The sequence below is a fragment of the Acetobacter aceti genome, from assembly GCF_002005445.1.
Taxonomy (GTDB): Bacteria; Pseudomonadota; Alphaproteobacteria; order Acetobacterales; family Acetobacteraceae; genus Acetobacter; species Acetobacter aceti_B.
On sequence record NZ_CP014692.1, the window covers coordinates 3,545,344 to 3,603,014 of the forward strand.

53 protein-coding genes and 3 tRNA genes (2 of these 56 only partly in view) are annotated in these 57,671 nt (G+C 56.7%); 24 read left to right on the forward strand and 32 right to left on the reverse strand.

From position 1 onward, the window contains the following. The 3 genes from A0U92_RS16275 to A0U92_RS16285 form a co-directional block, all read left to right on the forward strand. Positions 1 to 97, forward strand: the 3' portion of a protein-coding gene (locus tag A0U92_RS16275; RefSeq protein WP_077814029.1) for a response regulator. Its footprint begins 692 nt before the window's first position; the window shows 97 of its 789 coding nt (coding positions 693–789); its start codon lies off the left edge, out of view; its stop codon occupies positions 95 to 97. A 14-nt stretch (positions 98 to 111) separates the two neighbouring features. Beyond that, the gene (locus A0U92_RS16280) at positions 112 to 1,470 is read left to right on the forward strand and encodes an ATP-binding protein (protein ID WP_077814030.1); all 1,359 of its coding nucleotides are present in this window, start codon (positions 112 to 114) and stop codon (positions 1,468 to 1,470) included. Positions 1,471 to 1,735: 265 nt separating this feature from the next. Next, on the forward strand, positions 1,736 to 2,785 hold the full coding sequence (locus A0U92_RS16285; protein WP_077814031.1) for a CorA family divalent cation transporter: 1,050 nt from the start codon (positions 1,736 to 1,738) through the stop codon (positions 2,783 to 2,785). Positions 2,786 to 3,023: 238 nt separating this feature from the next. Here the strand turns inward: A0U92_RS16285 and A0U92_RS16290 are convergent, their stop codons facing one another. Further along, positions 3,024 to 5,213: a prolyl oligopeptidase family serine peptidase gene (locus tag A0U92_RS16290; protein WP_077814032.1), complete on the reverse strand. Its 2,190-nt coding sequence runs from the start codon at positions 5,211 to 5,213 to the stop codon at positions 3,024 to 3,026. Positions 5,214 to 5,974: 761 nt separating this feature from the next. Between A0U92_RS16290 and A0U92_RS18545 the strand changes: the two genes are divergently transcribed. Both A0U92_RS18545 and A0U92_RS18550 read left to right on the forward strand, forming a co-directional pair. Continuing rightward, entirely contained in the window at positions 5,975 to 6,541 is a 567-nt protein-coding gene (locus A0U92_RS18545) for an Arm DNA-binding domain-containing protein (RefSeq protein ID WP_335622191.1), read from the forward strand. Positions 6,542 to 6,619: 78 nt separating this feature from the next. After that, on the forward strand, positions 6,620 to 7,288 hold the full coding sequence (locus A0U92_RS18550; RefSeq protein ID WP_335622192.1) for a site-specific integrase: 669 nt from the start codon (positions 6,620 to 6,622) through the stop codon (positions 7,286 to 7,288). A 5-nt stretch (positions 7,289 to 7,293) separates the two neighbouring features. Here A0U92_RS18550 and A0U92_RS16300 read toward each other — a convergent pair whose 3' ends face one another. Beyond that, positions 7,294 to 8,331 (reverse strand): virulence RhuM family protein, encoded by a 1,038-nt coding sequence (locus tag A0U92_RS16300; protein ID WP_077814033.1) that lies wholly within the window; start codon positions 8,329 to 8,331, stop codon positions 7,294 to 7,296. Between the two features lie 104 nt (positions 8,332 to 8,435). Here A0U92_RS16300 and A0U92_RS17560 point away from each other — a divergent pair, with 104 nt between their 5' ends. The 6 genes from A0U92_RS17560 (at position 8,436) to A0U92_RS18405 (ending at position 12,079) form a co-directional block, all read left to right on the forward strand. After that, complete coding sequence (locus tag A0U92_RS17560) at positions 8,436 to 8,780, forward strand: hypothetical protein (protein ID WP_149026504.1); 345 nt, start codon at positions 8,436 to 8,438, stop codon at positions 8,778 to 8,780. A 97-nt stretch (positions 8,781 to 8,877) separates the two neighbouring features. Beyond that, the gene (locus A0U92_RS16305) at positions 8,878 to 9,120 is read left to right on the forward strand and encodes a DUF4160 domain-containing protein (RefSeq protein WP_077814034.1); all 243 of its coding nucleotides are present in this window, start codon (positions 8,878 to 8,880) and stop codon (positions 9,118 to 9,120) included. Continuing rightward, the gene (locus A0U92_RS16310) at positions 9,104 to 9,517 is read left to right on the forward strand and encodes a DUF2442 domain-containing protein (RefSeq protein WP_077814035.1); all 414 of its coding nucleotides are present in this window, start codon (positions 9,104 to 9,106) and stop codon (positions 9,515 to 9,517) included. Before A0U92_RS16305 ends, A0U92_RS16310 begins: the two co-directional genes overlap by 17 nt. 96 nt (positions 9,518 to 9,613) lie before the next feature. Beyond that, positions 9,614 to 10,243 carry a DUF7146 domain-containing protein gene (locus A0U92_RS16315; RefSeq protein WP_077814036.1) on the forward strand — a complete coding sequence of 210 codons (630 nt, stop codon included), beginning with the start codon at positions 9,614 to 9,616 and terminating at the stop codon, positions 10,241 to 10,243. Beyond that, positions 10,212 to 11,873, forward strand: a complete 1,662-nt coding sequence (locus A0U92_RS16320; RefSeq protein ID WP_236748191.1) for a DUF927 domain-containing protein — start codon at positions 10,212 to 10,214, stop codon at positions 11,871 to 11,873. The genes A0U92_RS16315 and A0U92_RS16320 overlap by 32 nt, the downstream gene beginning before the upstream one ends. A gap of 11 nt (positions 11,874 to 11,884) precedes the next feature. Further along, positions 11,885 to 12,079, forward strand: coding sequence for a hypothetical protein (locus A0U92_RS18405; RefSeq protein WP_236748192.1), 195 nt, complete (start codon positions 11,885 to 11,887; stop codon positions 12,077 to 12,079). A gap of 1,443 nt (positions 12,080 to 13,522) precedes the next feature. Here the strand turns inward: A0U92_RS18405 and A0U92_RS16325 are convergent. Next, positions 13,523 to 13,598 (reverse strand) — tRNA-Ala (locus A0U92_RS16325). Between the two features lie 90 nt (positions 13,599 to 13,688). Continuing rightward, a complete protein-coding gene (locus A0U92_RS16330) occupies positions 13,689 to 14,336 on the reverse strand; it encodes a Maf family protein (protein WP_077814527.1) in 648 nt (215 codons plus the stop codon). Between the two features lie 462 nt (positions 14,337 to 14,798). Here A0U92_RS16330 and hemE point away from each other — a divergent pair, with 462 nt between their 5' ends. The 4 genes from hemE (at position 14,799) to A0U92_RS16350 (ending at position 17,569) form a co-directional block, all read left to right on the forward strand. After that, the gene (gene hemE / locus A0U92_RS16335; RefSeq protein WP_236748385.1) at positions 14,799 to 15,806 is read left to right on the forward strand and encodes a uroporphyrinogen decarboxylase; all 1,008 of its coding nucleotides are present in this window, start codon (positions 14,799 to 14,801) and stop codon (positions 15,804 to 15,806) included. Between the two features lies 1 nt (position 15,807). Next, positions 15,808 to 16,512 (forward strand): HAD family hydrolase, encoded by a 705-nt coding sequence (locus A0U92_RS16340; protein WP_077814038.1) that lies wholly within the window; start codon positions 15,808 to 15,810, stop codon positions 16,510 to 16,512. Then, positions 16,502 to 16,954 carry a protoporphyrinogen oxidase HemJ gene (gene hemJ / locus A0U92_RS16345; RefSeq protein ID WP_187668970.1) on the forward strand — a complete coding sequence of 151 codons (453 nt, stop codon included), beginning with the start codon at positions 16,502 to 16,504 and terminating at the stop codon, positions 16,952 to 16,954. Before A0U92_RS16340 ends, hemJ begins: the two co-directional genes overlap by 11 nt. A 141-nt stretch (positions 16,955 to 17,095) precedes the next feature. Next, positions 17,096 to 17,569 carry a Spy/CpxP family protein refolding chaperone gene (locus A0U92_RS16350; protein WP_236748193.1) on the forward strand — a complete coding sequence of 158 codons (474 nt, stop codon included), beginning with the start codon at positions 17,096 to 17,098 and terminating at the stop codon, positions 17,567 to 17,569. A 126-nt stretch (positions 17,570 to 17,695) separates the two neighbouring features. Here A0U92_RS16350 and A0U92_RS16355 read toward each other — a convergent pair whose 3' ends face one another. The 14 genes from A0U92_RS16355 to urtA form a co-directional block, all read right to left on the reverse strand. Further along, the gene (locus A0U92_RS16355; protein ID WP_077814041.1) at positions 17,696 to 18,001 is read right to left on the reverse strand and encodes a hypothetical protein; all 306 of its coding nucleotides are present in this window, start codon (positions 17,999 to 18,001) and stop codon (positions 17,696 to 17,698) included. 13 nt (positions 18,002 to 18,014) lie between these two features. Beyond that, the gene (locus tag A0U92_RS16360) at positions 18,015 to 18,479 is read right to left on the reverse strand and encodes a hypothetical protein (RefSeq protein ID WP_077814042.1); all 465 of its coding nucleotides are present in this window, start codon (positions 18,477 to 18,479) and stop codon (positions 18,015 to 18,017) included. A gap of 64 nt (positions 18,480 to 18,543) precedes the next feature. Further along, positions 18,544 to 19,137: a phage tail fiber protein gene (locus A0U92_RS16365; protein WP_077814043.1), complete on the reverse strand. Its 594-nt coding sequence runs from the start codon at positions 19,135 to 19,137 to the stop codon at positions 18,544 to 18,546. A 395-nt stretch (positions 19,138 to 19,532) separates the two neighbouring features. Beyond that, on the reverse strand, positions 19,533 to 20,438 hold the full coding sequence (locus tag A0U92_RS16370) for a hypothetical protein (RefSeq protein WP_236748195.1): 906 nt from the start codon (positions 20,436 to 20,438) through the stop codon (positions 19,533 to 19,535). A gap of 182 nt (positions 20,439 to 20,620) precedes the next feature. Then, positions 20,621 to 21,577 carry a hypothetical protein gene (locus tag A0U92_RS16375; protein WP_077814045.1) on the reverse strand — a complete coding sequence of 319 codons (957 nt, stop codon included), beginning with the start codon at positions 21,575 to 21,577 and terminating at the stop codon, positions 20,621 to 20,623. 73 nt (positions 21,578 to 21,650) lie between these two features. After that, positions 21,651 to 22,628: an Hsp33 family molecular chaperone HslO gene (gene hslO / locus A0U92_RS16380; RefSeq protein ID WP_077814046.1), complete on the reverse strand. Its 978-nt coding sequence runs from the start codon at positions 22,626 to 22,628 to the stop codon at positions 21,651 to 21,653. An 86-nt stretch (positions 22,629 to 22,714) separates the two neighbouring features. Then, positions 22,715 to 23,065, reverse strand: coding sequence for a hypothetical protein (locus A0U92_RS16385; RefSeq protein ID WP_077814047.1), 351 nt, complete (start codon positions 23,063 to 23,065; stop codon positions 22,715 to 22,717). After that, entirely contained in the window at positions 23,062 to 24,066 is a 1,005-nt protein-coding gene (gene argF, locus A0U92_RS16390; protein WP_077814048.1) for an ornithine carbamoyltransferase, read from the reverse strand. The genes A0U92_RS16385 and argF overlap by 4 nt, the downstream gene beginning before the upstream one ends. Further along, positions 24,063 to 25,256, reverse strand: coding sequence for an aspartate aminotransferase family protein (locus A0U92_RS16395; protein WP_077814049.1), 1,194 nt, complete (start codon positions 25,254 to 25,256; stop codon positions 24,063 to 24,065). The genes argF and A0U92_RS16395 overlap by 4 nt, the downstream gene beginning before the upstream one ends. Before the next feature lie 395 nt (positions 25,257 to 25,651). Further along, on the reverse strand, positions 25,652 to 26,368 hold the full coding sequence (gene urtE, locus A0U92_RS16400; RefSeq protein ID WP_077814528.1) for an urea ABC transporter ATP-binding subunit UrtE: 717 nt from the start codon (positions 26,366 to 26,368) through the stop codon (positions 25,652 to 25,654). Positions 26,369 to 26,375: 7 nt separating this feature from the next. Then, positions 26,376 to 27,122 carry an urea ABC transporter ATP-binding protein UrtD gene (urtD, locus tag A0U92_RS16405; protein WP_077814050.1) on the reverse strand — a complete coding sequence of 249 codons (747 nt, stop codon included), beginning with the start codon at positions 27,120 to 27,122 and terminating at the stop codon, positions 26,376 to 26,378. A gap of 12 nt (positions 27,123 to 27,134) precedes the next feature. Continuing rightward, positions 27,135 to 28,250 (reverse strand): urea ABC transporter permease subunit UrtC, encoded by a 1,116-nt coding sequence (gene urtC / locus A0U92_RS16410; RefSeq protein WP_077814529.1) that lies wholly within the window; start codon positions 28,248 to 28,250, stop codon positions 27,135 to 27,137. A 50-nt stretch (positions 28,251 to 28,300) separates the two neighbouring features. Further along, entirely contained in the window at positions 28,301 to 29,227 is a 927-nt protein-coding gene (gene urtB / locus A0U92_RS16415) for an urea ABC transporter permease subunit UrtB (RefSeq protein WP_077814051.1), read from the reverse strand. A 98-nt stretch (positions 29,228 to 29,325) separates the two neighbouring features. Next, positions 29,326 to 30,567, reverse strand: a complete 1,242-nt coding sequence (urtA, locus tag A0U92_RS16420; protein ID WP_475638749.1) for an urea ABC transporter substrate-binding protein — start codon at positions 30,565 to 30,567, stop codon at positions 29,326 to 29,328. Between the two features lie 236 nt (positions 30,568 to 30,803). Here urtA and A0U92_RS16425 point away from each other — a divergent pair, with 236 nt between their 5' ends. Beyond that, on the forward strand, positions 30,804 to 34,133 hold the full coding sequence (locus tag A0U92_RS16425) for a hybrid sensor histidine kinase/response regulator (protein WP_077814531.1): 3,330 nt from the start codon (positions 30,804 to 30,806) through the stop codon (positions 34,131 to 34,133). Then, positions 34,130 to 35,032, forward strand: coding sequence for a response regulator transcription factor (locus A0U92_RS16430; RefSeq protein ID WP_077814052.1), 903 nt, complete (start codon positions 34,130 to 34,132; stop codon positions 35,030 to 35,032). The genes A0U92_RS16425 and A0U92_RS16430 overlap by 4 nt, the downstream gene beginning before the upstream one ends. Positions 35,033 to 35,035: 3 nt before the next feature. Here the strand turns inward: A0U92_RS16430 and A0U92_RS16435 are convergent, their stop codons facing one another. Both A0U92_RS16435 and A0U92_RS16440 read right to left on the reverse strand, forming a co-directional pair. After that, a complete protein-coding gene (locus A0U92_RS16435; RefSeq protein ID WP_077814532.1) occupies positions 35,036 to 36,043 on the reverse strand; it encodes a formamidase in 1,008 nt (335 codons plus the stop codon). 395 nt (positions 36,044 to 36,438) lie between these two features. Beyond that, positions 36,439 to 37,752 carry an Nramp family divalent metal transporter gene (locus A0U92_RS16440; RefSeq protein WP_077814053.1) on the reverse strand — a complete coding sequence of 438 codons (1,314 nt, stop codon included), beginning with the start codon at positions 37,750 to 37,752 and terminating at the stop codon, positions 36,439 to 36,441. Positions 37,753 to 37,916: 164 nt separating this feature from the next. On the opposite strand from A0U92_RS16440, the gene A0U92_RS16445 reads away from it, so the two are divergent. Then, on the forward strand, positions 37,917 to 39,068 hold the full coding sequence (locus tag A0U92_RS16445) for a pyridoxal phosphate-dependent aminotransferase (protein ID WP_077814054.1): 1,152 nt from the start codon (positions 37,917 to 37,919) through the stop codon (positions 39,066 to 39,068). A gap of 640 nt (positions 39,069 to 39,708) precedes the next feature. Here the strand turns inward: A0U92_RS16445 and A0U92_RS16455 are convergent. Beyond that, positions 39,709 to 40,791, reverse strand: a complete 1,083-nt coding sequence (locus tag A0U92_RS16455; RefSeq protein WP_187668804.1) for a purine nucleoside permease — start codon at positions 40,789 to 40,791, stop codon at positions 39,709 to 39,711. A gap of 27 nt (positions 40,792 to 40,818) precedes the next feature. Continuing rightward, a complete protein-coding gene (locus A0U92_RS16460) occupies positions 40,819 to 42,390 on the reverse strand; it encodes an adenosine deaminase family protein (RefSeq protein WP_077814056.1) in 1,572 nt (523 codons plus the stop codon). Between the two features lie 108 nt (positions 42,391 to 42,498). Here A0U92_RS16460 and A0U92_RS16465 point away from each other — a divergent pair, with 108 nt between their 5' ends. Together A0U92_RS16465 and A0U92_RS18060 are read left to right on the forward strand one after the other, a co-directional pair. After that, complete coding sequence (locus A0U92_RS16465; protein WP_077814057.1) at positions 42,499 to 44,682, forward strand: M1 family metallopeptidase; 2,184 nt, start codon at positions 42,499 to 42,501, stop codon at positions 44,680 to 44,682. Between the two features lie 287 nt (positions 44,683 to 44,969). Next, on the forward strand, positions 44,970 to 45,719 hold the full coding sequence (locus tag A0U92_RS18060; RefSeq protein WP_077814058.1) for a hypothetical protein: 750 nt from the start codon (positions 44,970 to 44,972) through the stop codon (positions 45,717 to 45,719). Positions 45,720 to 45,812: 93 nt separating this feature from the next. Here the strand turns inward: A0U92_RS18060 and A0U92_RS16475 are convergent, their stop codons facing one another. Further along, positions 45,813 to 46,109: a YggT family protein gene (locus A0U92_RS16475; RefSeq protein ID WP_077814059.1), complete on the reverse strand. Its 297-nt coding sequence runs from the start codon at positions 46,107 to 46,109 to the stop codon at positions 45,813 to 45,815. Between the two features lie 155 nt (positions 46,110 to 46,264). Between A0U92_RS16475 and A0U92_RS16480 the strand changes: the two genes are divergently transcribed. Next, positions 46,265 to 46,340: transfer RNA gene (locus tag A0U92_RS16480), tRNA-Ala, on the forward strand. 74 nt (positions 46,341 to 46,414) lie between these two features. On the opposite strand, the gene A0U92_RS16485 is transcribed toward A0U92_RS16480, so the two are convergent. Together A0U92_RS16485 and A0U92_RS16490 are read right to left on the reverse strand one after the other, a co-directional pair. Further along, a complete protein-coding gene (locus tag A0U92_RS16485) occupies positions 46,415 to 46,747 on the reverse strand; it encodes a type II toxin-antitoxin system HicB family antitoxin (RefSeq protein ID WP_077814060.1) in 333 nt (110 codons plus the stop codon). Next, positions 46,744 to 46,998 carry a type II toxin-antitoxin system HicA family toxin gene (locus A0U92_RS16490; protein WP_077814061.1) on the reverse strand — a complete coding sequence of 85 codons (255 nt, stop codon included), beginning with the start codon at positions 46,996 to 46,998 and terminating at the stop codon, positions 46,744 to 46,746. Before A0U92_RS16490 ends, A0U92_RS16485 begins: the two co-directional genes overlap by 4 nt. Before the next feature lie 240 nt (positions 46,999 to 47,238). On the opposite strand from A0U92_RS16490, the gene A0U92_RS16495 reads away from it, so the two are divergent. After that, on the forward strand, positions 47,239 to 47,577 hold the full coding sequence (locus tag A0U92_RS16495; protein ID WP_077814062.1) for a hypothetical protein: 339 nt from the start codon (positions 47,239 to 47,241) through the stop codon (positions 47,575 to 47,577). 346 nt (positions 47,578 to 47,923) lie between these two features. Here A0U92_RS16495 and A0U92_RS18690 read toward each other — a convergent pair whose 3' ends face one another. Next, a complete protein-coding gene (locus A0U92_RS18690) occupies positions 47,924 to 48,298 on the reverse strand; it encodes a phage integrase central domain-containing protein (protein ID WP_408736128.1) in 375 nt (124 codons plus the stop codon). A gap of 300 nt (positions 48,299 to 48,598) precedes the next feature. Between A0U92_RS18690 and A0U92_RS16505 the strand changes: the two genes are divergently transcribed. Then, a complete protein-coding gene (locus A0U92_RS16505) occupies positions 48,599 to 49,009 on the forward strand; it encodes a pentapeptide repeat-containing protein (RefSeq protein ID WP_077814064.1) in 411 nt (136 codons plus the stop codon). A 114-nt stretch (positions 49,010 to 49,123) separates the two neighbouring features. Then, a complete protein-coding gene (uvrA, locus tag A0U92_RS16510) occupies positions 49,124 to 52,045 on the forward strand; it encodes an excinuclease ABC subunit UvrA (protein ID WP_077814533.1) in 2,922 nt (973 codons plus the stop codon). A gap of 156 nt (positions 52,046 to 52,201) precedes the next feature. On the opposite strand, the gene A0U92_RS16515 is transcribed toward uvrA, so the two are convergent. From A0U92_RS16515 to A0U92_RS16540, 6 genes are all read right to left on the reverse strand, one after another. Continuing rightward, entirely contained in the window at positions 52,202 to 52,783 is a 582-nt protein-coding gene (locus tag A0U92_RS16515) for a hypothetical protein (RefSeq protein WP_077814065.1), read from the reverse strand. A gap of 1 nt (position 52,784) precedes the next feature. Then, positions 52,785 to 53,222, reverse strand: coding sequence for a L,D-transpeptidase (locus A0U92_RS16520; RefSeq protein ID WP_077814066.1), 438 nt, complete (start codon positions 53,220 to 53,222; stop codon positions 52,785 to 52,787). Positions 53,223 to 53,407: 185 nt separating this feature from the next. After that, a complete protein-coding gene (locus A0U92_RS16525) occupies positions 53,408 to 55,846 on the reverse strand; it encodes a helicase-related protein (protein WP_236748196.1) in 2,439 nt (812 codons plus the stop codon). Between the two features lie 219 nt (positions 55,847 to 56,065). Next, a complete protein-coding gene (locus A0U92_RS16530) occupies positions 56,066 to 56,590 on the reverse strand; it encodes a DUF2501 domain-containing protein (protein ID WP_077814067.1) in 525 nt (174 codons plus the stop codon). A 349-nt stretch (positions 56,591 to 56,939) separates the two neighbouring features. After that, positions 56,940 to 57,015: transfer RNA gene (locus tag A0U92_RS16535), tRNA-Lys, on the reverse strand. Between the two features lie 84 nt (positions 57,016 to 57,099). Next, positions 57,100 to 57,671, reverse strand: the 3' portion of a protein-coding gene (locus tag A0U92_RS16540; protein WP_077814068.1) for a ParB/RepB/Spo0J family partition protein. Its footprint extends 346 nt past the window's final position; only the last 572 of its 918 coding nucleotides appear in the window; its start codon lies beyond the right edge, outside the window — the gene reads right to left on this strand; it ends in the stop codon at positions 57,100 to 57,102.

Sequence of the window (57,671 nt, forward strand, 5' to 3'; positions counted from 1 at the left end):
CCGTCTGCGCCGCAAGCTGGGCACGGAAGCCGACAGTCTGATCCGCACCGTCCGGGGACAGGGCTATATCTTCACCTCACCGGTTGAACGGGTCTGACAGCGGACACTCTCTTGCGGCCGGACAACGCCGCGCCGCGTGAAAGACTGATCCGTCTCTGGCCACGCGGTCTCATGGGCCGCGTGCTGTTCGTGCTTCTGGCGTCGATCGGCATCGTGTTTGTCGCAAGCTGGACGCTCTACGAACACGCGGAAGCCTATATCGAGGACAGCGACCGCTTCGATCTTATCGGGGAGCGTCTGGCCACCGATGTCCGGGTGATTGACGGCGCTCCCGCCAATACCCGCGCCATGCTGTCCACCATGCTGTCCACGGACGATCTGCGTATAAGCTGGCGACCTGCAAACGCCGTTCATGAGGTTCATCAGGAACCCAAGGGCATGAACCAGCTTCACGCACGGCTGGTGAAGGCCAATTCCACTCTTGGTCACTCCGTTCTGCAACTCTACACCGGTGGAGCCGGACGCTGGACGGATATCGGCGGCACGGTTGTACTGAACGACAGGAGCCAGATCTCTTTCACCGCACCGGACATCCTGCGGAGTCATGTCGTCACGCAGGGGCTGGCCACAGCCGCTATCGTCACACTGGCGGTCCTGCTGGTCGCAGCCATGCTGGTGCATGCGCTCAGCCTGCCTCTGCGGGCGCTCGCCACGGTGGCCGACACGATAGGGGCAGGCGACTGGGAACCGATTGCTGAAAAAGGCCCCAAGGAAGTCAGGCGTCTGGCGCACGCCATCAACGCCATGCAGACCCGTATCGCCCATCTGATCGAAGACCGCACCGAAGCCCTCGCCGCAGTATCGCATGATCTCCGCACGCCGCTGGCGCGCCTGCGTCTGCGCGCCGGGTTTATCGGAGATACGGAAGCGCAGGACGCCATTGAAGCCGATATCGACGAGATGGAAGCCATGGTGGACGGGGTGCTGGCCTATCTTTCAGGCGAGAAGGAACGGGAAGCCACCCGTTCGACCGATCTGGCGGCGATCCTGATGACCATCATGGATGACGCCACGGATCGGGGCGACACCGTGACCTATGAAGGCCCTGACCGGCTGCCGCTCGTCCTGCCGTCACTCGCCATCAAGAGGGTTTTCACCAATCTTGTTGAAAATGCCCTGCATTATGCTGGATCGGCTGCCATTTCCGTGAATCTGACGGCAGGCCATGTCATCGTGAATATCGATGACAATGGCCCCGGCATTCCGGAATCTGAAATAAGCCGCGTTACAACGCCCTTTTACCGGGTAGAGTCCTCACGCTCACGCAGAACAGGCGGACTGGGTCTTGGACTGGCCATCGTCACGCGTGAAGTGGAACGGGCAGGCGGGACATTTTCCCTGTGCAACCGCCCGGACGGCGGGTTACGGGCGCAGGTCACTCTGTCGGTCCATCGCGCTGCCTCATCCTGATCTAAAGGGTCTCACCGATCCGCGTGACCGGACGCCACCAAGTTTGTTGACCATTTTATGTCAGTCCTGTTGGCCAGCAGCTTAAACTCTTCTGAAACGTCCGGTCTCCATGCTCTTCTTTCAGAAAAATGTCCGCTCGTTGGCGGAGACGATGCATTGTCAGGCAATCTATCCTGTGCAAGATCACTGCCCATATTGATATTGAGACATCCCGTCTCTCATCCGCCACGTTTTCCTGAAGTATGAATGAAAGGAGGGGGATATAATGCCAGCAACCAAAACAGCGGCTCCCTTTCCCTCCGAGGTCAGCAACGCGCTGGCGGATGGTCTGGTGTGGGCCATTCACTGTCAACCGGAGAATGCGTCGGAAAACACCCCGGGCAAGCTGTCAGCCGAAGAAGCGACGCGCTGTCTGGAAGATCTGTCCTTCCCGACAGAAGGCTGGGCGTGGCTGCATTTCGACATCGTGCATACCCGTTCACGGGCGCAGGTTGAAGCCATTCCTACACTGACAGACGATGCGAAGCAGACTCTGACCAGCACGGATGTAGGACCACGCCTCGAAGGGGATGATGATCTCGTTTACGGCGCTCTGCCTGCTTTTGATGATGCCGCCTCAGACGATGATCGCGATGTCTGCGTCTGGCGCTTCGCCATGCGTCCCAATCTGCTGATTACGACACGGCGTCATCCGGTTCCAGCGCTAGGCGTCGTCTATCGGGAACTGCATCGCAAGAAAATGCCGGATAATCCGGCCGGACTTGTGGACATGGCGCTGCTGGAATTTGCCGACACGGCCCGGCGCACTCTGTCCCGTCTCGACGATCAGCTTGATCGTGCCGAAGATGTGCTGCTGCTGCTCGACCGGGATACCGACCTTGGTCGTATGGGCGGTATGCTCGGTCAGGTGCGTCGTCGTTCAACCGAACTGCGGCGTGTCATCTCGCCGGTCAATCGTATCCTTCATGATGAAGAACTGGAAATTCCGGAATGGGCCGAGGATGATCTGAAAGATCGGTCCGAGCGGCAGATCCACGGGGCGCTCGATGACCTTCTCGCGCTTCAGGATCGTGCCCGGTCTTTACAGGATGAACTGACATCGGGGCAGGCAGAAGAAACGAACCGACGGCTTTACATCGTTTCCGTTGGAACGACCCTGATGCTGCCAGCAACATTTGTGACCGGCTTCTTCGGTATGAACACTGCCGGCATGTTTCTGACCAGTGGTAACTGGGGAACCGTCATCGCCGGAGGGCTGTGTTTCCTGATCATGCTGGGAACCTGGCTGGTTCTGAAACTGACACGTCTCCTGTAAATTCCGATCGTATTTTCGTCAGGCCACTTACAGACAACAGAATTTCTGGGCGTCGCCTTTTTAGAAAAAGGCGACCTCTTCTTAAGATTCACCAAAAATCTCTTCATGATTTACGGAAAAACCCGGAAGAGGAAAGGGTGTTTTTGTGGGGCTTCTCCCCCACCCCACAAGGAAACACAGTCCCCTTATACCAACCTGTTTGAAATCAGATGAGGTGAGGACAAGGGTTCTCATTCTCTTACTGAGCCGACATAAGCTGCTGCGCGAGATACACTGCTTCAAGAGCCCGCTCATGCGCGATTTCCTCCGCGTTCACAGTTCCTGAATGCCCTCCTTCCACATCTTCATAGTAGAAAAACGGTTTTTTAAGCGCTTCCAGTCGTGCGGCAAATCGACGCGCATGCACCGGCCCGACACGATCATCGGATGTCGACGTAAAAATGAAAGGAGTGGGATAGTTCACATCGGCTTTCAGGTGGTGCAAAGGTGATATTGACTGAAGAAATCTGGCCTCATCAGGATTTTTCATCGATCCATATTCATCCGCCCAGGAAGCGCCCGCAGACAGGCTCTCGTAATTGATCATGTCGAGAAGCGGTACGCCCATGATCACTGCTTTCCATAATTCAGGATGTTGTGTGAAGGCGACGCCCATCAACAGTCCGCCATTCGAACGACCGCGAATACCCAGCCTGTCACGAGAGGTAATTCCCCTTCTCACCAGATCGCGCCCAACAGCCGTAAAATCGTCGAAAACTTTCTGGCGATGAACCGTTTTTCCTGCATCGTGCCATGCCGGACCGAATTCTCCACCGCCACGGATATTGGCGACAGCATAGACGCCGCCGTGGGCCAGCCATGAACGACCGATAACAGGATCATACCGGGGGGTGACAGATGAGAGAAAACCACCATACGCTGTCAGAAGGGCAGGGTAGGAACCATCCATTGCCATGTTTTTACGGCGGACAAGAAAATACGGAATCTCTGTTCCATCCCGAGAACGTGCCTGAAGCTGCTCGATCGTAAGTTCATCTGCATTGAATAATGGTTTTGTCTGTCTGACTTTTTCCAGACCTGCCTGACTTGTGCCTACCAGCCAAAGTTGTGGAGGGACTAAAAAACTTTCCACTTTCAGAAAAGCTGCGTCGGAAGGCTGGTCCGTATCGACGATATGCACGGATGACATGTCCGGAAGCGGCAGAACAACCTGATGCCAGTGGTTTTTAACATCAGCGGATGCATGCAGAACCATGGCACGTCCCTGAACATGCTCAAGGTATGTCACGATGATTGTATTTCGGGTAATCGCCGCATCTTCAAGTATTTTTCCGGACTCAGGGACAAAAAGGATCTCCGGTCTGGCCTGAGTGTCATGCGGGTCAAGCAGAACAAGGCTGCCTGCAGGAATTCTGTTTTCGCCCGGTGGTGTCCAGTCTTCTTCAATGGTGAAGACAAGCGCACCATGGATCATTCCTTTCAGATCAACCCGATCAGGAAGCGTCAGCCAGCGCAGGGTTCCTTTCCGTTTTCCCTGAAAAGCGGTCTCCATCCCTTCAAGAACGGCAAACCGGCTGGAAAAGAATGTGGGAGAACGTCGGATCAGAAGTATCCTGTTGCCATCACCATCTGTTATAGTCAGAGGATCAACGGCGACATCATCTTTTTCACCTCTGTAGATCTCGATCGCCTGGTCAAAAGGCTCATTTCTGACAACCCGCCTGATGACGAACGGATATCCGGATGTCGTCAGCATGTCTCCGGCGCCGTCCCAGTCGCGCGCCACAAGAAGCGTGTCACGATCCACCCAGGCTACAGTCTGCTTGGCGCGAGGCAAGGTCAAACCATTCAGAACAAACAGGCCAGCCTGCGTATCATATTCCCTGAGTGTCCGGGCATCTTCCCCACCGGAGGAAAGAGAGATCAGGCAGTAGCGATCTTTTGGTTTGAGACAGTCAGCACCTTCAAACACCCAGTTTTCGTGTTCTCTGGCGGCTAGAGCGTCAACATCGAGTTTCGTTTGCCAGCCAGTCAGTATCTGACGATAGGACGCCAGCGTCGTGCGTCGCCAGATACCACGCGGGTGATGCCCGTCCTGCCAGAAATTCCAGATATTCCCTCCCAGAAACTCCGGCTCATCAAGACGGTCCTTGCTCTGCTCGGCGGAAAGAATCTGGTCGTAAAAATCCCGATACCGAGAATCATCTTCCAGCACTGAAACGGTCTTGCGGTTCTGGCGTTCAACCCAGTCCTGAGCCTCGGCACCATGAATCTCGCTGAGAAAAGCAGGAACACCCGAAGGCAGCGTTTCAGGGTGTTGAGCAACGGCGGGAGCAGTCAACAGGACCGACAGCATCATGGTCAGGCCGATTCCCCGGTCCGGGCAGCGGAAACAGGATTTTTCATGGAACAAGAATTTGGCGGCCATCAGAAACCCGAATGATCTGTTCGATAACAGTTCGACCGTATCACAGGGAACCATCTGAGATATTAAAGATAACAGCTAAAGAAACCGAAAATCTTTCATTATGGGAAACGCCCGGAATTCAACAGTCTCACAGATTGCGAACGCGTGAGGTTTTCTATCCGACTCCCTGAAATACACACCGTGTCGCTCAAGATGACCACAATTCGTGGAGTCCCTCTCACTCATCAGGTCCGGAGCAGACTGGAGAGTGAAAACGTCTATCGACGTTCAGGAGTAACGCACAGACTGTTTGTCCATAAACAGGACAGTATGCAGAACGAGTGTACACTCTGACTGATTAAATTGTCTGTATTCATTGAAAACCAGCCGATAACTGGTGGAGCCAATCGGGATCGAACCGACGACCTCCTGAATGCCATTCATGGACTGTGAGATACCCTCAAAGTGCCTGATGGTGCCTAATCTTGCCAAAACAACAGGTTAAAGGAAGAGGTCAGAGGCGGTGAGGTGACTGGTGATGCCTCAGAGTGCCTGTAATACGCTTTCAGATGAGTCCGGATTGAGTCCGGAAAACAGAATGCCTGCCAGAGAAATGGGTGGTCGGAGGCTGAAAAAATTCTGTGGGACACACCTTTGGTGGTGTAATAGGTATACCAGGTGTAACTCAAATATATAATATACTGTTTTCATTGTATTTTTTCCTTACAATCCGGTTACACCTTTCATTTTCAAAGGTGTAAGAGATGTAAGAAAGCCCTCCGATGAAGCTCACAAAACGGGAAATAGACGCCCTCACCTGCCCGCCGGGGAAGCGGGACGCCATGTTCATGGACGATGAATTGCGCGGCTTTGCCCTTCGTGTGACCGAGGCTGGAGGCAAGGTTTTCCTGTTCCAGTATCGCTTTGCCGGTCGTGTGCGGCGGCTGGTGTTGGGGCCATACGGCGACCTGACGCCAGCACAGGCCCGGAAAATGGCTGAGGAAGCCCGTGGGCGTGTTCTGGCGGGCTATGATCCAGTCGGGGAGAAAAAGGCCCGCACCCTGTCCGCACAGGCTGATACGATACGCCAAGAGGCGGAGGCTGCGGCGGACGCCCTGACGTTCCGTGTGCTTGTGGATCGATGGCAGGACGGTCCGCTGCGGGAGCGTAGCGCCTCCTACCGCAAGGAAGCCCCTGAAAGGCTACGGGCCTCGTTCGCGGCCTTCCTCGACCGTCCAGCCCGCGCGATCGCCTCAGGCGAATTGCAGCTGCGTCTCGATGAAATCGCGGGACAGCATCCCGTCATGGCCAGAAGGCTGCATGACTACGGGCGGGCGATGATGGCATGAGCGCAGAAGCGCCAGCTCATAGGGTGCAATCCTTTCGGCAGCGTGATCGTGGAGGGCGGTAACGTCTCAAGGGACCGGGTGCTGACAGATGAGGAGCTTTCTGCCTACTGGAACGCCTCCGCTGATCTTCTCTATCCTTTCGGACCGTTCTTCCGCCTTCTGGCTCTGACGCTGCAACGACGGAATGAGGTCGCTGGCATGAAATGGTCAGAGCTGGCCCCGGACCTGACCAGTTGGGTCATTCCGGCTGAACGGTCGAAAAACGGACGGGCGCATATCGTCCACCTCTCGGAGCCAGCCCGGCAAATCCTCGCCAGCCTGCCCAGGCAGAGCAATCCGAAAACCGGCGCCATCTCTCCCTACGTCTTCACGACCAACGGGCGCACGCCGATTTCAGGATTCTCCAAGGCAAAGGCGTGTCTCATGGAACTGATGGCAGCGCCGGAGGGGCCACAGGCCGGAAAAAAGACCTCGCCCATGCCCGGAACTGACTGGCGACCTCATGACCTCCGGCGCACGGGCGTCACAGTTATGGCACGCCTTGGGATCAGCCATCATGTTGCTGACCGGGTGCTGAACCATGTGCAGGGTGCCATCAAGGGGGTGGCGGCGGTCTATCAGCGCCATGAATTCCTGACGGAGCGTGCGGTGGCGCTGGATACGTGGGCACGGCATGTTCTGGATGTAGCTGATGAGGTGGGATTCAAACCCACCAGCGGCAACGTGGTGCCGCTCCGGAGGCAGTAGGCCTGTTATTCCTTGGGCTTGCGTGTCCGCCGTGTGACGCGTGTCCGCTTCTCTACTTCGCCTAGCGCTGCGCTCACGTCGATATCTGGTTCACTCTCAGCCTGTAGACGCTCTGCTTTCTTCCGGGTCGCGTTGAAGTCGTCGTAACGCTGATGAGCCAGATGCTCGGCTGATGCCTTCGATCGTGAGCCATTGCCATGCAGGACGTTCAGTTCGTTGGACTTCAGGAAGTCATCAAGAATGCCGTCCCATTCTGTCAGCCTGATTGTCTGACGGCGCTCCGCCCGAAAGTCTGCCGCGTCCAGAAACATGGTCACGATCAGATTGAGCTCACGGATTTCTTTTTGCCCCAGATAGTTCTTGGCTACCGTCACATCCTCTTTCCTGACGCGCCCATGTTTCCATGCGGTCAAGCCCATGTTTGGCGCGGCGGGATCAGAACGTGCCGAAATCAGCTCTGCTGCCGTGTGACCCGTGATCCCATAAAGCATCTTGTTCTGGATAGTGGCGTAGAAGTCACGGGCGGCCTTGCTCTGTGGATCGTAATCCTCACTGAGGGACAGAATGTCGCGCAACTTGCGATAATACACCGCCTCGGAGGCGCGAATATCGCGGATACGTTGAAGTAATTCGTCAAAATAGTCGTGCTTCGGGTCTTTCAGACGTTCGTCGTCTATGGCGAAGCCTTTGACCAAATATTCCTTTAAGACGCTGTTCGCCCACCTCCGAAACTGGGTGCCTCGTGGGGATCGGACACGGAAGCCAACGGCAAGAATTACGTCGAGATTGTAGACCTGAATCTGACGTTCGACCTGCCGATCTCCCTCCAGCCGAACTTGTAAGGAATCCTTACAAGTTGCCTCCGGCAGGCATTCTCCATCAGCATAAATGGCGCGAACATGCTGAGTTACGTTCTGGGGTGTGGTGTCGAATAAGGCTGCCATCTCTCCTTGACTGAGCCACGCTGTTCCATCCGCAGCCCGAAGCTGGATCGTCTGTTTGCCGTCCTCGGTCGTGTAGAGGATGATCTCGCCATTGCTCATACTGTCGTGTCCTTCCTCAGCCGACACCAAAGAGGAAATCTTACCTTTGGCGGAAATGCGAGCATTCAGGATTGCCTACGTGATGGCTACAGCGGCATCAGATCGTGATCAACACTGTCTTCGGATTTGAGCCGTCCCAGCCCTACGCCCGCACCAACGGTGCAATGGTGTATGAAGCCCCATCATCAGCGACCTGTCACCTACCCCTGCGACTACCCCCTTGCCACCCATCTGCCACCCAAGCGGCTACCCCTCCGCCACCCATGCAAAGATGGCGCTTCATAGACCATTGCACCGTTGGTGCAGGGAGCAGCGGCATTGGGTGCGTGGGCGCGGGACGTTCTGGATGTGACGGAGGGAAAGGTGGACAGGAGGAGGGCGGCAATGTGGTGCCGCTCCGGAGTCAAGTCGGGGCAGACGAAGCTCAGGAACTGGATATGGGTTACTGACAAAATGGCCTTCGTCGCTCTGCTGGATGCCTGTGTTCTATACCCTGCACCTCCGAATACTGTATCCTAATCGTTTGGGTTATGGTATAGAGAGACAATGCCGACAGTCCTACGCTTCGCCGGGTTCCGTGTTGTGATTTACCCGAACGATCATCACCCGGCGCACGTCCATGTCATCGGGGGAGATGGAGAAGCGGTTTTCGTGATCGGGAAACCGGCCCGCCTGATTCGTTCGACCGGCCTGTCAGCAAGAGACATAACAACGGCACAGGACGTTATCGAGAAGAACGCTGAAAAACTCATTCAGGAATGGAGTGCGATACATGGCAACAGAAACTGAGATCAGCCGCGCAAAGGCCAACGCGGCCCACCACGCGGCGGCGGTTCCGCACGCAACATCAGCACACTTCATTTCATCTCGCCGCAGCCTGAATGTGACCCTGAGCAACGGTGTTGAAATGATCATTCCCGTCGATCTTGTTCAGGGGCTGTCCGGAGCTGATGAGGCCGCGCTTGAGCGTATCGAGATCACCCCGAGGGGAACGGGGCTACACTGGCCGCTTCTGGATGCTGACGTTCTTGTGGAAGGGATCATTCATGGCGCCTTCGGATCGCGTGCGTGGATGGCCAGGCAGATGGGACGTGCCGGAGGCTCCGCATCGACGGACGCCAAGAGTGCGGCATCCCGGCGCAACGGCGCGAAGGGCGGGCGGCCTAAAAAGGAATTGGCGGACTGAGGTTCAGTTCCAGCCCCCAGGCGATCAGGACATATTTATCTCCAACACAGTACGACCGAAAGCGGATGACAAACTTAAAGTTATTCGCTTGTCGAGATGCATGGTTACCTCGCCAGACGCGGCATCGACCTCCGGGAGATGGGACGGCAGCCGGGAAGCCTGCGGTTTCATCCGGCGGTCTGGTGTGGCGAGGTGCGGCGTCCATTGCCTGCGATGCTGGCCGCCATCTGCGGACCGTCCGGCAAGCTGGTGGCGGTTCATCGGACATGGCTGACGCCGACAGCCTCCGGCGACTGGACCAAGGCTGATCTACAGGCACCCAAAAAGGTTCTGGGCTCTTTTGCTGGTGGCTGCATCCGTCTGTGGCGTGGTGCCTCCGGAAAAAGCCTGAGCATGGCGGAGCAGGATGAAAGCGCCATTGTGGCGGAAGGGATCGAGACCGGTCTTTCCGTGGCGCTGGCCTGTCCGGAACGGCGCGTCCTTTGCGCTGTCAGCCTGAGCAACATGAAGTCTCTCAAACTGCCTGAGGCAGTCAGGGAAATCACCATCGCGGCGGACAATGACAAGGGCAACGAAAGCGCCCGGAAAGCTCTGAACGCCGCCATTCATGAATTCATCAGGCAGGGCCGCGTCGTGCGTGTCGCCATGCCGGAAACAGAAGGCCGGGACTGGAACGATGTCATCCGGGAAGAATATGACAGACAAGAAATCGACGAAGGGTCGTAAGGGCGTTCGCGCCGGGATTGAAGGCGCTGAAGTCGTCGTTTTTCCGGGCAATGGCGACAATAAGCCAGCCAAGGCAGAAGACAGTCGTCCGCCTCCGGGTGTGTCGCGCCGCTTCAGGATGGATACATCCGGTCTGTATCGGAAAAATGGAGATGACAAACAGGATACTTTCGTCTGCGGCCCGATTGAGTGCCTGGCCGAAACACGCGACGCGGAAGGCAATGGCTGGGGGCTGCTATTCGGCTGGACAGACCGTGATGGCGTCCGTCATGAAGAGGCGTTTGCTCGATCCATGTTTTCGGGAGACTGCGGAGAATTACGGAGCCGTCTGGCCAACGGCGGCCTGACGCTGGCGTCGGGTCCGGCTGCGAAAAATGCCTTCAGTGAATGGATGGCCATGATATTCAGTTCGGAGCGGGCCCGTAGCGTGGCGCGGATTGGCTGGCATGAATTCCGCAATGGTTCTGTCTATGTGCTGCCGACCGAGGCTTTCGGTCGTTCTGATGAACGCGTCGTCCTACAGCAGGAATCACCGGAGCCTGATCTGTTCGGTGTGTCAGGCACGGCTGAAGAATGGCGGAACAGGATCGGTATCGTCTGTCGTGGCAATTCCCGCCTTGTTCTAGCGGCCTCCGCTGCCTTTGCCTCATGTCTGCTGACGATCCTTGGTGAAGACGGCGGTGGTTTTTCGTTGGTTGGGGCGTCGCGACTGGGCAAGAGCACTGCCCTCCGCGTTGCGGCTTCAGTTGTCGGAGGGACACCGCAAGCGGGTGCGGAAGGCTATGTGCGATCATGGCGGGCGACCGGCAATGCGCTGGAATCTGTAGCACTGGCGTCCTGTGACAGTCTTCTGTGTCTTGATGAACTGGGGCAGCTCGATCCACGCGAGGCAGGTGACACGGCCTACATGCTGGCCAACGGCAGCGGTAAGGCGCGTACCAACAGGACAGGCGGGGCGCGGGCTGTCTCACGCTGGAAAGTTCTGTTTCTGAGCACGGGCGAACGGACCCTTGCGGATCTGAACCGTGAAGGCGGACGGGCGACGAAGGCCGGACAGGAAGTGCGGTTTGTCGATGTGCCTGCCGATGCCGGAGCAGGTCTTGGTCTGTTCGAACTGTTGCACCATGCTGATGAGCCGGGTGAGTTGGCTGAATATCTACGTGAACAGACAGGTCACCTCTATGGTGCGCCGTTCCGTATCTTTCTCAGGGCCCTGACGGATTGGATCGGAAAAGAAGGCCATCAATCTGTCCGCGAGGCATTGCGGTGCCGTGTCGTGGAGCTGACCTCCCTTTATTTACAGAACCGCCCGGAAGCGTCCGGACAGGTGCGTTCGGTTGCGCGGCGTTTCGCCATTGTCGCCCTGGGCGGTGAACTGGCGACTGGCTCCGGATGCGCGGCACGACCGGTCGCCGTGAGGATGAGCAGGCTATCGAGCAACTCCGCGATTTCATCACCAAGAATGGCGAAGGCCGCTTTGAGCGGTGGGTGGATCGCAAGGAAGCAGAAATTCCTCAGAGTGACAGTGATGCCGAACCGCCGGGCGAACGGTTCCGGACCCAGATGCGTGCGGGCTGGAAGCGATGGGAAAAGCTCGATGACGGAAAGATGGGCTGGACGTTCTTTCTGACGGCGGACGGCATGAATGAGGCCCTGAACGGACTGAACGGACTGAACGTCCGTGATGCCAAGCGCGTGCTGGTCGAGCGCGGCTTTCTTGTCCGTGGCGCTGATAACAAGCTGGCACGGGTTATCAGTCCGCCGGGCCTTAAATCGGTGCGGGCCTATCAGATCAGGTCGACGATCCTCGGATCAGACGCGGGGGATGCGGACTGAACCACATTCCTCTTTCCTGTCAGCCTCCGGAGGGTCGTCACACTGTGGCGGCTCTTTTTGATTGACAGATACATGTTGGTGTTTCTCATTCTTGGCGTGAAAGTCTTGTCGCCTCTACATATTTGAGAAAGGTAACGTGATGCCACTGTATACTCACATAATGACATACAAAGGAGTTACGAAAATATTTCAGAAGAGACGAAGTAATTACTCAGGATTTTTGCTTGATTCTATATCAGAAAAATTCCCTTCTCTTAAACATTCATTCGGGGATATCATGAGAATAAAACCTGAGGCAATCTCAGGAGGCAAGCATGTGTGGACTTGTTCACTGGAAATATCAGGGGACATATTTACTCTATGTATCGTTGAAACACGCGAATAATTATAATTATTATAATATAAATACATTAGAATTTTTCTGACAAGACATTCGTCAATAAAGGAAACCGGATACGCCTGTAACAACACGATCGAACGGATTTTCTGATCGCACAACTCACCTGGATAGCGGAATGCAAGAAAGTCTTTTCCGAATAGGTAAACAACTCCAGAGGGGCTCATTGAGATTTGGCTAAGGCATATCTCATCTCCATCCGGATGATGAGCTGGTTATCCAAAAGCCTGTTTTCTTAGTCCTCTCAGTTCAAGTTTGATCAGTGTAACCCTTCGAAGTGTGTCCGGTGCGCGCGAGCAGCGCGATGGTTTTCTTCCCGACTTTTGGACACTTTAGACGTGAAAACGCCTAAAGACATGCTATTAACGCATAACTAAACACACCGAAAACACGTCTTTAAATGACGTTTCTCTTGTGGATAACTTCCTATCGCGACGTGCTGCCATTTTAAAAATGGCGGTTTTCTGCTGTTTACACCTGCGAAGTGGTTACACCTTTTCAAAAGGTGTAATGATCAAGCTCAAAAGGCGTAACTCGAAAATGATATTTTTTTCAGTATGTTATGTAGTTCCCTTACACCTTTACACCTCTTACACCTCTTACACCTTTTTTCGAACAATGCAGAGAAAGAGGGCAAGGTGAAGCGTCGAATATCCATGCACTTAATGCATGGGTCAGAAGGACCCGCCGGATGGAAAAGCCGTGGGTCCTTCCTGGGAGGGCCACCTGTCGGGGGTTGTTCGCGCCCCGGTTAGAGAGACTTTTTGAGCAAAGAAAAAATGGCTTGGTGTTGTTGTCGTTCGCTCGGCGTGCGGATCTGCTGGTCGATGAGATGCAACGATGAGTGTGATTGGGTGGATGTCGACAACCAACACGCGTTCGCCAGTAGGGTGACAAGCGGAACTGGATGCCTGCCTAAGCGGCAACGTCCATCAATGCGGTCCTATGGTTCACCACAGCAGCGAGCAGGAATTTTGAAAGAGTCCGGAAGCTTTATTTCCGTCACCAGTTCAACGCACAGATTTTGAAAAATTGTAGGTGGGAACTGGTGGAGCCAATCGGGATCGAACCGACGACCTCCTGAATGCCATTCAGGCGCTCTCCCAACTGAGCTATGGCCCCATCAGGACGTCCTGTCTGTGACAGAGCGTCCGGGTGACGGGCGTATATCCTGTTGGTCTGTCGATGACAAGCCCTAATTCTTGTCCCCTGTTAGTTGGCAAGCACACCGAACCCTCTGAGAGCCGAGAACAGGGGAAGCAACGGCAGGCCGAGAATGGCGGAGTATTCTCCCTCAATCCGACTGAAAAGCTGGATTCCCGGTCCTTCAAGCCTGTAAGCGCCAACGCTGCTGAAACAGGATTCCCCTTCCGTATCAAGATAAGCGTCGAGAAATACATCCGAGAAATCGCGCATCTCAAGTTCCGGCTCTTCGACATGCGACCAGACGACCTCCCCTCTCCTGCACAGCACGACCGCGCTATGAAGAAAATGTGTCCTCCCTCTCAGGCGACTTAGCTGCGCTCTGGCGGACTGGCGGGAGACCGGCTTGTCGAACCAGTCTCCTTCACAGCTCAGCATCTGATCCGCACCGATCACAAACGCATCATTCTGTTCAGGTTCAAGACTGACCGCCTCCGCCTTTGCAGCAGCAAGACGGAGAGCGATACAGGCAGCGCTTTCTCCAGCCCGACTGCCTTCTTCTTTATAAAGACTTTCATCGATCGCCTGTGTCCGAACGGTAAAAGTAACACCGGCTCCCCGCAGCAATCCCTGCCGGGCAGAAGAACCGCTGGCCAGAACCAGAGAGAAACTGGAGGGCGTCAGTACTTCATGTTCACCAGTACTCGAGTCGATCATTTTTCCTCTGCCTTTCATTCCCATGAGTTGAACAAGGATAATCCGTCATTCACCTCGTTAGTACTTCGGTGAGTACTGTACCGAGTACTTTGTGCGGTACTGGGGTACATGGGGATAGTACCGACTGATTTTACAACCAGTACCGAGTACCGTGGACAAGTGACTCTCCGTCCGACACTGTGGGTTGTACACAGGGCTTCTGTGGGTTTTTCTGGATAACTCCCGAAAACCTTTATTTTCCGCGAGGATACATTCTGTACACAGTCGGGGAAAACTGGGGTACATTTTCGGAAAGGTGGGTACCCCGACATACACACCCCCTATAGAAACCTCATCATTTCTTTATTTTCTTTTATTCGTTAGAGATGTGGGACTGATGAAACGGACGGTAGACGGATAGTGAACGCCCCATACGGAACCGATGAGAACCGACGACTTCTCCGCACGCTGAAGGGCGAGGCCATGTGGCCACCGCCAGTCTGGCTGATGCGTCAGGCCGGGCGCTTTCTCCCGGAATTTCGGGCGCTTCGGGAAAAGGCCGATTTTCTGACACGCTGCATGACGCCGGATATGGCGGCGGAAATCACACTTCAGCCTATCCGCCGTTTCGCCATGGATGGCGCCATTCTGTTTTCGGATATTCTCATCCTGCCATGGGCCATGGGCCAATCGCTCGAATTCATTGAAAAACGCGGTCCTGTTCTCACGCCTATCCGCAGCCGGGCCGATCTGGACAGGCTGGACCCGAAGCGTATCGCTGAACGCACGGCTCCTGTCGCGGAAACATTGCGTCGGGTGCGGAATGCTCTTGGAGAACAGGTAGGCGCCGCCGCTCCTGACACCGTCACCCTGATCGGTTTTGCTGGCGCTCCGTTCACTGTGAGCTGCTACATGGTCGATGGGGGCAGTTCGAAGGAATTCGCCCAGACCCGCCTGATGGCTTTCCGTGAGCCTGCCCTGTTTGACCGCCTGATTGATCTTCTGACCGAAACCACAGCGACCATGCTGGCGGACCAGATCGAAGCAGGCGCTCAGGCCGTCATGCTGTTTGATTCCTGGTCAGGGCTGCTGCCTCCACAGGAATTCCGACGTCACGTCATCAATCCTTCGCGCCAGATTGTCACGTTTCTGAAAGAGCGTTACCCCGATGTGCCGGTGATAGGTTTCCCCCGCCTCGCCGGTGTCATGGCTCCGGAATATGCGCGTGAGACGGGCGTGGACGCCATGGCGCTGGATACCGGGGCGGATCTGGCTACTGTGGCCAGTCAGGTCCGTTCTGATCTGGTCCTGCAGGGTAACCTTGATCCGGTTGCCGTGCTTGCCGGCGGTGAGGCCATGGTGCGGGAAGCGCTGGCGATCCGGGAGGCTGGTCGTGGTCGTTCGCATGTCTTCAATCTGGGGCATGGCGTTCTGCCCGAGACGCCGACCGAACATGTGGGTGAGTTGATCGCCGCCTTGCGGACTGTCTGACATGACGTCTGCTCTTGCACCTGAAGGTCGGTTGCAGCTTGTCATTTTCGACTGTGACGGTGTGCTGATCGACAGCGAGGGGACGAGTTGTCGTCTCATAGCTGAGGACGCCCGTCAGGCGGGATGGGCGATCACGGATGAAGAGGCCGTGGCGCAGTTTGGCGGCAAGGCCCTGACCTTTCTGAAAAAGGAAATCGAGGAGCGGACCGCGGAAACTCTTCAGGAAGACTGGGTCATTGTCATGAGAGATCGCTTTGTCGATTCTTTCAATGTGTCTGTCGACATGATCGAGGGAACCCGGGACATGCTGGAGAAAGTGTCAGCCCTTGGTCTGCCTCTTCGTGTCGGGTCGAATTCGTCCATGCTGGAGATGAATGCAAAATTCAGAACGAGTGGACTGGCTGAACTGTTCGATGGTCGTATCCACTCGGCGACTGACATGCAGGCTCCCAAACCAAGTCCTGCGGTCTATCTGAAGGCGGCGGAAGAGGAAGGCGTCGCTCCTGAAAATTGCGTTGTCATTGAAGACAGCGATACAGGCGCGAAAGCGGCTCTTGCGGCAGGGATGACCTGCGTTCTTTTGAGAGCGGCTCATGAAGCTGTTCCGGACTGGCCGGGACTGGTGAGAATAGGCGCTCTTTCTGAACTGCCGGTTCTGCTGGACAAGACGCTGAACGCTCAAAATAAAGCGGCTCATCGTGAGTGAAATGCTTCTGCCATGGTATCCCTGGATCAAGGCGTTTCATGTCATGTCGGTCATGGCCTGGATGGCGGGTCTTTTTTATCTGCCACGGCTATTCGTCTATCATTGTCAGGTTACAGTCGGGTCTGAGGAAAGCGAGCGCTTCAAGATCATGGAGCGTCGCCTTCTGAAAGCGATTACGACTCCCGCGATGATTTCGTCCCTGCTTTTTGGATTACTTCTTGTCTGCATACCGGGAGTGATAAACTGGTCTTATGGCTGGTGGCATGTGAAAATTGCCGCTCTCGTTGGCATGTTCATTTTTCATGGTTTCTGTGCACGCTGGCGTGCAGAATTTGCCAATGACAGAAACACACATTCAGAACGATACTACAGAATAGCAAATGAAATTCCGACAGTTCTGATGATGATTATTGTCATCATGGTTATTGTTAAACCATTTTAATAAAAATTCTTTTATCAAAAGGATGATGATAGATTTACATTTCGTAGCAAATTTGCGGTTTTTTTGACACGTATCACTGCTTTTCTTGTCTCTGGAAAAACGGAGAGCAGCAGGTCTCTCCCGTTTCAAGAGTGGATGGTGATGATGTCACGTAGTTCTTTTCTGATAGCTGGTATGACTGTTGGTGCATTGGCTATCGGTCAGGCTCATGCCCAGCCTCCCATGGGGCCTCATGGCGGCGGACCAGGCGAATTTTCCTTCCTCGAAGGAGTAGACCTGACGGCCAAACAGAAAGAATCTGTCAAAAAGATCTTCAAGGAAAGTCATGAAAGCATGAAAGGCCTGCATAAGCAGGAACGTGATCTTCATGACCGGCTTGAGTCAATTATCCTGACCCCGGGCAAGATCGATCAGTCGAAACTGGATGAACTTGTAACGGAACAGAATGCGCTGGACGCCAAGGAAAATGCGGCCAGACAGGCGACAGCCGTGAAGGTGCATGACATTCTGACCGCTGAGCAGGTGACTGCCGCCAAAGATCGCCATGACAAGATACGCGCGCTGATGGATCAGATCCACGCTGTTGAACATGGTGAAAGCAAGGGTGACGAGTGATCTTTATCTCAAGCGTCAGTGTTGTTTTCTTCCGTTTGAATAACTCTGTCTGAACGGACTGATCTTCAGTTGCAAAGAACCCCTTTCCTTTTCAAAAGGAAAGGGGTTCTTTTTTATGTTGCCTGATCAGGGACGGGTTTGATTGACATCAAGTCCAAGGTTTTCAGCAATTTCTGAACGCGCTTTGGTGGCGGGGACCATGATGGCTTTTCTGTCGGGTTGATAAGCACTGGCGTTCCATCCCCTTGCCTGACCCACAGCACTGACGATGTGATAAATTGTGATCCAGCGAGACTCTTTTGAAGGAGGTTTCCAGAACCGCATGATCAGGGCGCAGGTTGCAATGACAAAGGAAATGATGGCGGTTGTCGTCGCCAGATAGGAAGGAGGTACGAATTGTAATATATTATTAAGAAATGTTGTAATATCCATAGATTATTTCTTTTTAAATTCCACCATAAATCGTTTTTCCACCATCATCGGTGAGGTAGGAAATAATGGTCGTTGCTCCTGATTTGAGACTGACATCAGGTTTTGTTCCATCCTTGTAGTGAGCCGATGGCAGAGTGACAGCCATGCCGCCGTCCGCAGGCTGATGAAGAATAACGGTCAGCCGTTGCAGGATTCCCGCAGTCCCGCCTGCGAGAGACAGGGTGAGTGGCATATTGGGCGTGATGTCGTAACTGATATCACCCTGTTCCGGAAACGTGATCTGCAGGAGACTTCCGGGATTTGTAATGATCTTTACAGGTGCAGGTATACTACTCGTTGTTCCGGAAGATGTGGATTGTGAAATGAACCCGGTGGTGGTCGCCGCAGCGTTGTTTTTTGCGAATTCCCGTGGGTCCATGCCGCTTTCAGGGATGAGAGGGAACTTGTCTTCTGTCGCAAGGTCAGGGGTGTCAGACATGAATGAAATTATCTTTTTAAAATGATATCAGAGAGGTCCGTTCAGACGAACGGATGAAGATGTTCTAGCTTTTTATAGAGATAGACAGAAGATTTGCGTTCAGCCACAGGGATGTCCCATCGCCCGGATCGGATGTGGGCAAGCCCTGCATCAACTGTGACAAAAGCTGATTGAGTTGGGATAATGTAAAGGTTCCACTGCCTGAACCGGAGGTAGAACTGTTGCCTGCCATGGCAGGGGTCATGATACCGGCATAAACAGAAACAGGCTGACGAGCGATGAGAGCGGTTCCACTTTCCGTGGTGCCAATCTGATCATTTACAGAGAAAAATCCTTCTCTCTGAATCAGCAATGACAGATATTCAGCCGGTACGGAGTATGTCTGTCCCACGCTGATCGTGCGAGGCGAGACTGACCATGCAACCAGAGGCTCAGATGTTGCTGTATTGTCAGTATAAAGAGCCAGAGCGGTGACCGCCCCCCAGTCTGTTGTCGCATAACCAAAGCTGCATGATTGAGAAACGGACAGTGTCCGTCGTCCATCTCCAAGAGGAGTAAAGGCTATGGCCTGTCGGGCATAACCTCCTCCTGATGATTCCATGGCGACAGTAGCGGGACCTGTCACCAGAAGACCTAGATATCCTTTGAAAAATGCCAATAATTTTCTCTTTTATATATTCTGAAGCATAGGCTTCCGGATTTTTTGTCAGCAGATTATGAACGTCCCCACACAGGCTGAGAAAGCGAACTGTGCGGCGGAGTCCGTGGTCACTTAAATGAAACTCATCTGTAATGGATGAAGAAACCCTGCACTGAAAAATGAAAGAGGAATCGTTAAAAAATTTTCGTAAAATTCTTTATTTTTACAGATTTTTTTGGATTGTATGATTTTTCCATACTCAAGCGAGGGCTGGTGACACCTCATGGCAAGACCATAAATCCTGCCACAAAAGACCAGTGATCAATCAGAAACTGGAACAATGGTTTCCTCACACAAGCCATGTATTAGATTGAGAGCCAGCGTGGGGACCAGCTCTCTCATGACCAGCATGATCAGGGAGTTGTCACATTTGAAGGAAGCTTCAGGAAACCTGCGGCAGGAGAATGCGCCTTTGGTGTCGTGCTGGAGGTTTCCGTCTGGTCATCCGGCATGCCGCCGGGGAAAATAGCGTTCGGTTCTGAAACAGCAGTGGAGGCAGCCTTGGACTCCGCTGCTGCAGGAGCCGCTTCCTTGACTGTAGCCGCCTCTGGAGAAGCTGAAGCCGGTGTCGCCGTGTTATTGGTGCCGGGTAGGGAAGCTGTTTTGGTGGAACCTCCGAGTGTTTCTGTCTGGATGGCGGATGCTGTGGGGGTGCCCCCTGCATCCACCAGCCAGTCTTTCAGATTGTTCTTGATCTGGAATTCAAGCTCGACATTCATGTCCTGCATCATCTGACGCGTGATCTCGTAAAGATTTTCACGGCTGTCGGCGTCACCCCTGCTGAGATCAGGTTTCATGGTGCGGGTGACATGCGCTTCAACTTCCCCCACCTGCTGGCCTGTGGAGGACTGTATATCGAGATGGCTGTCCATCTTCCCTTCCAGATACCCACCCGGTTCATGCACGATCGAGGCGCGATCAATCGTGAAAATGGCGGCGCCCGACTGCCCGGCAGCCACAAGCCGCTGCTGGGCCATCTGCGTCAGCGCCTGATCTGGCGGAATGGGCGCATTCGCCGACTCGTCGCCGGGAATGGCTTCCGAGGAAGCGTGATCGGCAACCTGCATGGTGGCGACATTCAGATGGATCTGGTTGAGATAGCCATACTGATAGGGAGCAAAGGCTGTTATCGCATCATCCGATGACGAGCAGCCGGCTATCAGTGTCACTGCGCCGAGCGTGCCCAGCATAGTCGTCCGGTGTATGGCCTTGAGTCTGGAGTGTGTCGTGACAGTGAGCCGTTTGCGGATGTTAAGCATCCCGCCATTCTCCATTTCTGAACTGCAGCCCGATGGATATCGTGGCCGGATATATGCGTTTCTTCAAAGAGGACTATCCGTCAGATCGTGATGAACGGAAAGCGTTTCATGAAAGATGAAGGATGCACACTGGACGGCTTCCTTTTTCACAAAAGTTCAATGGTCCGCGAAATTCCGGTCGTCTATGCCTTGCCCTGTCGGTTGGGCCAGTCACCGGGCAGGGAAGGCATGGACGTGGGCAGAGAGGACGCTGCTCCCAGTGCTGCAAGACCAGCCTTTCCAAAGTCCACGGTCAGTTCTCTGGGAGCCAGTTCAATCGAGTCCGGATTGCCGATGAAGAGTGACAGCAATCTCAGCGGGATGAGACGGGCGGGAGCCACATCTTTTTCCATCAGGATGAGATCCTGCTGTGGGCAGTAGATCACGGCGGTTTCCGCCTCTCCGGGCGGCTTCACCGTGCCGATATACAGTACGATATTGGCGGCAGGATCAGCAAAGCGGGTGAGTTCCATGTCCGGCAGACGCAGAAGCGGAAAGCCCCGCAGAATGGCGCCGCCATAAGGAGACAGGACAACAGGCGATGTCTTTGACGTCAGACCACGCGCGACAGACAGCAACTGCAGGAATGCCGTGGCTTTCAGAGGAGGGCTTTCGGCACGGAATGATAGCCCGTCCTGTGGCAGTATCTGGGGTGTGAAACGGCCGGGCGGAGGGAAGCGCTCCAGCCACGCGGCCAGGATGTCTTCACACAGGACACGCCCCAGATTGCGCACTTTCTCTGTAAGTGGAAGCGGGGTGGGTCTGAGGGCCTCCAGCGCCGAGGTGATCAGCGCCTTGAAAAAAGGCGACAGCGCGTCGATGATGGAATTCTGCTCTTCGGAGGAAAGGGCCGCGAAACGGCTGGAGCGGTAATTGAAGGAAGGGTCGAGAAACCAGAGCGCCTCCGCCCCCTTCTCATGGCGCAGGCGCAGAACCGGCAGGGGAAGCAGGCTGACATGCAGCGCAAAAGGGTTCCAGCCGGAGTAGAACTTTACCAGAGGCCGATGATTGACACTCAGCGTGTGCGGCTGTCCCTGAAGAGTAATGACAATGCTTCCGTCTTCAGCCGGGGTGACTTTGTCCTGCGATGCCTCGGGCATGATCGTCTCTGCTGCCTCAGTGTCTGACCGGAAATTTTAACGATATTTCTTTTTTGCGCTCATCAGAAAGACATTAGTCCGCACCCGACAGCGCGCCGACCTCATTGCGGGTGAAGCAGAAATCGTGATTGCAGAATTCGCACGTCATCCGGATGTTGCCGTCTTCCACCATGTGATCAAGATCATCATCTGAAAATCGCGACAGGACATCAGAGAGTTTCGCCTTCGAGCAGCGGCAGCCGTAAGCAAGCACCCGAGACTGGCCTACAACCAGATCTTCCTCGTGAAACAGACGATACAGCAGTTGTCCGGCCGGAAGAGCATCGTCCAGCAGTTCTGCATCCGTCAGTGTGTGCGCCAGAGCCAGAGCGGTGTCCCAGGCGTCTTCTCCCTGCTCATCAACGATGGCGAGATTTTCGCTGCTGCTCCCGGCCTCCGTGCCACCGCCGCCAGCGATGCGCTCAAGAATGAGCGCTCCGGCCCGCCAGCCTGCATCGGTCTGCTGTGCTGTCAGCATGGTCCAGCAGGCATGCTGTTCACTGGTCTGGAAGTAATGCATCGCCATATCGGCAAGGCTGTCACCGGTTATTTCAACAATTCCCTGATGCCGGTCCATCTCCGGTCCCTGATCGACTGTCAGGGCGAGATAGCCGTCTCCGATCAGATCCCGATCCGTGACCGGTTTGCCGGAAGCAAGGAGGGCGTCAAGTTTTTCCTGATCCTGTCGGGCATAGAACCGTAGCGCTCCGGTATCGGTGCAATCCGCGAGCAGCAGGCTGACAGGCCCGTCTCCCTTGATCTGCAATGAGAAAGACCCCTGAAATTTCAGGGCGCTGGAAAGACCGGCGACAAGGGCGAGCGCCTTTCCGCCAAGGGCTGAAACGGCAGGAGCATGGTCATGCCGCTTCAGGATGGCGTCCGCTACACGTCCGGGGCGGACCAGACGTCCGCGCACGGGCCTGTGGGCCAGATGGAAAGGCGTGACTCCCCCGGGCACAACGATATCCGGCACATCCGGCCGCTCGCGATCAAGAAACGCAGGGGTGTCCAAGATGCCTCTCCTCTTTCCGGTCTTTTTCCGTCACGAGCCTGTCGGCCGCAAAGGAAGACCCTTATATGGTCACGTCACGAGCGGATTTACAGGTCGGCCGTGAGCCGGGATTCCAGAGCCTCAAGCGCCAGTCTGAAAGCCTGCTGCCTGTCATCATCCAGTGGGAAAGCCGAATGCAGGGCGGTGAGAAGCCCCCGTCGGCAGGCGTCGTGCGCAACATCGAGATCCTGACCGCGGGGCGCAGAGGCAAGGCAGTCGATATAGGAATCCCGCAAGGAGCGGAGCTTGTCCGCAGGCAGGCCAAGCGTGGCGAACGCCTTGTCCACTTCGGGCTCCAGCCAGCCCGGAGCGGCGGGACCGTCTTCCGTGGAAGAAACTTGCGCAGGTCCGTCTTCAGGGCCTGTTCCCACGATCTTTTCGGCCTTGTCGTCGTTCATTTCGCTTCCTCCCCAAACCGCGTCCAGTCCTCGCCGCCGAGCGCCCAGACAAGCAGGCCTTTCTGTGCATGAAGCCGGTTTTCGGCTTCATCGAAAACCACCGAAGCCGGACTCTCGAACACGTCCTCGGTCACTTCCTCTCCGATATGGGCCGGGAGGCAGTGCATGAACAGGGCGTCCCTGCCCGCACGCTTCATGAGCGCCCGATCCACACGATACGGCTCCAGCAGCGTGATGCGCTCGGCGGCGGCTTCGTCGGACATGCTGACCCATGTGTCTGTCAGAATGCAGTCCGCGCCTTCCACGGCCTCCTGTGGATCATTGGTCAGGAGCAGTTTCGCACCCTGCCGGCGCGCCCAGGCGACAACCTCGGCCTTGGGTGTAAGCTGCTTCGGGGTCGCGATCCGGAGCGTGAAATCAAACTGCGCGGCCGCTTCAATCAGGGACGAGGCGACATTGTTGCCGTCTCCGACCCAGGCGAGAGTGCGCCCTGCGATCGGACCCTTATGTTCCTCGAAGGTCATGATGTCCGCGAGGATCTGCACAGGGTGAGAGTCCGGCGTCAGGCCGTTGATGACCGGAACGGAACTCCAGCGGGCAAGTTCGTGCAGGGCGGCGGTCCGTCCTGTGCGCAGCACGATTGCATCGACAAAGCGGGAGAGAACACGGGCCGTATCCTGCACGGACTCTCCACGACCAAGCTGCGTGTCGCCCGAGGAAAGCACGACGGCATCTCCCCCCAGCTGACGGACGCCCACTTCGAAAGAAACCCGTGTGCGCGTGGAGGGCTTGGAGAGCAGAATGCCAAGCGTCCGGCCTTCCAGCGGCTTCGCCGGATGCAGGGGGCGGCTTCTGCCATGCTGCATCCGCTTCATGCCGGCCGCGACATCAATGATCTGTCTGAGAATGGTCTTGTCCAGATCGCGCAGATCAAGAAAGTGGCGGATCGCCTTCCCGGCAGGCTGGTGCCCCGGGGAAGCGGTCTTGGCAGAGGTCGTCACGAAGTCGTCTCCAGAGTAGCAGCCCGGACGGTTTCGGCTGCCTGACGGAGACACTTTACGGCCTCAAGGCAATCCTGTTCCGAGATGATGAGAGGCGGCACAAGCCGCAGAACATTGTCTCCGGCGGAGACGGCGAGAAGTCCGGCTGCCTGAGCAGCGGCGATGACATCGGAGGCTTTGGGCACGCAGCGCAGACCGATCATCAGGCCCAGGCCCCGACGTTCCGAGAAAATGTCGGGAAAATCGCTGATCAGTGCATCCAGCCGGATGTCGAGAAACGCGGCGCGTTCCCGCACCTGCTCAAGAAAACCCGGAGCCAGCAGGATGTCCAGAACCGCGTTCGCCGCGGCACAGGCCAGCGGATTGCCTCCGAAAGTCGTGCCATGCGTACCGGGCGTCAGGTGCTTCGCCACCGCTTCGCGTGCAAGGATCGCGCCGATGGGGAAGCCGCCGCCCAGTCCTTTGGCCGCCGACATGACATCAGGAGTAACACCCGACCATTCATGGGCGAACAGCCTGCCGGTACGGCCCACACCCGTCTGCACTTCATCAAAGCCGAGGAACAGGCCGAACTCGTCACACATGGAACGAAGTTCCTGAAGGAACCGTTTGTCCGCCGCCTTGATGCCGCTTTCACCCTGAATGGGTTCCAGCATCACACCAGCGGTTTCCGGCGTCACGGCGTCACGGACCGCGTTCATGTTGTTGAGCGGCACATGGTCGAAACCCGGCGCACGCTCACCGAACCCGTCGAGGTAGGTCGGGTTGCCGGTGGCGGACAGCATGCCCAGCGTGCGGCCATGGAATGCGCCTTCGAAGCACAGGATACGGGTCCGTTCGGGGTGGCCGCTCTTCGCCTGCGCCCGACGGATGGCTTTCACCATCCCTTCATTCGCTTCCGCGCCGGAATTGCAGAAGAACACGCTGTCGGCGAAGGTCGCCTCCACCAGACGGGCGGCAAGACGTTCGGCCTGCGGCACGCGGAACAGGTTGGAGACGTGCATGACCTTCGCGGCCTGCTCGGTGATGGCTTTCACGAGTTGCGGGTTGGCGTGTCCCACGGAGCATGTGGCGATGCCCGCCGCGAAATCCAGAAATCGTCGCCCGTCCGTCGTGTACAGCCAGGCGCCCTCTCCCCGCTCAAAGGCGAGGTCGGCGCGGTTGTAGGTCGGCATAAGGGCGGAAATCATGAGAGCCGTGTGTCCAGCTAGGGGATTGAAAGGGCTGAAACAGAAACGGCCCGCTGCCTGTGGGGAGCGGGCGTCCGGTTTCGTTGCATATGATGACTGCGCTTGTGTGTGGAAGTCAAACTTACTGTGTCGAAATGAGGAGGGAGGCTGTGTCGATCAGCGTTCAGAGGCGTAGTTTGGCCTCCAGCTATGTTTGATTCCGGCGTTTGATAATGCAGCTGTGAACAGGTCTGGTGGAAGAATACATCCAGAAGTTTCCTGAACGCTTGATGCTCATCGTGACTGATCAGGTTTCCCTGCTTCTGACCGACAACGGCGCCCACAATGCTGAGGCCGGTAGAAAAAACATTTCTGATAATAGCAGGACAGGAGGCTTTCCGGGGAACCTGTGTGAGTCAGACGGACAGCAGACGCGTCAAGTAGTCGATATCCGCGTCTGCACGCGTTGTTTCATGTACGATATATCCTCCTTCGATCACAATGATCCGGTCCGCGACATCCAATGCGAAGCTGAGCACCTGTTCCGACACCATGATGCCAAGTCCGCTTTCGTCACGAATTCCGCGGAGTGTCCTGGCCATATCCCGAATGATTGATGGCTGTATCCCTTCTGTCGGTTCATCCAGCAGCAGCAGTTTCGGTTCTGTCGCCAGGGCGCGGGCAATGGCCAGTTGCTGCTGCTGGCCACCGGACAGGTTGCCTCCTCGCCGTGATCCCATTTCTTTCAGAACCGGAAACAGCGTATAAAGCCTGTCCGGAATGCTCGACTTTCCACGCACGAATAAGCCGGTTTCGATATTTTCCTTCACAGTCATTGCCGGAAAGATCATCCGCCCCTGTGGCACGTAGGCCAGACCGGCCTTTACGCGATCACAGGCGGCCAGCGAGGCCAGTTCCGTCCCTTCCAGCCGAATTGTTCCCGATCGGATGTTCATGTTGCCAATAAGGGACTTCATGAGCGTGCTTTTGCCCATCCCGTTCCGTCCCATCAGAACGAGGATTTCTCCCTGAGCGATTTGCAGGTTGATGCCATGCAGGACTTCGCTGGCTCCATAAGCGACGTGAAGATCGCCTACGTCCAGCAGCATATCCATAACCGGAGCCGGGGTCATGCCGCTTTCAGTGCCCAAGATACACCTCCACAACTTTAGGATCATTTTTCACATGTTCCATGGAGCCGTCTGATATGATGCGTCCCTGATGCAGAACTGTGACCTGATGGGCAATTTTTTCGACGAAGCCCATGTCGTGCTCAATGACCAGAACCGAACGTGACTGGATGATGCGTTGCAGCAGTTCCGCAGTGCGTACCCGTTCGCTGATCGTCATGCCTGCAACCGGTTCATCCAGCATCAGTAACGCCGGGTCCTGGATCAGAAGCATGCCGATTTCCAGCCACTGTTTCTGGCCATGACTCAACCCGCTGGCCTGCTGATCCAGTTTGTCATCCAGATAGATCATCGCGGCAATGTCGTTGATCCGTTCGAGCATGGCCCGGTCCTGCCGGAAAAACAGAGCTTCGAAGACTCCTCGACCGCGGGGATAGGATATCTCCAGATTTTCAAACACCGTCAGATCTTCATAGACGGAAGGCGTCTGGAATTTCCGCCCTACGCCTGAACGCACGATGTCGTATTCCTTCATCCGTGTCAGTTCGCGTCCAGCGAAACGGATGGACCCGGATGTGGCGGCAGTGCGGCCACAGATCAGATCAAGCACCGTCGTCTTGCCTGCGCCGTTCGGCCCGATAATGACGCGAATCTCGCCGCGATTGATGCGGAACGACAGGTCGTCAACAGCCTTGAAGCCATCGAAGGACACGCTCAGCCCTTCAACTTCCAGAAGGGATTCGTTCGTCGTTGTCATGTTAAGCTCTCCCTACGCCTTTTCATCCGTGGGACTGGACGCCTTGCTGCTCAGTGCGCTCAAAAAGCGGTCCACATACCGGTCGAGATGAGTTCGGTACAGGCTGGCAAGACCACCGGGGAGGAACAGCACGATCCCGATGAACAGCCCGCCCATGGCGAAGGTCCAGAGTTCGGGTAGTGATTCCGAAAAGCTCGTTCGCGCCCAGTTGACGACCAATGTGCCGTACACTGCTCCGAACAGGGAGTTCCGGCCACCGACCGCGCAGTAAATGACCATTTCGATGGATGGCACGATCCCGACGAAGGTCGGCGACATGAATCCGACTTCCAGCGTGAACAGTGCGCCGCCGATACCGGCCATGGCCGCACAGAACGCAAAAATGAAAATCTTGAAGTTCGCCACGTTGTATCCGGAAAACCGGACACGATCTTCCTGATCCCGTATTGCGCGCAGGATACGGCCCAGCTTGCTGCGCCGGACGAAACGGACCATCAGCATGCAGACCAGAAGCAGGATCGCCCCGACGTAATAGAGAACCAGTTTCGCGTGGTCACTCTGGATATCCCAGCCATTCAGTGTTCGCAGATCGGTAATGCCGTTGACGCCACCGGTATAGCCCTGCTGCCCTATGATGAGGATGGTCAGGATCGACGCGATGGCCTGGGTGATGATCGCAAAATAAGTGCCACCCACACGACGGCGAAACATGGCGATACCAATGACCATGGCCAGAAGTGTCGGAACTGCCAGCACGGCCAGAAATGTAAAGGACAGGCTGTGGAATGGTTTCCAGAACCATGGCAGGGCTGTGATCTGGTTCCAATCCATGAAATCGGGAATCCCCGGAGTGGACTGGCTTTTGGTCGCTTCTGGTGTCGACGCCTGGAGTTTCAGGAACATCGCCATGCAATATCCGCCAAGGCCAAAGAATATTCCCTGTCCCAGACTGAGGATTCCCGTGTCGCCCCAGCAGGCGACCAGCCCGATGGCCACGAAGGCGTAGGTCAGATATTTTCCGACCAGCGTCAGGCGAAACGCATCCAGCCCCACGGGCAGCACGACCAGAAGAACCACGGCGAGGATACTGAAGAACAGGATATCCTTGCGGTTCTGAAGGGAAAACATGTCTTTCTCCCGAAATATGGAAATTTTGGCCTGAACGCGCGTCAGCATTTTCAACGCCGGACCTTGAGTGCAAACAGACCCTGGGGACGGATCATCAGGATTCCCACGACTGTCAGCAGGACGATCACCTGCGCCATTGAGCCGTTGAAGAAGAATTCGAGGATTGAACGCACCTGCGAAATGCTGAAAGCCGAGGCTATCGTTCCGCCCAGACTTTCTGTCCCACCGAAAGCGACCACCAGAAACGTGTCCACGATATATTGTTGTCCCGCCGTAGGACTGGTGGAACCGATCATGGTGAAGGCTGCGCCGGCGACGCCCGCAACTCCGCAACCGAGCCCGAATGTTGTGCGATCAACCCATTCAGTATCGATACCAACCGCGCCGGCCATGCTCCGGTTCTGCATCACCGCCCGCACCTGCTTGCCCCAGCCGGAACGATAGAGGAGCGCATAGACGCCGCCGGTAATCAGCAGCGTCAGGGAGATGACGATCATACCGTTGATCGGGATCTGGATGGTGTCGGTCAGATTCCATGACCCCATCATCCATGAAGGCAATGTTACGCCGACCTCGCGTGCACCGAAAGTCGAACGCAGAACCTGTTGCAGGATCAGGCTGACGCCCCAGGTTGCAAGCAGCGTGTCGAGCGGTCTTTTGTAGAGAAAGCGTATCAACGACCACTCCAGCAACATCCCGATTCCTCCAGCAACGATGAAGGCCAGGATGACAGCGAAGAAGAAGTAAAGGCCGAACAGACCGGGCAACCACCGCTCGAAAATCTGCGAGCAGACATAGGTCGTGTAGGCGCCGAGAATCATGAATTCGCCGTGCGCCATATTGATGACGCCCATCTGGCCGAACACGATCGCCAGCCCCAGTGCCATCAGGAGGAAAACCGAAAACAGAATGAGTCCGGCGAAGCTCTGCATGACGAAAATCGACGCCAGATCGTTGACTGAATATCCCGCGAACATCGAGATCCCCCCTGATGAAGGACACATGGGCGCGACACAGGAAAACAGAGCCTGGACGCGACCTGATGATATGAAAAATTATTTTTGCAAAAAGAGTTTTACTGATAGCCAACCGGGAAAGGGTTAGGCTCGATCAGGTCAGGTGTCTGGTAGATGACATTGAACTGGCCATCCGTCCGCGCCTGCCCGACCAGCGTGCGGCTCCATAAATGATGATTCTTGGCGATGCGGACATAACCTTCGGGTGCGTCCTTGAATTCGATCCCCGGTGAGGCTTCGATAACCTTGTCGATATCGAACGATCCGGCTTTCTCGACGCTCATTTTCCAAAGCCACGGGCCCAGATAGGCGGCCTGGGTCACATCACCGATCACGCTGTTCTCCCCCCACATTTTCTTGAAGGCAGCGACGAATTTCTGATTTTCCGGAGTTGCAATGCTCTGGAAATATTTCATGCAGGCGTAGGCGCCGGCAATGTTCTCGCCACCGATACCAAGAATTTCGTCCTCAGTGACCGAAATGGTCATCAGGTTATGTTTCGACAGATCCAGCCCGGCAGCTTTCAGCTGCTTGTAGAAGGCGACATTCGAACCACCGACAATAATCGCGTAGATCACATCGGGCTTTGTGAGCTTGATCTTGTTGATGACCGAATTGAACTGTGAATCGCCAAGAGGGAAATATTCCTCTCCTACGACGCGAGATCCCTTCAGATGGTTTTCAATATGCTTGCGTGCGATCTTGTTCGCGGTACGTGGCCAGATATAGTCGGACCCAAGCAGATAATACGTTTTGGCGTTCTTTTCCTTGGAAATCCAGTCGAGGCCCGCCAGAATCTGCTGCGTCGCTTCCTGGCCCGTGTAGATCACGTTGCGGGACTGTTCCAGACCCTCGTAGAAAGTCGGATAGTAAAGCAACCCGTTATAATGCTCGAAAACCGGCAGCACCGCTTTGCGCGAGGCAGAAGTCCAGCAGCCGAACACCGAGGCGCATTTATCGTTTTCCAGCAGTTTGCGCGCCTTCTCGGCGAAGGTCGGCCAGTCGCTGGCGCCATCTTCCTGAATATACTTGATCTTGCGTCCCAGAACGCCACCCGCCTCGTTGATCTGCGTGATTGCAAGCTTCTCGGCTTCAACCGATCCGGTTTCGCTCAGAGCCATTGTGCCGGTGATGGAATGCAGGATGCCAACAGTCACGCTATCGTCGGTGACGGCCAGGCCGGTCTTGTTGACCGATGCGGTGGCTGGGGTATCCGCTCTGGCCAGATGCGGTATCAGCGCACCGACGGGTAGCGCTGACATGCCCATCAGAACCTTGCGACGGCTATAGTGTATGTTCAACGGATTTTTTCTGTCAGGCATTATCTGTTCACCTTCGCTGCAAGTGTCCGTGTTCTTGGGGACGACATGACAAGGATTCAGATCAGACAGCGCATTTTCCATACGTCGATTGACGTAGCGTGCCGGAAGCAAAAGACACTATTTTATTTCGATTTCGATATGTAGAGTAAGGCCAACCGAAAATCGCTGTGTTCGGCCATACGGAAAGATCTATGTTTCCACATCAGCGAATCATTATGTCACGTCGCAGCTACAACCGTCTGGTCGTGGACGAGACGATGGAAGACTACGCCTTGCGTTTCACGCCGGCTTCGGCCCGGCGCTGGTCGCTGCCGAGCGTCGCCAACACGGCTTTTGGAGGCGTGTCGTTTCTGGCGCTGGAAATGATCGGCGGTCTGGTTTTTCTGCAATATGGTTTCACCAACGCAACATTGGCGCTGCTGATCGGTGTAGCACTGATTTTCCTGCTCAGCCTGCCTATCAGCTATCATTCATCACGCTGCGGCATCGATATCGACCTGCTCACGCGCGGAGCGGGCTTCGGCTATATCGGATCGACGCTGACCTCGCTGGTCTACGCATCGTTCACATTCATGTTCTTCGCCATCGAAGGCGCGATCCTGTCCGATATCCTGAAGCTGAGTCTGGGTATTCCGCTCTGGCTGGGATACATCCTGTCCACACTGGTTGTCATACCCATCGTCGCACGGGGCTTTACGCTCATCAGCCGGTTTCAGGCATGGACGGTCATACCGTGGCTGGCGCTTCAGCTTTTGCCCTTCGTGGTGATCGCGTGGCGACAGCCCGATGCGGCGGCTGGGTGGTCGCATTATGCGGGACAGAATCCGTCAATGCCCCGACTGATGGGGATTGGAGCGGCATTTTCCATCATCTTCTCTGTTGTTACCCAGATAGGCGAACAGTCGGATTTTCTGCGCTTCCTCCCCATCCCGCAGAATGGACGGCAGAAATGGGCATGGTGGATGGTCATCCTGACCTGTGGTGCCGGATGGATCTTCGCGGGCGGGCTGAAGATCCTGGCGGGTATGTTCCTGGCCTGGCTGACCCTGCGTCAGGGAATGCCCTCCGCCGTCGCGCAGCAGCCGACGACAATGTATCTGATGGCGTTCAGACAGGTGACGGCTCACTCCGGCTGGGCGCTCGCCCTGACCACTCTTTTCATTGCGTTGTCTCAGATCAAGATCAATATCACCAACGCCTATGCCGGATCGATTGCGTGGTCCAATTTCTTCTCGCGCGTCACACACAGTCATCCGGGTCGCGTCGTGTGGCTAGCATTCAATGTTGGACTTGCGCTGCTGCTGATGGAAATGGACATCTACAGCACCATCATCAGTCTGCTGTTTCTGCATTCAACCGTCGCCGCCTCCTGGATCGGTGCGTTGACGTCCGATCTGGTCGTCAACAAGCCTCTGGGTCTCAGCCCACCGGGCATCGAATTTCGTCGCGCTTACCTGTACGACATCAATCCTGTCGGTATTGGAGCCATGACCGGTGGTATTGTGGCGTCGGCAGCGTTTTATCTTGGAGCATTCGGGCCCACGCTGGCTGTTTTCGCGCCTATGGCCGCGCTGGTCTGCGCCTTCTGTCTGGCTCCCCTTATCGGTTGGGCGACGCGAGGCCGGTATTATCTGGCGCGTCGTCGCTTCGTGCCGCCGGCGGATTGCAACCGGTATGTCTGTGTGGTCTGCCAGAACAGTTTTGAAGGCGAGGATATTGCCCGTTGCCCCGTATATGCGGGTTTCATATGCTCGCTGTGCTGCAGTCTGGATTCACGCTGCCGCGACGCGTGCAAGCCGGATGGCGCGCGTCTGAGCGGCCAGATAGCATCCGTGGCGCGCGTATTGCTGCCGCAGGCGCTCATGACGCCCAATCTCGGAATCATCTATCGCTATCTGGCTATCCTGTTTGCGCTGATGGCCTGTACCGGTGGTGTGCTTTGCGGACTGTATGTTGCGATCGTTCCATTCACCACGGTTCAGTCCTCCGGCCTGTATGCGGTTTTGTGGAAGACGTTCTTCCTGCTGCTACTGCCACTGGCAATGTTGGCATGGTTCGTGGTCCTGAACCAGCGAAGCTATCGTGCCGCTGAAGACGAAAACCGCTACCAGACCCAGCTGTTGATGAAAGAAATACGCGCTCATCGTCGGACCGATCAGCAACTGAAGAAAGCCAAGGAGCGCGCAGAAGCGGCCAATCTGTCAAAAAGCCGCTTCATGGTCGGCGTGAATCACGAAATCCGCACTCCGCTCAATTCGATAATGGGATATGCCTATCTTCTGGAAAACCGGATGTTGACCCCGGCGCGGCGGGATGAAGGGCTGAAGGTCATCCAGCGCAGCGCCGAGCATCTGAGTGGTCTGATCGAGGGTCTGTTCGACATCTCCAAGATCGAAGCAGGCCGGATGGACGTGCTGCACGAAAAAATCAACCTGCGCGACTTCCTGCGGCATCTGACCGATATGCTGCGATTTCAGGCCAATCAGAGGAATCTTGATTTCATTGAGGATATCCCGGACACTATTCCGGACTATGTCATCACCGACCAGCGTCGATTGAGGCAGATTCTGATCAACCTGCTGTCAAACGCGATAAAATTCACGAATCAGGGCTCCGTCTCACTTTCAGTCCGCTGGGGGACGGAGATTGCGATATTCGAAATCCGTGACACAGGGATCGGTATCCCGGAAGAGGATATGGACCGCATCCATGAACCATTTCAGCGGAGTTCGCACCCGAATTCCCGTAGTATTCCCGGAACCGGTCTCGGGCTGACCATAACGAGCCTGCTGGTCCAGATCCTGGGGGGAGAGTTGACGATTTCCAGCAAGGTCGGACAGGGGACGACCTGTCGCGTGCGGTTGATGCTGGCCAGCGCTCCGTCTGATACGGGAACGATGCCCCCGATAAGTCTGCTGACAAAAACAGGATCAATGGCGATGGGAGAGCGTCGGCCCAGTGTCTTCGTGGTCGATGATGACCCGATTCATAGGGGCATGATCAACGATACTCTGGAACCGCTGGGTTTCGTGGTCTATTCTGCCGCTGACGGACAGGAATGTCTGGATATCGCCGCTCATGCTTCGATCGATCTGTTTCTGCTGGACGTCAACATGCCCGGCATGAACGGATGGCAACTGGCCCGCAGGCTACGGCAGGGGATCAATCGTGCCTCCGTTATCCTGATCATCTCTGCCGACGAGCAGGTAAGAACTCAGGCAAACAGCGAAGGATTGTGTGATGGCATCCTGTCCAAGCCAATTTCCATCTCCGAGTTGCTGACCCTGATTGACCGTACGCTGGTTCCGATGCCTCTCCCTCCCGAAGCTGCCTCTCAGACCATGACAGCTCGGTTACTGACGCCAGCCGCTCTGTCAGAACTCCGGCGTCTGGCCCGGCTTGGCCATATCGCCGGCCTGATACGTTTTCTGGACACGATTGCAGACACGGCGCCGGACGACGCGCGGATTATCCGTGATCTGGCAAAAAATTTTCAGATCGGGGAATTGCGCGCTTTCTTCGATAACTACGAGGAGCGTCGATGACCAGCATTGTACTCGTCGTGGACGACGAACCTGTCAATCTCTCTCTTGCCACCGACATTCTGGAATCTGGAGGCTTTACGGTTCTTGTTGCGCAATCGGCTGACGACGGTCTGGCCATTCTGGCCGATGTTCCGGTGGATCTGGTGTTGCTGGATGCCGTGATGCCGGGGAAAGATGGATTCCAGATGTGCCGTATCATGAAGGCGGTCCCGGATTATCGTGACATTCCAGTCATTTTCATGACCGGACTGTCCGGGCAGGATGACATTGTTCTGGCATTTGAAACGGGCAGTGTTGATTATATCGTCAAGCCCATCAAGCCCGCTGAACTGCTGGCCCGCACGCGCACGCATCTGGACAATGCCAGAAAAACCAAGAAAATTTTTCGTGCCATAAACTTTTCCGGCCGTCATTTTCTGGCCACTGACAGGGAAGGCGTGGTGCAGTGGTTCTCTCCGCAGGTTCCCTCCATTATCGGGAACACCGCAGCCTATGGCACGACGTTAAATCTGCCAGCGGACACTCTGTGCTGGCTGCTGGCCTGCATCAATACGCCGTCATCCGTTGATGTCAGCTACAGACAGCAGGATACGGATGTGGAGTACGGTGTTGAATTCAGTTTCATGGGACAGCCTGAACCCCATGAATATCTGGTGCGTCTGGCCGTTGTCCGGGACGGACAGGACATTACATGTCTTCAGGTACGACTGGGCCTGACGGTTCGGGAGGCCGAGGTTCTGTTCTGGGTGGCAAAAGGCAAGACCAATCGTGACATTGCCGAAATCCTGTCGATCAGCCATCGAACGATCAATAAACACCTTGAGCAGATATACATAAAAATAGGCGTGGAAAACAGGACGGCCGCAACCGCCCGTGTTCTCCACGCTCTTCATGGATAGAAATTATTTAGGCATTGGACCGAGTTTCACACCATCCGGATAATATTTCCAGCCATCCCGGATACGCACCTTGTTGTCCCAGGGAAGCTTGTACTCTCCGGCGGCAAGATCTCTTACCCAGGTCAGGTAATTGGCCTTCTCGCCACCCGGCTTACCGACATAGGCCCGGCATCCCAGATTGAAGATGTTGTTTTCCAATGCCCAGTTTTCGCGCGCCTTGTCCACCAGGCGAGGGAACAGTTCTGCGGTAACGATTTCCCACGGGTTGCGGTGTCCCTGCTGGATCACGTTGCCGTCGTAATTGCAGACCGTACCTTCACCAAAATAGTAGAACACATTGTCATATCCAGCCAGATTGACCGATATGGTGTACATCAGGTTATGCCAGGCGTTGGTTCTGTTGGTCCAGATCCACTGGTCGTTGACCTGCGTCGAATAGCCGGAGATGCGAATATAGACATTCGCGCCTTTGTAAGCCGCCTCGCGCGCCAGTTCGGGGAACATGCCATCATGACAGATGCATACCGCCAGACGGGATCCCTTGGGACCATCACAGACCGGCATCCCGAAATTTCCCGGTGACCAGGGTTCGATAGGCACCCATGGCTGCAATTTGCGGTAATGCAGTGCGATCTCACCATCAGCATTGATGATGATGGCTGTGTTGTAGGGAGGCAGCGACGGATCTTCGTTTCGCTCCATGAGCGAGAAGACACCCCATATATCGTTGCGCTTGCAGGCTTCCTTGAAACGGGTGATTTCCGGGCTTTCGACCGTCAGCAGCATTTCGTCGTAAGTCCAGATCGACGTATTCAGGCCCTGTGTCGAATATTCCGGGAATACAATGACATCCAGGTCCGGGTATCCGGCCTTGGTTGAATCGACCGCGCGGCAGATCTGATCAACCTGCGTCTGAATATCTTCGGGGCCTTTGATGACCGGGACCGGATACTGAACCAGTGCGATCAGAAGAGCCTCTTCCCACGCGCTTACGCTCCCTGTGCTTCCCATAAACCGTTCCTTTGCAAAAACGACGACCGTATTCGGCCAGTCAGACAGCAGATCGAAGACGTATCGTCTCCAACCCATGAAGCAACCGTCACGCATCATGTGGATTCAGGCCCATACGTCGTTTGACTTACGGTTTATAAAAAAAATCTTTTATCACCATGAAAGATGAGGAATTGTATTGTCTTCGGACTTACTGGCTGCTCGGATCATGTCAAAGCGTGTAAACGGCTGAAAGCGTTTAATGGTTTGTGCTGGAGGTCTTGTTCTGCCTGAAGGCATGTCCACTGGGGTCAGAAAATTCATTAAATGAAAGATGTTTCTCAAATTATTTAAGCGTGGAGAGAGGAAAAACAGAGTGTCCAGAGAGGTCTTTCTGTGGCTGTCATCTGTAAATTCTATCCCATCAATGTATCATAAAGCAGCTTGAAGTTCAGCACGAGGATGATGCCCGACACCCCCCACGCCAGCCCCGCGACAGGCCGGGAAATGGTGAACCGTCCCATCATGTCGCGCCGCGTCACGAACCAGACCAGAGGCACCACGGCGAAGGGAAGCTGCATGGACAGGATGACCTGACTCAGCAGCAACAGGTTATCCACGCTTTTGTCGCCAAACCAGACGGAGGCGATCACCACCGGCACGATGGCGAGACCCCGTGTCAGCAGGCGTCGCGCCCAGTCGGGCAGACGCAGGTGCAGGAAGCCTTCCATCACGATCTGTCCGGCGAGCGTGCCGGTGATGGTCGAGTTCATTCCCGCCGCGAGCAGGGCCACGGCGAACAGGGTCGAGGCCAGCGCCGCGCCGAGCACGGGAGAGAGCAGATGGTAGGCCACGCCGATCTCCGCCACGTTGCTATGACCCGTTGAATGGAAGGCGGCCGCAGCCACGATCAGGATGGCGGCGTTGATGAACAGCGCCAGTGACAGGGCGATGGTGCTGTCGAGCGTGGCGAAGCGGATGGCCTCGCGCCTGCCGTCAGGTGTGCGTTCATAGGCGCGGGTCTGCACGATGGAGGAGTGCAGGTAGAGGTTGTGCGGCATGACCGTCGCGCCGACGATACCGATGGCGATGTAGAGCATCGTGTGGTTGGTCAGGATGCTGGTCGTGGGGATGAACCCGTGCAGGATACCGCCCGCCGGAGGGTGGGCCATGACCAGTTGCGCGGCAAAACAGGCGGCGATGATGCATAGCAACCCGATGATGAAGGCTTCGAGATAACGGAAGCCTCGTCCCATCAGCAGCAGCACGATGAACGCGTCCAGCGCCGAAAGCAGCGAGCCGGTCAGCAGGGAAAAGCCGAACAGGAGTTGCAGGGCGATGGCCGTGCCGATCACCTCGGCCAGATCGCAGGCGATGATGGCCAGTTCGCAGGCCAGCCACAGCAGCAGATTGACCCCGGGCGAAAAACGCTCCCGACAGGCCTGCGCGAGATCCATTCCCGTTGCGATGCCCAGACGGGCTGAGAGCGCCTGAAGCAGGACCGCCATCAGGTTGGACAGCAGGACGACACTGAGCAGCGCATAGCCGAACTGCGCTCCGCCCTGCAGGTCTGTCGCCCAGTTGCCGGGGTCCATGTAGCCGACTGAAATGAGGTATCCGGGTCCGATAAAGGCCAGAAATCGTCTCAGTGTGGAAGCGTCGGGGCCGGGGACATGGATGGTCGCGAAAACATCCGGAAGGCTGCGGCGGGTGCTGTCTGCGTTCGGCACGATTGATCTCTGATCTGCTTGGCGTGAGCGGGTTCGCCCTCATAATATGCACAATGCTATACAGGATTGCATCAGGAAACAGTAATCAATTCATGCAAGGCATGGCCGGGGCTGGGTGTTTCGGGCAGAGTTAACATCTTCCTGCAACCTTCCGGAGCGTGTTGATGACTGTTCCCGAGATTGATCCTTTCCACACTGTCACGCTCAGCACGCTGGCGCATCGTCTTGCGGCGGAAGGCCGAAGCATCATTCACATGGAATTCGGACAGCCCTCGACCAGCGCTCCGAAAGCGGCGGTGGCCCGGGCGCATCATGTGCTGGACACCGATCCGATGGGCTATTGGGAGAGTGACCCGCTCAAGGAGCGGATCGCCCGGCATTACGCAGAAAGCTACGGCGTGGCGGTGACGCCCGGCCAGATCACATTGACTGCGGGAGCATCGGTTGCGCTCGTGCTGGCCCTGACAAGCTGCTTCGTGCCGGGTATGCGGGTGGCGCTGGCGAGGCCGGGTTATGTGGCCTACCGCAATACGCTTCGTGCGCTCCACATGCAGCCCGTCGAGATTGCCTGCGGTGAGTCCGTACGTTTCCAGTTGACGGCAGAGGCAGTCGCCGCCCTGTCTCCGGCGCCGGATGGGCTGATCGTAGCAAGTCCCGCCAATCCGACCGGCACCATTCTATCCGCAGAGGAATTGTCCGCGATCGTGGAAGTCTGCCGGACACGCGGCATTCGCATTATTTCCGATGAAATCTATCACGGTCTGAGCTTTGGAGAGCCCACCCACAGCGTTCTCGAATATGATGATGATGCGTTGGTGGTGAACAGCTTCTCGAAATATTTCAGCATGGCCCCGTGGAGGCTCGGCTGGCTTGTCACGCCTGAAGACAGGGTTGACGCCGTGAAGGCGCGGATGGGCAATCTGTTTCTCACGCCGTCCTCACTGAGCCAGCATGCGGCGCTGGTGGCGTTCGAGTGTCGTGATGAACTTGACGGTCATCTGGAAACCTATCGGCACAATCGGGATCTGTTGCTGGAAGCTTTGCCAGTCTGGGGACTGCGGCATATCGCCCCACCCGATGGCGCTTTCTACATCTATGCCGATATTGGTCATCTGACGGATGACAGCCTCGCGTTCTGCACCCGACTGCTGGAGGAGACCGGTGTGGCGACGGCCCCAGGCATTGATTTCGATCCGGTGGATGGAAAGCATTTCATCCGGTTCAGTTTCGCCGCATCGACGGATCGCGTCAGAGAGGCCATCCGCCGGATGACGCCGTGGTTTATCGAGCGGGCGGCAGAATCAAAAGCGCCCTGATCCAGAGGAGATCAGGGCGTTTTCTGACGATAAAAACTGTCGACCGTATCAGGTTGCCGGCAATTCCTGATGGCGTCGCTGGATGTATTGCTACTGTCATAATAGACGACATAGAGGGCTGAACCGCTTGATGCTGCCGTCATCGTTGAAGACAAGCGTTCCATTCAGTGTATTTCCAGACTGAATGGTCAGATCAGAATCCTTCAGAACGATGGTGGCATTGGCTGAATTCCCGGCCAGTTCCTTCGTCGTCAGGGCTATGTCATCCCGGCTACTATCCTGTCAGTTGTCCGAAACGGTCCAGTCGCTGCTTGCTGCGCCAGCCCAAGTTACTGTGGCCATTCCCTCTCCTGCAGGCCGTTGATCGTCCATCAGGCCGCTGACCAGAATACCCGGATGCTTCCCAGTATGGATATCTGTTGTTGCCCCCCGAGGTGACATACGCCTGACAACAGGACCTGCTTTTATATTATGGTATTTCAAAGGTCGTGTTAAGAGTTTGGTGATATTATGTAATTTTATGGTATAAATTTCTGAATATTGGAGATTTATTTCATGATTGTAATTTATATTTTTAATTAAATTACAATCATGAAATAAAAATCTGGGGAATTTTATTATGAAGCGCCTTGGAAATACGTCAGTCTCCACCTGCCGTGGTGTTTTCATAACTGGACCAGTGAAGCGCCAGTTCCCGCACAACCATGCTGCCGACAAGCCAGGACGCATCCAGAGAAGGAATGAACCCTGAAAAACCGGTTTCATCAGCCTCTTCTTTCAGAAGGGCTGCCGCGCTCTCGCCTGTCGGAGGCATGTCGTAGTTGCTTGCCGCACGCAGGATCAGCACGCGATTGATATCCACCCGTCCGGCTTTTGCCTGAGCGGAAAGCGCCTGCATCAGGCCGATGTCTTCTTCCGCCGTTGTTGCGAACTGGCCCTGATTGCCTGTCCAGTATTTAACCCAGCGTTCCGCCCAGGCGTTCATCTTCGCGCCGACCCAGAAAGTTTCGGAAGAAAGCGTATCACCTACCATGACCTGCGGCGGCTTCTGTGCGGCGGGATAGTCCCTGTAGCGAGCCCGGCTGGCCTGAAGTGAGGGGGCATCAGGAAGGACGATGGCGTGCGTCAGCGTATAGGCCCAGTTCACAAGGTGAGCGTTGAGCGTATAGGCCATGTCGCCCCATTGGGAGTGCAACGCGGGAACCGGACGCGGTGTAGGGCTGGCGCCCTGCACAGGCACAAAACCATCCTGCCAGTCAGAGGGAATTTCACGGGCGTCAATCATATGGGCCAGGCCGCCATTGATGACGCGGGGTGCCCAGACTGCCGACCCGACAGACCCGAAATTCGGATTGATCCCGCCAATTCCTGCCAGCAGGAAATAGGCTTTTCGCAGATCGAAGCGCGGATCGAGCACCAGTCCTGTCATGGCCGAGGCCATGTGGGACGGCCCCTCTCCGGTCACAATGCCCAGAACATGCAGTTCCGGATTGTAGCGCAGGACTTCATGATAGCTGCCTCGCGCTGGCAGTTCTTCGCTGAGCGGAAGTTTCTCCACCCAGTGCTGGAATTCTCCGGGCACGTCTCCTGTGTCATTGCCGAGTTCGAATGTCGTCACAACCACGACACGCACAGGTATTTTCGCAAGGCTGGCGGCATGGGCCCGAGACAGCACACCGCATAAGGCAAGTGAGAGACAGACAAGAGAGGCAAGCTGGCGCATCAGGATATCCTTCAGGAAAAAACCGGTTCAGTTCTTGAGTGGCTGGCCGGTCGCCACCTGATGCTCAAACAGGCTGAACTGATTTTCGAGATCCCATTGCAGCCGGGCTTTCTGACTGTGCGTGAGCAATTCCCGGCACAAGCCCTCCGGCTCCACCTCTCCGGCATCGATACCCGCACAGGCGGGCGCACGGTGAAAAGGCTTTGTAGCATCCCACAGGCTTTTCCCTGACACAAACCCGTGCTCCAGCCCCATGCGGGACAGATCCTTCAGATCGGTATAGGACAGGGCATAGGTTTTCGCAGCCCGGAGATATTCGTCTGTCAGGCTGATGCGGGACACCCCCTCGTCATCCGTGGACAGGGCGACCGGCACGCCGTGCTCGCGATAGGTTGTGAACGGATGCGCATTGTCCTTGACGTCGAGGATCTGTTCATTGCTGCTCAGGTTGATCTCGACGAGGATATTCCTCTGCGCCATTTCCGCGAGCAGGCCGTAGGGATCGCGCTCCTGCATGATGTCCACGCCATGGCCGATGCGCGAGGCTCCGGCAATTTCGACAGCCTGACGGATATGGTCGTCCAGACCACTCGGCTCGACCAGCCCCTTGGACAGTTCACCCGCATGCAGGGAGAGTTTCACCTTCGGCCAGCGTTCCGAAAGTGTGTGGAACATCTGCATATGCAGCGTGTAATCCTGCATGGCGATCGGATTGTCCTCCGGTCCGACGATATTGATGCCGACAAAGCGGGTATCGGCGGTGGCCAGCGTGTAGCCGAAAGCGATCTGGGCCAGCACCATGCCGGGGGGCATCGTTCTGATCGTCTGATACAGATACCTGACTGCGACATGGCAACCGGGCAGCGCCTCGCCAGTCCCGCATTTCATGGTCGTACGAGCCTTGCGTTCCATGGAGTCCGTCTCTTCCCGCGCCAGTCTTACAAAATGGTTGAGATGGGGCACGATGCGAATTTCCGCCTGTGCGATGTCGCTCTCACGGCTGATCTTTTCAGAAGAACCCAGTCTGGCTACGGCGCTCAGTTGCGGCGACACCATCAGTTCGACATAGGTGATATGATCCCGCGCCGCCTGAGAGAGGGCGTCCACCAGCATGTCAGCGTCATGACCGGTTGTGGCGGGCAGGAACTTGTCGAATGTCGCAAAAAAATGGTCATGACCGGACCGATCGTGCGGCGACGGGATAAAATTCCGCATTGAGAGTGCGTCGATGGCCTGCGTATAGAGGGTCTGGTCCTGCATGATCCGGCCGGCCGGGATTGCGTCCTTGGAAGAGTGGAATCCAAAGGCGCAGCGGGTCGGACCGATCGCGCCCGTCTCCGGGTTCACGCAAAGCTGATCCTGTCTGGCCCACTCCAGCAGATGTTCCGCGTAAATGGCGCCGACCAGATGGTTATGCAGATCCGCCCCTTTCGGGAAGGCGCGCATGAAGAGAGGAAGCTCCTGCGGATTGGAGCGGATAGCTTCAAATCGGCTTGAGACAGCCGCCTGATCGGGGCTGTCCGGAGAGGCGGCAAACGCCACGGTGACAAACGGAAGGCTCAGTAGAGCCGGCAGAAAGCGTCGGATCATAGCCTGCATGGTGTGCTTTTCACGTTAGGATGACAATCGCGGACAATACCGTGTTCACCTTGACGATGCTATCTGATGGGGTAGCACGGTAATCCGCCTGATGTCAGGAGACAGCGCATGCTGAAGAAACAGCCTTCCCCCCATTTCGTTTCCCGGATCGGGCGGGAGGGTCTGAAACGCGGCATGACTGGCCTGAAAAGGCCGGGTCTGCGTGGCGCGCTGCTGCTGACCGCCTTTGCGTTGCCCTGCCCTCTGACGTCTCTCCACGCGGCGGATGCGGGGGCGACATCTGTGCAGGAGGCGGCCAGAATCTTCGCGCCTCTGGCCTATCCCGATGCGCCGAATGTCTATCGTTCCGGCAGCGGCCGCCGGGGACCACAGGCCTGGCAGAACAGGGCTGACTACGACATCAGGGTGACGATCGACCCGACCAACCGGATGCTTTCCGGCAGCGAGATCATCACCTACACCAACAACAGCCCGGATGATCTGGACGTGCTGTGGGTGCAGCTCGACCAGAACATCTATCGGGAAGGCTCCAGAGCGGATTTCGCCAACCCGGAGCGCCATGAACACCATACCGACGGTATCTCCATCGAGAGTGTGTCCATTGAGGATGACGGTCGCAGCACACCGCTGGTTCCGGTCATTTCTGATACCCGGATGCAGCTTGCTCTGGCTGATCCGATGCAGAAGGGCGAGAAGCGGAAAATCCGCATTGTCTGGCACTATACCGTGCCGGGCGAGTGGGGAGGGCGCACCGCCGTCTCTCCCAGCAAAAACGGCGATATCTACGAGATAGCGCAGTTCTATCCTCGTATAGCCGTCTACGATGACATTCGGGGATGGGATACCGCGCCCTATCTCGGCCAGGAATTTTATCTGGAATACGGGGATTTCGACTACAGCGTCACCGTGCCGTCGCACTTTGTCGTCGCGGGTTCGGGCGCTCTTGTGAATCCGGCTGAAGTCCTGACGCAGGAGCAGCGTGACCGTCTGGCGCAGGCGGCGAAGAGCGAACAGCGGGTCATGATCCGCACGCAGGCGGAGGTCGAAGGCGCGCCTCCGCCACTACCTCAACCCCAGCCGGAAGCGGCTCCCGTGAAAAAGGGAGCCGAGCCGGACAAAAAAGCGGAACCGCCGGAACCCGCGACCAGAACATGGCATTTCCGGATGGCCAATAGCCGCGACGTGGCGTTCATGGCCTCCGCCGCGTTCCTGTGGGACGCCGCCAAGCTGGATCTGCCGCCTCTCTCGGCGGGAAACGACAAGGACAGACAGCCTGCGCCGCGCCTGGCCATGTCCTTCTATCCTGTCGAAGGCATTGGCGCGCATGGGTGGGACCGGTCCACGGCCTATGTGAAACATGCGATCGAGTATTTTTCGTCGCAATGGTCACCCTATCCCTGGCCTAACGCCATCAATGCCGCAGGGCATGGCGCGAGCATGGAATATCCCGGCATCGCCTTTGAGGACGCGAAAAAGCGGGATCCCGACCTTTTCGCCATGACGACCCATGAACTTGGCCATCAGTGGTTCCCCATGATGGTCGGCTCGAACGAGCGACGACATGCCTTCATGGATGAAGGGTTTGACACCTTCATCGATACGCTGGCGTCCGTCCATTTCAACGGCGGAGAATTCGCGCCGAAACGGGACGCGGAATATGCGCCGCAAACCGGCAGACCTGCCATCGACATTGTGTCGTTGCTCAAGGACGGGGCCGCCCCAGTTCTGATGGCGCCTTCAGATACCGTTTCAGAGACCTATCGGCATGATCTGACCTATTTCAAGTCAGCTTACGGGCTGACGTTGCTGAGGGAGCAGATTCTCGGACCGGACCGCTTCGATCGGGCGTTGCGCGCCTACATCAAGGAATGGTCTTTCCATCACCCCACGCCGTCAGATTTTTTCCGGTTCATGAACAGTGAGGCAGGCGAGGATCTCTCGTGGTTCTGGCGTGGCTGGTATTTCAATAACTGGGCCGCGGATTATGCGGTCGGGTCGGTGTCCTATGTGGGAAATGACCCCAAAAACGGCGCCATCATTCCGGTCATCAACAGGGGACGCCTGCCGTTGCCGGTGGTGCTGCAGGTGACCTGGATGGACGGAAGTTCAGCCCGCATCCGCATTCCCACGGAAACGTGGATGCAGCGCAGCGAACTGAATGTGCAGGTCGCAGGCGCCCAGCCTGTCCGGACCGCCATTCTCGATCCCGACAGGGTCATTCCGGACATTGATCGCAGCAACAACAGTTTCGGGGAAATCCCGACGGCGTTTCCTGCGGCAGCCGGGCATTGACGAAGATCGGTATCGGGAGCCGACGTCCCTTCCGGCGCGAGGATGTTTTTATCGGGCTGCCCGGATGGCCGGACAGGCGCGAAGGAGCCGGGAGTGTTACAAAAGGGCACACGCTACCCGGAGAAGGCCGTTATTCAGTCATAAAACGGTGACGGATTCTGCTTACGTTCTGTTTTCATCCATATGACATCTTCAGTGGCATCAAGTTCTGATGATCCTCATATCGTCTTTTGCTTCCGTGATTCTGGCACGGAGAAAGATCTGATCGAAATTTCTGGAGAAGCGCCGTGAACACCAACCGATTCAAGTTGCTGCAGAGGGCTGCTGTTGCTGTCGTGTCCTTTTCGGTTCTTACGCCTGCCTTCGCTCATCCGGGTGGAGGCGGTGGTGGAGGATTCCATAGTGGCGGCGGCCCGGGTGGAGGTGGTGGCTTTCATGGTGGCCCCGGCGGCGGTGGCTTTGGTGGAGGCGGATTCCACGGCGGTGGCCCTGGTGGTTTTCGTGGTGGTGGTGGTGGGTTTGGTGGACGTGGTCCCGGCTGGGGCGGTGGCTGGCATGGTGGTTGGCATGACGGCTGGGGTGGCGGACGCGGTCCCGGCTGGGGCGGTGGCTGGCGTGGCGGCTGGCATGGTGGCTGGGGCGGCGGTTGGGGTGGACCCGGCTGGGGTTGGGGCTGGGGAGGATACCCCGCCTATTACGGCTGGGCGGGCTACCCTTATTGGGGCGGTTACGGCGGCTGGGGTTGGGGCTGGGGTTGGGGTGCGCCGTTTGCTTTCGGAACCCTGTTAGGGATGTCCGTCGGGGCCGCCAGCACAGAGACCGGATATTATGGTGACTATTACCAGCAATCCGGAGAGTATGCTCAGCCTTACGGCGATTATTCCCAAGGCTATGCCCAACCATACGGAAATGTCTATTATGGCGGGTATCAGCAGGCCCCTCCGCCACCAGTCGCGACACAGGTGCCCGACAATGTCGTCACATGCTCGCCCGGCCTGTATTTCAACAGGCTGACGGAAAGCTGTGATCGGCAGTAATGACCGGCTTTCGTGAATTCTGAAGACAGAAAACCCCGCCAGACAGGATCTGGCGGGGTGCAGGCATACTGACAGCCTGATTTGATACCGTGGCTACCCCGTAAGGCAGCTTATCATCTGGCGCGCCACGAAGGGCTCCACGAGATATTGCAGCACCAGAAGTACGACCAGCGGTGACAGATCCACATTTCCAAAGGATGGAAGAATGTTTCGCAGAGGTGTGAGGACCGGCTCTACCAGACCACCAAGAACGCGGCTTGCCTGCCAGACGGTCCGGTTTCGTGAATCAAGCACGCCGAAAGAATACAGCATGCTGAAAACACAATAGATGATGATGACCGCTTCATAGAGCTTTACCACCGTCAGAAGCAGGCGCCACAGATCATACACGGGAAACTGTATCCTCTCGCAAAAACATCAGGCGCACTTCGCGCACGACAAAACAGACTACAGGACTCGTGGAATAGAGCACAATATGGTTCACTTCCGATGAACGATATGGCTTGACAGTTAAGGTCGCGGGCTATCTAGTCTCAGGCCAAGGCGGGGCTGTAGCTCAGATGGGAGAGCGCCTCGTTCGCAATGAGGAGGTCAGGGGTTCGATCCCCCTCAGCTCCACCAGCCGCCTTGTGTTTCATCAGTAAAATCAAAATGTTGTAGGTTCAGAGCGCTGCTCTGAGGCTTGGAGAGACGTTTCAGCCTGCCACGTGCTCCAGCGCATCCTGAACAAGCCGATTCAGGCTGACGCCGCGGGCGGCTGCCATCTCGACGGCCCGAGCATGCGCTTCAGGCGGCAGACGCACCTGAAACTTGCCGGAATAGTGCTTCACAGGCTCGATACCTTTTTCCGTACACATCTCCAGAAAGACACGCAGAGACGTTTTTCCTTCCTGCCGGAGACCTTCCACGCTGTCGGCATAAAAGTCAGCCCCGCCATTCAGGCCAACGAACTCGCCCCGAAACAGGCCGATTTCAGGATCAAACTGAATGACGGCCCGATGGCCGCTTATCTCCATCATGTTGTTCATGGCGCCACCTCATTCTGCTCAAGCCATTTGCTTACCGCTGCAACAGCTCCCTTGTCAGTGTCCGGTTTGGGGTGCGGACGATGGAACGCCCGGCTCTCTCTAAACAGGAACACGCCAACGCGGGAGCCTTCCCGTTCTGACACTTCCCCACCAAGAGCAATGAACAGGGCTTCGATGTCAGTCCATGGCACATTGCCGGAGACGGGACGCTTGAAGACAAGCTCCAGCGTGCGGCGATCTTTGGCTTTCATGAATAAATGATACTATTTTTCAGTATCACAGGCAACGTATTTATCTGTTGAGTCGGCAGGCATAAGCCCCAATCAGCGCCGCCTCTGTCCGCCCGTCGCCACTCATGCAAGGACGGCCCTTACATACACCATTGCACCGCTGGCGCAGGTGGCACTACGACGCCGCGCTACCAACCTCCAGCAGAGCGTGGTACTGAAAACGCATCACTCATCTGCATGCCGGGTCGCCCGGAAAATTTGATGAAGCACGAAGAGTTCCGTGAGAGCGCGTCATTCTGGACAGCTTCCGGCGAATGGCGCTGCCCAGACGTGGGCCGCCGCACCATCATAGCCATTCAGCTTGAACTCCAGTTGGAGCCGTCTTGGTTCAAGGGGCTACTCTATGCTGTCGATCAGTCAGTATTCGACGACACGTTGCACCAAGCTGAGTCAGATAGGACTATGTGTAGAAAGGAGATGGCAGGATTGTGCCGCCTGCCGACGAAAACCTGCCAAGCTGGCGATATGACGAATAAACCGCTGCTCCATTGTCTGAATAGGAGCGAAGCAAAGACTGATCAACGAGGAAGAAATGTCTGAGCCTAAACTTCTACGGTTGCATCTGTTGGCCCGAGCTAATGATCAGGAGCGCAAACTATGGTCAATTGGGTCGGGTGAATGTGAAAGTGGCCACTGGGTAATGACAGAAGCGTTTGCCTCACATGCACAAGGGGCTGAAATTCATCTGCATGAGCGTCAAGGAGAGTGTTCATGGAAGGCTGGCAGGATTATAGGCTGGCGGCCTTCTGACTTATCCGGTCGAGTTGTGCTCCGTTTCAAAGTTGAGCCCTCGTTGCAACGAACTCACCGCAAAGGCTGGGGCAATGAGCAGTCCAGAGTATGGGAAAACTCTGAGAGCAAGGAACATATCAGTTAAAGTTTTTTTCTATGAGTCTCCGTATGGCGGGGACGCTGGGGTTACGCTGAGGAAGGCGACGTCCACAAACGCTTCTTGAAAAGGTATATCTGCTGCCATCATCAGGTGAGCAACCAGGTAGATTTTTTGCCGATAGGGCAGTAGTATGGAGACTGCTGTACTGTTGCGTGAGGAGCGAAACAGGTGCGCAATGTCTTTCCAATCGATTATGGCGAAGTGGCCGCTCTTCATCACCTTGGACGGTGAAGCGAGTATGGCCGACAGATGCCCCCTCCACCGGGCCGGGTTTTCTCCGGTCCGCCAGCCCTGTGCGCGAGCATAGTTGCGGATACGCTCGATGCGTCCCCGCACCCGCGTGGCGGTCTCGATGCGGTCGGTCCAGATAGGCTAAGGGGCATAATGTAGGTCAGTGTCGAGGCAGAGACATTGTGAAAAACTGACTGGTTTGCGCTGCAAAGGAACTCTCTCATCACGCTGAAGGGCCACAGTGCCATGGTGTTTGACCGGATTCATTCCCCGATGAAACGGAGAGTGGATTCGAGGCAGATTTTGAGAGTGTGACGGCAGTTCCAGAACGTAACTGCTTCCTCGGATCAGAAAAAATGAAATGCCCGGCATCAACCTCCTGTGAAGGATAATCGGTTTCTCTGTGGTGCTTCAGGTGTACAGAGAGGATCGGATGTAATGCGGACGTTTTCAGGCCTCATGATAGGTCTCATTATAATGGCGTCACCTGTCATGGCTCAGGATTACTCCACCAGTCCGGGCAAAAAGCGCGGGCAATGGGATTACTCTACAGGCAGCCAGTCAGCGCCTCCCGGCGACAATTATGAAGGCTACCCTCCCCCGCCGACGCAGGTCATCATTTCACCAGGAATGGGTAGTGGCTATGGCGGTTATATTGGTGGCGCCGGGACGACATCCTGGAATAGCGGGCAGACCACGCAGTCGGCGGGACGCGGGGGCGGTGTCAGTCCGGGCGGTGTTGGTTGGGGGAATACCGGTATGGGGAATGTGGGTGCAGGCAATATCGGCGCCGGAAATGTTGGAACGGGTAATGTCGGATACGGCAATACCGGCGGTATGAGCCGATAAAGCCATCAGGCCGAAATGATCCCGATATGTTCTTTTTGGAGGGGCTATCCCCTGTAAATCCACAAGAAGCGTCCTATATTGTTCGATCTGAACACAAGGACATACGACCGGACGATGACAGCCAAACCCGTTTCAGGCCCCGCCATCCGTGTGAAGGGCGCTCGCGCCCATAACCTCAAGTCCGTCGATGTGGATATCCCGCGTGATCAGATGACGGTCATCACCGGCCTGTCTGGCTCCGGCAAATCGTCGCTGGCGTTCGACACGATCTACGCGGAAGGCCAGCGGCGTTACGTCGAAAGCCTCTCCGCCTATGCCCGCCAGTTTCTGGAACTGATGGGCAAGCCGGACATGGACTCGATCGAAGGGCTGTCACCGGCCATTTCCATCGAGCAGAAGACGACCTCCAAGAACCCGCGTTCGACGGTCGGAACGGTCACCGAGATCCATGACTACATGCGCCTGCTCTGGGCGCGTGCGGGTGTGCCGTATTCACCCGCCACGGGTCTGCCGATCGAGGCGCAGACGGTCAGCCAGATGGTGGATCGCGTTATGGCCATGCCGGAGGGCATGCGCCTGATGCTGCTGGCTCCCGTTATTCGTGACCGCAAAGGCGAGTATCGCAAGGAACTGGCCGAACTTCAGCGGAAGGGTTTTGCCCGCGTGAAGGTCGATGGCGAACTCTACGATATTGAAGATGTTCCCAATCTGAACCGCAAGCTGCGCCACACGGTCGAAGCGGTGGTGGACCGGATTGTCGTCAAGTCCGGGATTGAAAGCCGACTGGCTGACAGTTTTGAGACGGCGCTCTCGCTGTCGGATGGTCTTGTCTATGCGGAAGAAGTGAAGCGGGACAGCACGGAGCCTGCGGAACGCACGGTGTTTTCCTCGCGGTTCGCCTGTCCTGTCAGTGGGTTTACGCTGGAAGAGATCGAGCCGCGCCTGTTCTCGTTCAACGCGCCACAGGGGGCCTGCCCGGCCTGTGACGGGATCGGCACCGAGACTTTCTTCGATCCGCGCCTGATCGTACCGGATGAGCGTCTGTCTCTGGCGCAGGGAGCTGTCGCGCCCTGGCGGAATGACAAGACGCCGCTCTATGAGCAGACGCTCCAGAGTCTGGCCAAGCATCTGGGCGTCAGCATGGACACGCCGTGGTGCGATCTGCCGGAAGAAGCGCGTGCCGTCATTCTCGATGGAACGGATGATGACGTACACTTCGTCTATCGTGACGGTGGAAAGTCCCATACGCTGACAAAACCGTTCGAGGGAGCCGTGGCGAGCCTCCAGCGTCGCCTGCGGAATACGGACAGTATCTGGCAGAAAGAGGAACTTTCCCGCTATCAGGCGGACAAGCCCTGCCATGTCTGTCATGGCGCGCGTCTGAAACCTGAAGCGCTGTCAGTCAGGGTTGCGGGATTCAACATCGCACAGGCATCCGATCTGGCGATCAAGGATGCTCATGACTGGTTCGAAAGCGTCCTGCCGACCCTGACGCCACAGCGTGCGGAAATCGCCCGTCGTATCCTGCGTGAAATCAATGACCGTCTGAAATTTCTTGTCGATGTGGGCCTGGATTATCTGACGCTCTCCCGTGGCTCGGCGACCCTGTCGGGTGGTGAAAGCCAGCGTATCCGTCTGGCCAGCCAGATCGGGTCCGGTTTGACGGGTGTGCTGTATGTGCTGGATGAGCCTTCCATCGGGCTGCATCAGCGCGATAACGAGCGGCTTCTGGCGACGCTGCAACGTCTGAAAGCTCTTGGAAACACCCTGATCGTTGTCGAACATGACGAGGACGCCATCCGCAGTGCGGACTGGCTGATCGACATGGGACCGGGCGCGGGCGTGAAAGGTGGCACGGTGATCGCCAGCGGCACACCGACCGAAGTCGCCGCCTGCAAGGACAGTCTGACCGGTGCCTATCTGTCGGGACGCAAACGCATCGAAGTGCCGAAAGAACGCCGCCCGATCGATCCGAAGCGGTTTGTGACGGTCCGTGGCGCCACAGGCAACAATCTCAAGGACGTGACGGCCAAATTCCCGCTCGGCACCTTCACGTGTGTCACGGGCGTGTCGGGTGGCGGCAAGTCCACGCTGGTCATCGATACACTCTACAAGACCCTCTCCCGGCGTCTGATGGGCTCGTCGCAGACGCCCGCTCCGTGCGAGCGTGTGGACGGGCTGGAACTGCTCGACAAGATCATTGACATCAACCAGTCACCCATCGGTCGGACGCCGCGCTCCAACCCGGCGACCTACACCGACCTGTTTACGCCAATCCGTGACTGGTTCGCGGAACTTCCGGAAAGCAAGGCGCGTGGCTACAAGCCGGGACGCTTCTCTTTCAATGTGAAAGGCGGTCGTTGCGAAGCCTGTCAGGGCGACGGCGTCATCAAGATCGAGATGCACTTCCTGCCCGACGTGTTCGTCACCTGCGATGCGTGTAAAGGCGCGCGCTATAATCGTGAAACATTGGAAGTGAAGTTCAAGGGCAAGTCGATCGCCGATGTGCTGGCGATGAGCGTGGACGAGGCGCTGCCCTATTTCGAGGCGCAGACCCGTATCCGCGATCGCCTCGCCATTCTTCAGAAAGTTGGCCTTGGCTACGTCGCTCTTGGCCAGCAGGCCACCACCCTTTCCGGCGGTGAAGCGCAGCGCGTGAAGCTGTCCAAGGAACTGGCGCGGCGTGCGACAGGCCGCACGATGTATATTCTTGATGAGCCCACCACAGGTTTGCACACGGAAGACGTCCGCAAGCTGCTGGAAGTGCTCCATGCGCTGGTCGATCAGGGTAATACGGTCGTGGTGATCGAGCACAATCTGGAAGTCATCAAGACCGCAGACTGGATTATCGACATCGGCCCCGAAGGCGGCAGCGGCGGCGGTGAAGTCGTGGCTGAAGGCACGCCGGAAGAGATCGTCCAGTGCAAGGCCAGCCACACGGGACGCTTCCTCGCGCCGCTTCTGATGCAGGAGGGTGAAGCTGTGCCGCCTGTGGCGAGGAAGGCTGTGCGTGGGCGGAAGAAGAAGGTGGGGTGATTGCTGGGTGTGTTGGAGGGGATTCAAGGGCGCTGCCCTTGACCCGCAAAGGGGCGCGGCCCCTTTGTTCCTGATTTGAGGATGAAGACCTTACTTCGACGTTTTTCAGGTGATGTGTTGATAAGAAAATATTTTTCGTTTCAAACGAAGTAATTTCTACCACTCTATTGTTATAAATTCGGATTTTTCTCGACCAACATTCTTCAGGGTGTGAATCCCTGGTTCGATCCATGCAGTGCTGCCGGATAGCAGGGATATTTTTTTAGGGTTCCCTTTACGCCAGTTATCCTCCTCTCCCGACGTTATGGTGTCAGTGAGGGTCATGTTGTCCAACGCAACGAGCAGCGTCTTGTTTCTGTCGCTCGCATCCGACAAGGATTTTGCGGGAGAAAGGTTGGTAGAAGTAATCGTAAGAGGCTGGCTTTTTGTGTTAATGAATATGACAAGAATCTTGGATTTTTTTGTTTCATTGGAAGAAAAACAGACTTTTTCTTGTGCTTCCACTGTGCCGTAACTGCCTTTTTGTAACGGAGTCCGTCCGTTTTTTAAGGTGTTTTTGTCGAGTGCTACCCAAACCGCACCATATCTGTTTTCTGGCTGTAAAAGATAAGGTGTATTTATAATCTGAACCGAAGCTTCGCTCGTCGTATCTGTTGCTGTGATGATCTGCGCCTGTGATGAAACAGGACAGGCCATGATGGACAGGCCGACAATAAATGCTAAATTTGCTTTCCACATATCAGTGTTTCCTGCGATTGTTTTTCACTGTTATGGTCAGAAGCGGATCTTGGGCCATGACGCCCGTTATGGCTTTCATGGCGTCTTCAGTCGTTCTTATACATCCTTGGGTAACATGATCCGGGCCGATACCTCGCAGGATGGACTTGTCAGGAGTATTTGCTCTTCCGGCATGAACACCAACACCGGCATGACCATCGAAAGGCATCATACGAATGATACCGAAAGAGCCGTATTCACCATTGACCGTGTCCGCGTTAGGCGCGCTGTGACGGTGCGGCGCAGTCCTGTCCTGAAAAGGAAGGCTGCCATTGGGAACAAAATGTAAGGTTGCATGGCTGTCTGTACGGTTGTTGGCGTGCCATGAACCGACAGATTTGCCATTTTTGTCTATCAGAACCAGAGTTTCTTCTGTGCCATCGAATACAAGTTGCGACATAACATACTCTTTTTATGCATGATTATTAATTGTAATTAATGGATGCAGGTCATTACAAGTGTATTGGAGAAATATTCTATACGAACACATACTTCAACAACCGGTTTCCAAAGGCGCCGCCTTTGGTGGGGTTCGGGGCAAAGCCCCGCCCTCGCCCCGGCACAACACTCTCTCGACCCCAGCCTCTACCGCCGTTCTTTCTGCTTCCGTGTCCGGCTCTGCTGCCGCAGCACGCTTTCGATCCACTCGTTGAGTTTGCGGGTGGTGTCCTCGGCTGATTCCAGATCCGGGTAGGTCTCCGGGAATCGCAGCGCCAGCCAGCGCCACGCGACAAGCCGCTTGTGGCGCTTTTCGGCGCGTTCAAGCTCTTCCCGGCCTGCGCGGTCTGGCGGTGGGAGACGACCTGTGCCGGGCGGCGGGATACGGGCTCCGGCGGCGTGCTCGGCGGCCCAGCCAACGAGACGACTGATGCCGTTGTCACGGTCATCGACGGGACACATGGCGTAGGTCCAGCGCTGGGTGAGATCGAGCCCTTCCACACCTTCCAGAGCGGACGCAATGGCGAAAGGCTGCTCCATGTCCGACAGACGGTAGTTGGGGTCGTCGTGCCGAAGCACGGCGCGGCGGATGCGGGCCAGCACGCCGTAGAGACTGTCGGAGCCGATTTCCGTGGCGATGGCGCGGACGATGTCGGCGTCGGGCTGCACGAGCGGACGGAGTTCATCGGGCGGAACCGGGTCGGCGTTGAGGTGGTCGCGGATGAAGCGCGGGCTGCCAGCGTCAGCCAGCACGGCGACAATGCCTTCCTCGTGCTTGCCGTAACGGCCCGCACGACCACCGATCTGCTTGACCTCCTGAATGGTCAGATCGCGGGTCTGGCGACCATCGAATTTTCTGAGGGCCGCGAACACCACGCGGCGGATGGACAGGTTGAGCCCCATGCCGATAGCGTCGGTGGCGATCAGGATGTCGGCAGCGCCCGAGTTGAAGCGCTGGGCCTCGGCGCGACGGACTTCCGGGCTGAGCGCGCCATAGACGACGGCGACGCGGCGACCGCGCTCCATCAGGGCGGCGCGCAGATCCAGCACTTCACGGCGGGAGAAGGCGATCAGGGCGTCGCCGGCCCTGAGTTCGTTGAGTCGGACGGGGGAGGATGCGGCTTTCAGCGGGCTTTTGCGCTGGAGAGAGATTTCGTCGATCGGGTCGCCGCAGAGTTCGGCGATGCGACGGACCATCGGAATACATTCGGGCGCGCCGAGAATATAGAGGTGGCGGGCGGGCGCGCCCATGATCGCGGCGGTCCAGGCGGCGCCACGATCGGGGTCGAAGAGCATCTGCGCTTCGTCGATGATGGCGACATCGACGGGATTGAAGAACGGGCACATCTCGACGGTTGCGGCGAGATGCTTGCTGCCTTCCACGATCATCCGCTCCTCACCGGTAGAGAGTGACGCTTCCACACCGCGGGCCGCCAGCGCCTCGCGGAACTCGTGGGCCAGCAGACGCAGAGGCGCCAGCGCAAGACCGCTCTCGGCTTTCGCCAGTGCGTCGAGCGCCGTGTGGGACTTGCCGCTGTTGGTCGGGCCTGTAATCAGCGTGATACGGCGTTCAAGGGCGCGAGCGGTGCGGAAATGGGCGGCGTAGCGGTCGAGGGCCGCCACGCGGGCGATGACCGAATTGGCGACATGCTTGCCGACCTTGGGAGGTTCCGGCAGTGGCGCGTCCCGTCGTCCGTCACGGTCGCGGCCACGCTTCTCCTTGCGGTCGAAAAACTCCTCGCTGATGCGCCGCCATTCAGGCAGGGCAGGGCGCAGGGCGATCAGTTCGTTGGGGTCGAACTCCCACAACTCCTGCCCGTCCTTCTGGAGGATGCGGCGAGCAACCGGGATGCGGTTTTCAGCGATCCAGCGCAGGGCCTCACGGTGCGAGCAGCGCAGGATTGCGGGGACTTCCTGAAAGCGGACAAGACTGCTTTCCCAGTCTTCGAGGCGCTTCTCCTCGCTCTCACGACGGGCGCGGGCCGTCTGCTCGATGGAGGCTTCCTGACGGACGCGGGCTTCCTCGGCTTCCTGTGCGCGTCCGACAAAGCGCTCACGGTCGGAGACGTTGAAGGCGTCGGCAATGGCGTCGGCCAGCCGTGCGGTCTGTCCTGCGGAGAGGACGCGCCCGGTGTCGAGCAGGTCCGCCTGCATACCAGCAAGCGCCTCTCTGGGTGTGTCGCCCAGCTCATGGAAACGCGCCGCCATGACGGGCTTGAGGGCCGCGAAGAGATCGTCGTCCGTGGCGTCGGGGTTTTCGACGGCGCTGGCCGCCTGCTCCATATCCTCGCGCGAAATCCAGATGCGCCCGTCGCGGCGGGTCTGGTCCATGAGGCGTGAGGCCCAGCGCTTGCGTCTGACGGCGCAGAGAGCGCTGATGAAGAGTTCGTCGGGCACCTCCTGCGCGCCCGGTGTCAGGGCGCGGCCTATGCGCCGGAGAAGGGCTGGTTCTTCACGAGGCTCGATGGAGAGAGCCGTGCGGGCCAGAGCAGTCTGGAGAGCGGCTCTGGCGGGCGAGGTCGTCTCCGGAAGTGCGGAGGCGAGGGAGAGCGTATTGGTCGGGCGAGAGCCGCTGGGCGCATTCATGAAAGTGATTGTGCGCGATCCGCCGCACGCGAACAATAGTGGACACAGGTGGAGCGTGTGACGTTTTGCCGAAAGTGGTTCGGCTTCAGCGCAAACCGGGATCAAAGGGACGGTGCGCCTTTGTGGGGTATGGGGCAAAGCCCCATCGGACTGTCGGACATAAAAAAAGCCGACCGGCGAAACCCGGTCGGCTTTCGTGACGTGCGGGAGGATGGAGCCTTACTGAAGCTCCTGACCCTTTTTCGTCAGGTCACTGCACAGTTTGACGCGCTTGGACTTGTCGAGTGTGGAGATATCGAACGGCGTGGAGGTGGCGTTCGACAGCAGGCCCTGCCCACCGAGCGAGTAGTTCTGATCGTTCTTCACGTCCGCACGCTTCGCCAGCTTGCGGGCCACACTGCGGGATGTCGTGCCGTTCACGTATTTCTTGTGAATGCAGTAGGACAGGAGACCCGCGACGTTCCCGGGTGTTGCGTTGTCGATGGACGGGAGGCCGTTTTCACCGAGAGCGCCAGGCGTTGCGGCGGTTGTCGCGCCGGTGATGCCTTTTACCATCTGCGCGCCTTCCGTGGGGGCGGAGGCGGCGTTGGCCGGGTTGGTGACGGGCAGGGCGCCATTGGGTGCTGTCGACAGGGTCGTGCCGGCCGGAAGCTGCTGGGCTGCTGTCTGGGCCTGAGCTACGCCAACAGAAGCGAGCGCCATGCCGAACGATGCGACAAGGGCGATATGCCGGGATGCAAACATGAAAACCTCTTACAAATAATGCAACCTGTGATGCATGTATGGTCGGCGTATTGTTCTTGTTTCCGAACATGGAGTGCAGGTCGCTGTCGTGTCCTTAAACTTCCGGGCGCAGGAAAGGTTCCGTCGGCACGGACTAAACGACATCTGACAATTTTGTGTAGTCCTGGGTCTGGTGTTGGAAAAACCCGGCACTGATGCGGACAGTAAGGGCAGTTACTATGAGAGACGCCGGTTATGCATATACGCGATCATGGCAGAGAGTCTTCGCGTGCATGCCGAGCGGCACAGTCCCGGTTTTCCATGACATGGAAAACGGGTAAATATTCTGCTGTGTGTCGGAGTAAAATCCTGGTGGGCGCACAAGGGCTCGAACCTTGGACCCGCTGATTAAGAGTCAGCTGCTCTACCAACTGAGCTATGCGCCCAGGATTTCCAGTTCCAAGCCTGTAGGCTGGAATAAGGCGGGCTTTTAACAGCCGTTCCGCTCCAGCGCAAGAGAGGAATTACAATTATCTGTTAAGAAGCGCCAGCAACCCATCAAGCTGATCCAGCGTCCGATAGGAAAAGCGGAGCGTGCCGCCCTTGCCATCAAACTGAATCTGCACAGGAAGCCCGAGTTTCGACGAGAGATCCCTCTCCAGCATGGCGATCTCGGGGTCGCGTCTCTCCCGCACGGGCTTCTGCTGCACGGGCTGTGCCGCCTCTCTGAGGGCTTTCTGGGCAAGGGCCTCAGTCTGTCGGACAGACATCTCTTTTGCGATAACGTCTTTTGCCGCGGCTTCCGGATGAGGATGCGTCAACAGGGCCCGGGCATGTCCTGCCGAAAGCCGACCTTCCACAACATCCGCCCGGAGTGCGGACGGGAGTCGCAGAAGTCGGAGCGTGTTCGTGATGTGCGGACGGGATTTGCCGATTGCCCGGGCCAGTTCGTCCTGTGTCAGGCGGTAGTCCTCGATCAGACGGCTGAAGCCTTCGGCCTCTTCCATCGGATTGAGATCGGCGCGCTGGAGGTTCTCCACCAGCGCTGCCGCCATGGCGTCGGTATCGTCGAGTTCACGGACGAGGACAGGGACATCGTGCA

Bases quoted from the DNA above. Each gene is read 5' to 3' on its own strand.
- A0U92_RS16285 (WP_077814031.1), top strand. From the start codon at position 1,736: ATGCCAGCAACCAAAACAGCGGCTCCCTTTCCCTCCGAGGTCAGCAAC.
- urtE (WP_077814528.1), bottom strand. From the start codon at position 26,368: ATGACCCCGGCTCCGGTTATGGATATGCTGCTGGACGTAGGCGATCTT.
- hemE (WP_236748385.1), top strand. From the start codon at position 14,799: ATGTGGCCACCGCCAGTCTGGCTGATGCGTCAGGCCGGGCGCTTTCTC.
- A0U92_RS16520 (WP_077814066.1), bottom strand. From the start codon at position 53,222: ATGTCGCAACTTGTATTCGATGGCACAGAAGAAACTCTGGTTCTGATA.
- A0U92_RS16290 (WP_077814032.1), bottom strand. From the start codon at position 5,213: ATGGCCGCCAAATTCTTGTTCCATGAAAAATCCTGTTTCCGCTGCCCG.
- A0U92_RS16320 (WP_236748191.1), top strand. From the start codon at position 10,212: ATGACAGACAAGAAATCGACGAAGGGTCGTAAGGGCGTTCGCGCCGGG.
- A0U92_RS16460 (WP_077814056.1), bottom strand. From the start codon at position 42,390: ATGCAGGCTATGATCCGACGCTTTCTGCCGGCTCTACTGAGCCTTCCG.
- A0U92_RS16435 (WP_077814532.1), bottom strand. From the start codon at position 36,043: ATGGGAAGCACAGGGAGCGTAAGCGCGTGGGAAGAGGCTCTTCTGATC.
- A0U92_RS16425 (WP_077814531.1), top strand. From the start codon at position 30,804: ATGTCACGTCGCAGCTACAACCGTCTGGTCGTGGACGAGACGATGGAA.
- A0U92_RS16355 (WP_077814041.1), bottom strand. From the start codon at position 18,001: ATGGATATTACAACATTTCTTAATAATATATTACAATTCGTACCTCCT.
- A0U92_RS16445 (WP_077814054.1), top strand. From the start codon at position 37,917: ATGACTGTTCCCGAGATTGATCCTTTCCACACTGTCACGCTCAGCACG.
- A0U92_RS16490 (WP_077814061.1), bottom strand. From the start codon at position 46,998: ATGAAAGCCAAAGATCGCCGCACGCTGGAGCTTGTCTTCAAGCGTCCC.
- A0U92_RS18545 (WP_335622191.1), top strand. From the start codon at position 5,975: ATGAAGCTCACAAAACGGGAAATAGACGCCCTCACCTGCCCGCCGGGG.
- A0U92_RS16385 (WP_077814047.1), bottom strand. From the start codon at position 23,065: ATGAACGACGACAAGGCCGAAAAGATCGTGGGAACAGGCCCTGAAGAC.
- A0U92_RS16300 (WP_077814033.1), bottom strand. From the start codon at position 8,331: ATGAGCAATGGCGAGATCATCCTCTACACGACCGAGGACGGCAAACAG.
- A0U92_RS16375 (WP_077814045.1), bottom strand. From the start codon at position 21,577: ATGCCCGAGGCATCGCAGGACAAAGTCACCCCGGCTGAAGACGGAAGC.
- A0U92_RS16305 (WP_077814034.1), top strand. From the start codon at position 8,878: ATGCCGACAGTCCTACGCTTCGCCGGGTTCCGTGTTGTGATTTACCCG.
- uvrA (WP_077814533.1), top strand. From the start codon at position 49,124: ATGACAGCCAAACCCGTTTCAGGCCCCGCCATCCGTGTGAAGGGCGCT.
- A0U92_RS16485 (WP_077814060.1), bottom strand. From the start codon at position 46,747: ATGAACAACATGATGGAGATAAGCGGCCATCGGGCCGTCATTCAGTTT.
- urtB (WP_077814051.1), bottom strand. From the start codon at position 29,227: ATGTTCGCGGGATATTCAGTCAACGATCTGGCGTCGATTTTCGTCATG.
- A0U92_RS16465 (WP_077814057.1), top strand. From the start codon at position 42,499: ATGCTGAAGAAACAGCCTTCCCCCCATTTCGTTTCCCGGATCGGGCGG.
- A0U92_RS16370 (WP_236748195.1), bottom strand. From the start codon at position 20,438: ATGCTTAACATCCGCAAACGGCTCACTGTCACGACACACTCCAGACTC.
- A0U92_RS16340 (WP_077814038.1), top strand. From the start codon at position 15,808: ATGACGTCTGCTCTTGCACCTGAAGGTCGGTTGCAGCTTGTCATTTTC.
- A0U92_RS16330 (WP_077814527.1), bottom strand. From the start codon at position 14,336: ATGATCGACTCGAGTACTGGTGAACATGAAGTACTGACGCCCTCCAGT.
- A0U92_RS16395 (WP_077814049.1), bottom strand. From the start codon at position 25,256: ATGATTTCCGCCCTTATGCCGACCTACAACCGCGCCGACCTCGCCTTT.
- A0U92_RS16495 (WP_077814062.1), top strand. From the start codon at position 47,239: ATGAAGCACGAAGAGTTCCGTGAGAGCGCGTCATTCTGGACAGCTTCC.
- A0U92_RS16530 (WP_077814067.1), bottom strand. From the start codon at position 56,590: ATGTTTGCATCCCGGCATATCGCCCTTGTCGCATCGTTCGGCATGGCG.
- A0U92_RS16360 (WP_077814042.1), bottom strand. From the start codon at position 18,479: ATGTCTGACACCCCTGACCTTGCGACAGAAGACAAGTTCCCTCTCATC.
- A0U92_RS16315 (WP_077814036.1), top strand. From the start codon at position 9,614: ATGCATGGTTACCTCGCCAGACGCGGCATCGACCTCCGGGAGATGGGA.
- urtD (WP_077814050.1), bottom strand. From the start codon at position 27,122: ATGACAACGACGAACGAATCCCTTCTGGAAGTTGAAGGGCTGAGCGTG.
- A0U92_RS16515 (WP_077814065.1), bottom strand. From the start codon at position 52,783: ATGTGGAAAGCAAATTTAGCATTTATTGTCGGCCTGTCCATCATGGCC.
- A0U92_RS16455 (WP_187668804.1), bottom strand. From the start codon at position 40,791: ATGCGCCAGCTTGCCTCTCTTGTCTGTCTCTCACTTGCCTTATGCGGT.
- A0U92_RS16310 (WP_077814035.1), top strand. From the start codon at position 9,104: ATGGCAACAGAAACTGAGATCAGCCGCGCAAAGGCCAACGCGGCCCAC.
- urtC (WP_077814529.1), bottom strand. From the start codon at position 28,250: ATGTTTTCCCTTCAGAACCGCAAGGATATCCTGTTCTTCAGTATCCTC.
- A0U92_RS16525 (WP_236748196.1), bottom strand. From the start codon at position 55,846: ATGAATGCGCCCAGCGGCTCTCGCCCGACCAATACGCTCTCCCTCGCC.
- A0U92_RS16350 (WP_236748193.1), top strand. From the start codon at position 17,096: ATGATGTCACGTAGTTCTTTTCTGATAGCTGGTATGACTGTTGGTGCA.
- A0U92_RS16430 (WP_077814052.1), top strand. From the start codon at position 34,130: ATGACCAGCATTGTACTCGTCGTGGACGACGAACCTGTCAATCTCTCT.
- A0U92_RS16505 (WP_077814064.1), top strand. From the start codon at position 48,599: ATGCGGACGTTTTCAGGCCTCATGATAGGTCTCATTATAATGGCGTCA.
- A0U92_RS18405 (WP_236748192.1), top strand. From the start codon at position 11,885: ATGAATGAGGCCCTGAACGGACTGAACGGACTGAACGTCCGTGATGCC.